The organism is Selenihalanaerobacter shriftii (assembly GCF_900167185.1).
In the GTDB taxonomy this organism is placed as follows: domain Bacteria; phylum Bacillota; class Halanaerobiia; order Halobacteroidales; family Acetohalobiaceae; genus Selenihalanaerobacter; species Selenihalanaerobacter shriftii.
Window position 1 is genome coordinate 115,343 of the sequence record NZ_FUWM01000003.1, and the last position, 57,671, is coordinate 173,013.

Annotated in this window: 63 protein-coding genes and 2 riboswitches (2 of these 65 running past the window's edge); of the genes, 2 read left to right on the forward strand and 61 right to left on the reverse strand. The window is 31.7% G+C overall.

The genetic code is table 11. The annotated features are described in order from the left end of the window. The 9 genes from pstB to B5D41_RS00550 all read right to left on the reverse strand — a co-directional run. Positions 1 to 74, reverse strand: partial view of a phosphate ABC transporter ATP-binding protein PstB gene (gene pstB, locus B5D41_RS00510; protein WP_078808639.1) — the start only. The gene continues 691 nt to the left of window position 1, outside the view; the window shows 74 of its 765 coding nt (coding positions 1-74); the start codon lies at positions 72 to 74; the stop codon falls past the left edge of the window. 29 nt (positions 75 to 103) lie between these two features. Continuing rightward, the gene (pstA, locus tag B5D41_RS00515) at positions 104 to 955 is read right to left on the reverse strand and encodes a phosphate ABC transporter permease PstA (protein WP_078808640.1); all 852 of its coding nucleotides are present in this window, start codon (positions 953 to 955) and stop codon (positions 104 to 106) included. Continuing rightward, a complete protein-coding gene (gene pstC, locus B5D41_RS00520) occupies positions 955 to 1,848 on the reverse strand; it encodes a phosphate ABC transporter permease subunit PstC (protein WP_078808641.1) in 894 nt (297 codons plus the stop codon). Before pstC ends, pstA begins: the two co-directional genes overlap by 1 nt. 166 nt (positions 1,849 to 2,014) lie before the next feature. Next, positions 2,015 to 2,944 carry a PstS family phosphate ABC transporter substrate-binding protein gene (locus B5D41_RS00525; RefSeq protein WP_078808642.1) on the reverse strand — a complete coding sequence of 310 codons (930 nt, stop codon included), beginning with the start codon at positions 2,942 to 2,944 and terminating at the stop codon, positions 2,015 to 2,017. A 107-nt stretch (positions 2,945 to 3,051) separates the two neighbouring features. Further along, positions 3,052 to 3,777, reverse strand: a complete 726-nt coding sequence (locus tag B5D41_RS00530; RefSeq protein ID WP_078808643.1) for a response regulator transcription factor — start codon at positions 3,775 to 3,777, stop codon at positions 3,052 to 3,054. A 95-nt stretch (positions 3,778 to 3,872) separates the two neighbouring features. Then, positions 3,873 to 6,137 (reverse strand): EAL domain-containing protein, encoded by a 2,265-nt coding sequence (locus B5D41_RS00535; RefSeq protein ID WP_078808644.1) that lies wholly within the window; start codon positions 6,135 to 6,137, stop codon positions 3,873 to 3,875. Positions 6,138 to 6,175: 38 nt separating this feature from the next. Then, entirely contained in the window at positions 6,176 to 7,894 is a 1,719-nt protein-coding gene (locus tag B5D41_RS00540) for a methyl-accepting chemotaxis protein (RefSeq protein ID WP_234983854.1), read from the reverse strand. A 90-nt stretch (positions 7,895 to 7,984) separates the two neighbouring features. Continuing rightward, entirely contained in the window at positions 7,985 to 8,932 is a 948-nt protein-coding gene (locus tag B5D41_RS00545) for a PstS family phosphate ABC transporter substrate-binding protein (protein ID WP_078808645.1), read from the reverse strand. 498 nt (positions 8,933 to 9,430) lie between these two features. Further along, positions 9,431 to 9,892, reverse strand: coding sequence for a chemotaxis protein CheX (locus B5D41_RS00550; protein ID WP_078808646.1), 462 nt, complete (start codon positions 9,890 to 9,892; stop codon positions 9,431 to 9,433). Positions 9,893 to 10,584: 692 nt separating this feature from the next. Between B5D41_RS00550 and B5D41_RS00555 the strand changes: the two genes are divergently transcribed. Beyond that, positions 10,585 to 10,749, forward strand: coding sequence for a Spo0E family sporulation regulatory protein-aspartic acid phosphatase (locus tag B5D41_RS00555; RefSeq protein ID WP_078808647.1), 165 nt, complete (start codon positions 10,585 to 10,587; stop codon positions 10,747 to 10,749). 10 nt (positions 10,750 to 10,759) lie between these two features. Here the strand turns inward: B5D41_RS00555 and B5D41_RS00560 are convergent, their stop codons facing one another. From B5D41_RS00560 to pgeF, 7 genes are all read right to left on the reverse strand, one after another. Continuing rightward, complete coding sequence (locus tag B5D41_RS00560; RefSeq protein ID WP_078808648.1) at positions 10,760 to 11,128, reverse strand: hypothetical protein; 369 nt, start codon at positions 11,126 to 11,128, stop codon at positions 10,760 to 10,762. A 131-nt stretch (positions 11,129 to 11,259) separates the two neighbouring features. Further along, positions 11,260 to 12,345: an ABC transporter ATP-binding protein gene (locus B5D41_RS00565; protein ID WP_078808649.1), complete on the reverse strand. Its 1,086-nt coding sequence runs from the start codon at positions 12,343 to 12,345 to the stop codon at positions 11,260 to 11,262. A 13-nt stretch (positions 12,346 to 12,358) separates the two neighbouring features. Beyond that, a complete protein-coding gene (locus B5D41_RS00570; RefSeq protein ID WP_078808650.1) occupies positions 12,359 to 13,150 on the reverse strand; it encodes an ABC transporter permease in 792 nt (263 codons plus the stop codon). Next, the gene (locus tag B5D41_RS00575) at positions 13,143 to 14,129 is read right to left on the reverse strand and encodes an extracellular solute-binding protein (RefSeq protein WP_078808651.1); all 987 of its coding nucleotides are present in this window, start codon (positions 14,127 to 14,129) and stop codon (positions 13,143 to 13,145) included. The genes B5D41_RS00570 and B5D41_RS00575 overlap by 8 nt, the downstream gene beginning before the upstream one ends. Before the next feature lie 135 nt (positions 14,130 to 14,264). After that, positions 14,265 to 16,037 (reverse strand): two-component system histidine kinase PnpS, encoded by a 1,773-nt coding sequence (gene pnpS, locus B5D41_RS00580; RefSeq protein WP_078808652.1) that lies wholly within the window; start codon positions 16,035 to 16,037, stop codon positions 14,265 to 14,267. 3 nt (positions 16,038 to 16,040) lie between these two features. After that, on the reverse strand, positions 16,041 to 16,748 hold the full coding sequence (locus tag B5D41_RS00585) for a response regulator (protein ID WP_078808653.1): 708 nt from the start codon (positions 16,746 to 16,748) through the stop codon (positions 16,041 to 16,043). A gap of 24 nt (positions 16,749 to 16,772) precedes the next feature. Beyond that, positions 16,773 to 17,594: a peptidoglycan editing factor PgeF gene (pgeF, locus tag B5D41_RS00590; RefSeq protein WP_078808654.1), complete on the reverse strand. Its 822-nt coding sequence runs from the start codon at positions 17,592 to 17,594 to the stop codon at positions 16,773 to 16,775. A gap of 317 nt (positions 17,595 to 17,911) precedes the next feature. Here pgeF and B5D41_RS00595 point away from each other — a divergent pair, with 317 nt between their 5' ends. Beyond that, a complete protein-coding gene (locus tag B5D41_RS00595; RefSeq protein WP_078808655.1) occupies positions 17,912 to 18,451 on the forward strand; it encodes an HPP family protein in 540 nt (179 codons plus the stop codon). 42 nt (positions 18,452 to 18,493) lie between these two features. On the opposite strand, the gene B5D41_RS00600 is transcribed toward B5D41_RS00595, so the two are convergent. From B5D41_RS00600 to B5D41_RS00815, 45 genes are all read right to left on the reverse strand, one after another. Next, positions 18,494 to 18,859 carry a DUF2512 family protein gene (locus B5D41_RS00600; protein ID WP_078808656.1) on the reverse strand — a complete coding sequence of 122 codons (366 nt, stop codon included), beginning with the start codon at positions 18,857 to 18,859 and terminating at the stop codon, positions 18,494 to 18,496. Between the two features lie 91 nt (positions 18,860 to 18,950). Then, positions 18,951 to 19,940, reverse strand: coding sequence for an ABC transporter substrate-binding protein (locus B5D41_RS00605; RefSeq protein ID WP_078808657.1), 990 nt, complete (start codon positions 19,938 to 19,940; stop codon positions 18,951 to 18,953). Positions 19,941 to 19,970: 30 nt separating this feature from the next. Then, positions 19,971 to 20,738, reverse strand: coding sequence for an ABC transporter ATP-binding protein (locus tag B5D41_RS00610; protein ID WP_078808658.1), 768 nt, complete (start codon positions 20,736 to 20,738; stop codon positions 19,971 to 19,973). A gap of 1 nt (position 20,739) precedes the next feature. Further along, positions 20,740 to 21,636 (reverse strand): ABC transporter permease, encoded by an 897-nt coding sequence (locus B5D41_RS00615; RefSeq protein WP_078808659.1) that lies wholly within the window; start codon positions 21,634 to 21,636, stop codon positions 20,740 to 20,742. Positions 21,637 to 21,924: 288 nt separating this feature from the next. Continuing rightward, complete coding sequence (nikR, locus tag B5D41_RS00620) at positions 21,925 to 22,347, reverse strand: nickel-responsive transcriptional regulator NikR (RefSeq protein WP_078808660.1); 423 nt, start codon at positions 22,345 to 22,347, stop codon at positions 21,925 to 21,927. 28 nt (positions 22,348 to 22,375) lie between these two features. Further along, positions 22,376 to 22,903 carry an FmdE family protein gene (locus tag B5D41_RS00625; RefSeq protein WP_078808661.1) on the reverse strand — a complete coding sequence of 176 codons (528 nt, stop codon included), beginning with the start codon at positions 22,901 to 22,903 and terminating at the stop codon, positions 22,376 to 22,378. An 83-nt stretch (positions 22,904 to 22,986) separates the two neighbouring features. Continuing rightward, positions 22,987 to 23,253 (reverse strand): YlmC/YmxH family sporulation protein, encoded by a 267-nt coding sequence (locus B5D41_RS00630; RefSeq protein WP_078808662.1) that lies wholly within the window; start codon positions 23,251 to 23,253, stop codon positions 22,987 to 22,989. A gap of 139 nt (positions 23,254 to 23,392) precedes the next feature. Then, positions 23,393 to 23,863, reverse strand: a complete 471-nt coding sequence (gene ribH, locus B5D41_RS00635; RefSeq protein WP_078808663.1) for a 6,7-dimethyl-8-ribityllumazine synthase — start codon at positions 23,861 to 23,863, stop codon at positions 23,393 to 23,395. A 33-nt stretch (positions 23,864 to 23,896) separates the two neighbouring features. Next, positions 23,897 to 25,105 carry a bifunctional 3,4-dihydroxy-2-butanone-4-phosphate synthase/GTP cyclohydrolase II gene (locus B5D41_RS00640; RefSeq protein ID WP_078808664.1) on the reverse strand — a complete coding sequence of 403 codons (1,209 nt, stop codon included), beginning with the start codon at positions 25,103 to 25,105 and terminating at the stop codon, positions 23,897 to 23,899. Positions 25,106 to 25,134: 29 nt separating this feature from the next. Next, positions 25,135 to 25,806, reverse strand: a complete 672-nt coding sequence (gene ribE, locus B5D41_RS00645) for a riboflavin synthase (RefSeq protein ID WP_078808665.1) — start codon at positions 25,804 to 25,806, stop codon at positions 25,135 to 25,137. A gap of 7 nt (positions 25,807 to 25,813) precedes the next feature. Further along, on the reverse strand, positions 25,814 to 26,920 hold the full coding sequence (gene ribD, locus B5D41_RS00650; protein WP_078808666.1) for a bifunctional diaminohydroxyphosphoribosylaminopyrimidine deaminase/5-amino-6-(5-phosphoribosylamino)uracil reductase RibD: 1,107 nt from the start codon (positions 26,918 to 26,920) through the stop codon (positions 25,814 to 25,816). Positions 26,921 to 27,021: 101 nt separating this feature from the next. Continuing rightward, positions 27,022 to 27,162: riboswitch (FMN riboswitch) on the reverse strand. Between the two features lie 99 nt (positions 27,163 to 27,261). Next, positions 27,262 to 27,912 carry a ribulose-phosphate 3-epimerase gene (gene rpe / locus B5D41_RS00655; RefSeq protein ID WP_078808667.1) on the reverse strand — a complete coding sequence of 217 codons (651 nt, stop codon included), beginning with the start codon at positions 27,910 to 27,912 and terminating at the stop codon, positions 27,262 to 27,264. A 2-nt stretch (positions 27,913 to 27,914) separates the two neighbouring features. Beyond that, positions 27,915 to 28,787 carry a ribosome small subunit-dependent GTPase A gene (rsgA, locus tag B5D41_RS00660; protein ID WP_078808668.1) on the reverse strand — a complete coding sequence of 291 codons (873 nt, stop codon included), beginning with the start codon at positions 28,785 to 28,787 and terminating at the stop codon, positions 27,915 to 27,917. Positions 28,788 to 28,800: 13 nt separating this feature from the next. Next, positions 28,801 to 30,819 (reverse strand): Stk1 family PASTA domain-containing Ser/Thr kinase, encoded by a 2,019-nt coding sequence (gene pknB, locus B5D41_RS00665; protein WP_078808669.1) that lies wholly within the window; start codon positions 30,817 to 30,819, stop codon positions 28,801 to 28,803. A 30-nt stretch (positions 30,820 to 30,849) separates the two neighbouring features. Beyond that, positions 30,850 to 31,557, reverse strand: coding sequence for a Stp1/IreP family PP2C-type Ser/Thr phosphatase (locus B5D41_RS00670; RefSeq protein ID WP_078808670.1), 708 nt, complete (start codon positions 31,555 to 31,557; stop codon positions 30,850 to 30,852). Positions 31,558 to 31,582: 25 nt separating this feature from the next. Next, entirely contained in the window at positions 31,583 to 32,641 is a 1,059-nt protein-coding gene (gene rlmN / locus B5D41_RS00675) for a dual-specificity RNA methyltransferase RlmN (protein WP_078808671.1), read from the reverse strand. 81 nt (positions 32,642 to 32,722) lie between these two features. Next, positions 32,723 to 34,069, reverse strand: a complete 1,347-nt coding sequence (rsmB, locus tag B5D41_RS00680; RefSeq protein ID WP_078808672.1) for a 16S rRNA (cytosine(967)-C(5))-methyltransferase RsmB — start codon at positions 34,067 to 34,069, stop codon at positions 32,723 to 32,725. Between the two features lie 17 nt (positions 34,070 to 34,086). Beyond that, a complete protein-coding gene (locus B5D41_RS00685) occupies positions 34,087 to 34,761 on the reverse strand; it encodes a DUF6391 domain-containing protein (protein WP_078808673.1) in 675 nt (224 codons plus the stop codon). 1 nt (position 34,762) lies between these two features. Then, positions 34,763 to 35,458, reverse strand: coding sequence for a zinc metallopeptidase (locus tag B5D41_RS00690; RefSeq protein ID WP_078808674.1), 696 nt, complete (start codon positions 35,456 to 35,458; stop codon positions 34,763 to 34,765). Positions 35,459 to 35,471: 13 nt separating this feature from the next. Continuing rightward, a complete protein-coding gene (locus B5D41_RS00695) occupies positions 35,472 to 36,230 on the reverse strand; it encodes a DUF116 domain-containing protein (RefSeq protein WP_078808675.1) in 759 nt (252 codons plus the stop codon). Further along, positions 36,217 to 37,197: a methionyl-tRNA formyltransferase gene (fmt, locus tag B5D41_RS00700; RefSeq protein WP_078808676.1), complete on the reverse strand. Its 981-nt coding sequence runs from the start codon at positions 37,195 to 37,197 to the stop codon at positions 36,217 to 36,219. The genes B5D41_RS00695 and fmt overlap by 14 nt, the downstream gene beginning before the upstream one ends. 30 nt (positions 37,198 to 37,227) lie before the next feature. Beyond that, complete coding sequence (gene def / locus B5D41_RS00705; RefSeq protein WP_078808677.1) at positions 37,228 to 37,665, reverse strand: peptide deformylase; 438 nt, start codon at positions 37,663 to 37,665, stop codon at positions 37,228 to 37,230. Between the two features lie 52 nt (positions 37,666 to 37,717). After that, on the reverse strand, positions 37,718 to 39,961 hold the full coding sequence (gene priA / locus B5D41_RS00710; RefSeq protein WP_078808678.1) for a primosomal protein N': 2,244 nt from the start codon (positions 39,959 to 39,961) through the stop codon (positions 37,718 to 37,720). 226 nt (positions 39,962 to 40,187) lie between these two features. After that, the gene (gene metK / locus B5D41_RS00715) at positions 40,188 to 41,378 is read right to left on the reverse strand and encodes a methionine adenosyltransferase (protein WP_078808809.1); all 1,191 of its coding nucleotides are present in this window, start codon (positions 41,376 to 41,378) and stop codon (positions 40,188 to 40,190) included. 78 nt (positions 41,379 to 41,456) lie between these two features. Then, a riboswitch (SAM riboswitch) is annotated at positions 41,457 to 41,557 on the reverse strand. Between the two features lie 144 nt (positions 41,558 to 41,701). Beyond that, complete coding sequence (locus tag B5D41_RS00720) at positions 41,702 to 42,499, reverse strand: ABC transporter ATP-binding protein (RefSeq protein WP_078808679.1); 798 nt, start codon at positions 42,497 to 42,499, stop codon at positions 41,702 to 41,704. Between the two features lie 19 nt (positions 42,500 to 42,518). Beyond that, positions 42,519 to 43,412 carry an ABC transporter permease gene (locus B5D41_RS00725; RefSeq protein ID WP_078808680.1) on the reverse strand — a complete coding sequence of 298 codons (894 nt, stop codon included), beginning with the start codon at positions 43,410 to 43,412 and terminating at the stop codon, positions 42,519 to 42,521. A 31-nt stretch (positions 43,413 to 43,443) separates the two neighbouring features. Beyond that, the gene (locus B5D41_RS00730) at positions 43,444 to 44,451 is read right to left on the reverse strand and encodes an ABC transporter substrate-binding protein (RefSeq protein WP_078808681.1); all 1,008 of its coding nucleotides are present in this window, start codon (positions 44,449 to 44,451) and stop codon (positions 43,444 to 43,446) included. Between the two features lie 322 nt (positions 44,452 to 44,773). After that, positions 44,774 to 45,211: an S-ribosylhomocysteine lyase gene (locus tag B5D41_RS00735; RefSeq protein WP_078808682.1), complete on the reverse strand. Its 438-nt coding sequence runs from the start codon at positions 45,209 to 45,211 to the stop codon at positions 44,774 to 44,776. Between the two features lie 5 nt (positions 45,212 to 45,216). After that, positions 45,217 to 46,425, reverse strand: a complete 1,209-nt coding sequence (gene coaBC / locus B5D41_RS00740; protein ID WP_143555623.1) for a bifunctional phosphopantothenoylcysteine decarboxylase/phosphopantothenate--cysteine ligase CoaBC — start codon at positions 46,423 to 46,425, stop codon at positions 45,217 to 45,219. Between the two features lie 27 nt (positions 46,426 to 46,452). Next, positions 46,453 to 46,665 carry a DNA-directed RNA polymerase subunit omega gene (rpoZ, locus tag B5D41_RS00745; protein WP_078808684.1) on the reverse strand — a complete coding sequence of 71 codons (213 nt, stop codon included), beginning with the start codon at positions 46,663 to 46,665 and terminating at the stop codon, positions 46,453 to 46,455. A gap of 25 nt (positions 46,666 to 46,690) precedes the next feature. Then, positions 46,691 to 47,263 (reverse strand): guanylate kinase, encoded by a 573-nt coding sequence (gene gmk, locus B5D41_RS00750; protein WP_078808685.1) that lies wholly within the window; start codon positions 47,261 to 47,263, stop codon positions 46,691 to 46,693. Between the two features lie 25 nt (positions 47,264 to 47,288). Further along, entirely contained in the window at positions 47,289 to 47,531 is a 243-nt protein-coding gene (gene remA, locus B5D41_RS00755; RefSeq protein ID WP_078808686.1) for an extracellular matrix/biofilm regulator RemA, read from the reverse strand. A 45-nt stretch (positions 47,532 to 47,576) separates the two neighbouring features. Continuing rightward, a complete protein-coding gene (locus B5D41_RS00760) occupies positions 47,577 to 48,467 on the reverse strand; it encodes a YicC/YloC family endoribonuclease (protein WP_078808687.1) in 891 nt (296 codons plus the stop codon). A 265-nt stretch (positions 48,468 to 48,732) separates the two neighbouring features. Further along, a complete protein-coding gene (gene hisIE, locus B5D41_RS00765; RefSeq protein ID WP_078808688.1) occupies positions 48,733 to 49,449 on the reverse strand; it encodes a bifunctional phosphoribosyl-AMP cyclohydrolase/phosphoribosyl-ATP diphosphatase HisIE in 717 nt (238 codons plus the stop codon). Further along, on the reverse strand, positions 49,446 to 50,219 hold the full coding sequence (gene hisF / locus B5D41_RS00770) for an imidazole glycerol phosphate synthase subunit HisF (protein WP_078808689.1): 774 nt from the start codon (positions 50,217 to 50,219) through the stop codon (positions 49,446 to 49,448). The genes hisIE and hisF overlap by 4 nt, the downstream gene beginning before the upstream one ends. Positions 50,220 to 50,222: 3 nt before the next feature. Continuing rightward, complete coding sequence (gene hisA, locus B5D41_RS00775) at positions 50,223 to 50,948, reverse strand: 1-(5-phosphoribosyl)-5-[(5-phosphoribosylamino)methylideneamino]imidazole-4-carboxamide isomerase (protein WP_078808690.1); 726 nt, start codon at positions 50,946 to 50,948, stop codon at positions 50,223 to 50,225. Then, complete coding sequence (hisH, locus tag B5D41_RS00780; protein ID WP_078808691.1) at positions 50,948 to 51,556, reverse strand: imidazole glycerol phosphate synthase subunit HisH; 609 nt, start codon at positions 51,554 to 51,556, stop codon at positions 50,948 to 50,950. The genes hisA and hisH overlap by 1 nt, the downstream gene beginning before the upstream one ends. Before the next feature lie 26 nt (positions 51,557 to 51,582). Further along, positions 51,583 to 52,167: an imidazoleglycerol-phosphate dehydratase HisB gene (gene hisB, locus B5D41_RS00785; RefSeq protein ID WP_078808692.1), complete on the reverse strand. Its 585-nt coding sequence runs from the start codon at positions 52,165 to 52,167 to the stop codon at positions 51,583 to 51,585. A gap of 21 nt (positions 52,168 to 52,188) precedes the next feature. Further along, complete coding sequence (gene hisD, locus B5D41_RS00790) at positions 52,189 to 53,484, reverse strand: histidinol dehydrogenase (RefSeq protein ID WP_078808693.1); 1,296 nt, start codon at positions 53,482 to 53,484, stop codon at positions 52,189 to 52,191. A 1-nt stretch (position 53,485) separates the two neighbouring features. Beyond that, positions 53,486 to 54,127, reverse strand: a complete 642-nt coding sequence (gene hisG, locus B5D41_RS13955; RefSeq protein WP_143555624.1) for an ATP phosphoribosyltransferase — start codon at positions 54,125 to 54,127, stop codon at positions 53,486 to 53,488. Between the two features lie 12 nt (positions 54,128 to 54,139). Further along, positions 54,140 to 55,402: an ATP phosphoribosyltransferase regulatory subunit gene (gene hisZ / locus B5D41_RS00795; protein ID WP_143555625.1), complete on the reverse strand. Its 1,263-nt coding sequence runs from the start codon at positions 55,400 to 55,402 to the stop codon at positions 54,140 to 54,142. Between the two features lie 145 nt (positions 55,403 to 55,547). Further along, positions 55,548 to 56,150, reverse strand: a complete 603-nt coding sequence (locus B5D41_RS00800) for a cell wall hydrolase (RefSeq protein ID WP_078808694.1) — start codon at positions 56,148 to 56,150, stop codon at positions 55,548 to 55,550. Between the two features lie 29 nt (positions 56,151 to 56,179). Next, the gene (ndk, locus tag B5D41_RS00805) at positions 56,180 to 56,593 is read right to left on the reverse strand and encodes a nucleoside-diphosphate kinase (protein ID WP_078808695.1); all 414 of its coding nucleotides are present in this window, start codon (positions 56,591 to 56,593) and stop codon (positions 56,180 to 56,182) included. A gap of 59 nt (positions 56,594 to 56,652) precedes the next feature. Continuing rightward, the gene (locus tag B5D41_RS00810; RefSeq protein WP_078808696.1) at positions 56,653 to 57,318 is read right to left on the reverse strand and encodes an S-layer homology domain-containing protein; all 666 of its coding nucleotides are present in this window, start codon (positions 57,316 to 57,318) and stop codon (positions 56,653 to 56,655) included. 22 nt (positions 57,319 to 57,340) lie between these two features. After that, on the reverse strand, positions 57,341 to 57,671 hold the end of the coding sequence (locus B5D41_RS00815) for a cohesin domain-containing protein (RefSeq protein WP_078808697.1). 1,673 nt of this gene lie beyond the right edge of the window; only the last 331 of its 2,004 coding nucleotides appear in the window; its start codon lies beyond the right edge, outside the window — the gene reads right to left on this strand; the stop codon is at positions 57,341 to 57,343.

Below are 57,671 nucleotides of genomic sequence, written 5' to 3' on the forward strand. Positions count from 1 at the left end.
TTCTCTAATGCTTGAAAATCATCATAATAAAAATCTAAATCTTCTACTAAAATTTTATTCAAATTATTACCCATCTATTTTCCCTCCTGATTCAAAAACTAAATTATTTATACCGATTTCTTAACCAAGATCGTAATACAATAGCGATTAAGTTCATAGATAAAACTAATCCTATTAATACTAAGGCAGTTCCATAAGCTAAAGGCCTTACTTTAGCTATATCGTGGTGCTGCGTTGCCATAATATATAAATGATAAGGTAAAGCCATAAATTGGCTCGAAATTGATTGTGGTAAAAACGGTAAGAAGAAAGCTGCTCCAGTAAAAAGAATGGGTGCTGTCTCTCCAGCAGCCCTAGCTAATCCTAAAATAGTTCCTGTTAAAATCCCAGGAATAGCATAAGGTAGCACATTCGTCCGAATACTGTGCCATTTAGAGACACCTAGAGCTAAAGAACCATGTCGATAAGAATTAGGTACTGCTTTTAACGCCTCTTCACTGGCTGTAATTGTGACTGGTAGCGTCATTAAACCTAAAGTTAAACCTGCCGACAAGATTGAAGTCCCAAAACCTAAAATATTAACAAATAAAGCTAAGCCAAAAAGCCCGTAGACTATCGATGGCACACCTGCTAAATTTCGAATAGCCATTCTAATTAACCTAGTTACCTTACCTTGACTAGCATATTCATTTAAATAAATAGCAGCAAAGATCCCTAATGGAATTGCCACAAGGGCTGTAATCAATGTTACATAAAAGGTTCCTACAATTGCCGGCCAAATACCACCTTCTGTCATTCCCTGCTTAGGAGCTGTAGTGATGAACTCCCAATTGATGACCCCAATTCCCTTACTAACAATATCGTATAAAATAATACCTAAAATTAATAAAACTAATGCCATAGATAAACGTAATATAGTAAAACCAATCTTCTGTTTCATTTCAGTCGACTGCATTATTCACCCTCCCCATATTTATGGAGAACTATATCCGACACTAAATTTACTAAAAATGTCATTAAAAATAATACTAATCCAATAGCAAATAAAGAGTAATAATGGGTAGTATTATATGGAACTTCTCCTAATTCTACTGCAATAGTTGCTGTCATAGTTCTAACTGAATCAAAAATACTATTTGGAAAGGCTGGAGCATTTCCTGTAGCCATCAAGACTGCCATTGTTTCTCCAATAGCTCGTCCCATTCCTAACATAACTGCTGCTATAATTCCCGATAATGCAGCTGGAATTGTAACAGAAATTAAAGTATGCCATTCATTAGTTCCTAATGCTAAAGATGCCTGCTTATATTCATCTGGAACAGCCGAAATAGCATCTTCTGAAATACTAATAATAGTTGGTAAAGCCATAATACCTAATAAAATAGAACCATTAATTGCATTTAGACCATTACTTAAATTAAATACTTTAGAAATCATTGGACCTACTAAAACAATCCCTAAAAATCCAATAACTACCGAAGGAATCCCGGCCAAAACCTCTACTGTAGGTTTTAAAATTTCTCTTACTTTTGGATGGGCTACTTCTGCTAAATAAGCAGCACAAGCTATACCAAGTGGTACAGAGAAGATTAATGAACCAATGGTAACCATTAAAGTACTATATACCAAACTTACAATTCCATAACTAGGCCCAGAATACGCCGTTGGATTCCAGCGAGTAGAAGTTAAAAATTCTTTAATACTAACTTCATTAAAAGTTGGCAAACCTTCTTTTACTAATAGAGTAAAAATACCGATTAAGACAATAATTGCTAGAAATCCATTTCCAAAAAAGAATAATTCTATAGCTCTTTCTTTAAATTTGGAAATTTTGTTCCTCTTCTCCAATTAAAACCCTCCTGTCACTAAATTGACCAAAAAACAACTGGAGATTTTCATTCTTTTTTAGATTTATTTCATGAAAATCTCCAGTCTTTATTTAACCATGGATTTATTGCATTTAATTCCTTAAATCATTGAAATATTTTAAATAAATTTACTACTTACTATAAAATTATTCACTTAAATGCTTTTCATTAAGATCCTGGAATTTAGGACTAACAGGATAGAAACCTTGCTCTATAGCTATTCCTTGACCTTCTTCGCTTAATTCAAATTCAATAAAGTCTAATACAACTCCTGTCGGCTTACCATTTGTATATTGATTTAGCGGTCTAGCTAATGGATATGCTCCGGTCTTAACATTCTCTGCTTTAAGTGGACTAGCAGGTTTTGCATTAGCATCTTTAGCTATATTAAGTACGTTTAATCCCTCTACAACTTTATCTTCCTTAACAACATAACCAATTCCTACATAACCAATTCCTGTTTTATCAGCTTTAAGAGCTTCTACAATCTGAGCATTACCGTTCATTCGCTTCATATTAGCTGTATAGTCACCTTTTAATACATTATTACGGAAGTAAACGAAAGTTCCGGAGTTACTTTGACGACCATAAGTAGTAATTTTTTGATCAGGTCCGCCAACTTCTTTCCAATTAGTAATTTCTCCTTTGAAAATTTGACCAATCTCATTAACTGTTAAATCTTTAATTGAATTATCTGCATTAACAACTACTGCTAAACCATCCATAGCAACTACAAACCTCTTAACATCTACCCCATTATCTTCTGCTTGCTTAATCTCTTCTTCTTTCATAACTCGAGAGGCATTAGCAATATCCACCTTATCATTAATTAAAGCAGCAACTCCTGTTCCTGAACCTCCACCAGTTACTGAAAGTGAAGCCCCTTCTTTTTTAGCCATATAATCTTCAGCTAAAATTTGTACCATATTTACCATTGTATCTGAGCCTTTTACTTGTACATAGCTCTGTTGCTGTCCTTCTTGATTCTGAGCTCCTCCACAGCCTACAAGAAATACTCCTGTAACTACTAGCATACTTAATAAAATAATTGCTTTCTTACTGAATAAATTTTTCATCCTTAAGCCTCCTATTATTTTTTTGGTCATTTTTTTCACCAGTTTCATTATAACAATTCAGTGTTAAAGTTATATTACGATCATGTTAAATTTTTGTTAACAAAAATTTAACTCTTAATTTTAGTATTATTATTACAAACTAATTTATACCCAAATCCACGTATAGTTTCAATTATAAGGTCTTGTTTTATATTATACTTAGTAAATTTTTTTCTTAACATCCGAATATGCACATCCACTGTACGAATACTACTAAACGTTTCATATCCCCAAACTTTTTCTAATATTTCATCTCTTGAACATGCTTTTCCTAACTTATCAAGTAAATAATTTAGTAAATCAAATTCTTTATTAGTTAAATCTACTTCTTGACCATTAAATAAAACTCTATGTCCCCTTAAATCTAAAGTTAAACCACCATACTTAAAATGATCCTTTGACCGCTTGGAAGACTTTGAATTTAACCTTTTTAAAATAACTCTTACCCTAGACACTAGTTCTCGTGGACTAAAAGGTTTAGTTAAATAATCAGTAGCTCCTAATTCTAACCCTTCTACTTTATCCTCCACATCTGTCTTTGCGCTTAAGAAGATGATTGGAATCCTTTGAGTAACAACTTCTTCTTGTAACTTTCTGCAGATTTCAAATCCATCTAATTCTGGTAACATAATATCTAAAATAATTAAATCAGGAAGAATCTCTTTTACTTTATTTAATGTTTGTTTACCACTTGAAGCTAGATAAATTTGATAACCTTCTTGAACCAAATTATAATTTACTAATTCTAAGATATTCTCTTCATCATCTACTACTAAAATTCTTTTATCCTTCAAATTTCAAACCTCCTGACTTTTTACTTCAATTAAATTATCTCAAATCTATGTTACAAGAACTTTAGATTAATGTTAATATTTTGTTAAAACTTGACTCAATCTATATTAATTAAATAATTACTTCCATCTAACCTCTTAACCTTATCCTTTAATTGGGCAGCTACTCTTCCGACTTCAAATTGATTCTTCAAATTATAGTCTATGGTCTTTACGACTGCAATAGAAATCGTTGGTTGATTTAAATTTCCATTTAAGTTTAAATTTTTAACCTCTTTCTCATACTCAGCTATTATCCTTTCAGCTACCTCTTTTACTCGTTTAGGTTCAATTATCATTAAGAAATCATCTCCACCAATATGACCAATAAAATCCTTTTCTTTAGCTAATCCTGTTAAAATATTAGCTACTAACTTAATAACTAAATCACCACTTTCAAAACTATAATAATCATTAAATACTTTAAAGTTATCAAGATCAATATAAAGAATAGCTAAATCCAAGTTATTATCTAACATCTTGCCTAATCGTTGGTTAATTAAAGTGTTTCCTGGTAATCCTGTTAGAGGATTCGAATTTTGAGCTGTATTTAACTGCAAATTAGTTATTTTCTCTAATAACCTTCTTACTGAAATAGTTCCTTCATACTTCCTGTTCTTAGTTACTATAATATAATCATATATCTTATCATATCCTCTACTCATTGCCATTCTTGAAGCTTCTTCAATAGAAATGTCTTCTTCAATAATTAATGGATTCTTATCCATCACTAATTCAACCGATCGTTGCATAAATAACGGTACCCCAAACCTTTTACCTAACTTATTATATAATTTATCCTTCATTATTAATCCTATAGGGCTATCTTCTTCATCGACAACTACTATCCCATTTAAGCATTGATTCCTTTCAAAATAATTTACAACTTCTTCAACTAAATCATCTTTTTGTAAAGCAATATCATATCGAATAATATTTCCTATACTTAAGTCGTCTATAGTGAATATATTATTTAATTCTTTATTCTTCCATTTAATGAAATGTTTTAATTTATTATCTAGTCTCTTAGGTTTCAAAAGGGGGGGCTGGATTAAATAACCTTGTCCATAGTCTACTCCTAATTCGATTAATCTCTCTAATTCATCATAAGTCTCTATCCCTTCTCCTACTACTTTAGCATCTACTTGATGAGCAAAGTTAACTATTGCTTCTAATAATGCTTCTTTAGTAGGATTTGAATTAATATCCCTAACCAAAGACATATCTAGCTTTATATATTGAGGATGTAACTCAGCTATAGTCTGCAAATTAGCATATCCAGCACCTAAATCATCTACAGCTATTTGATAACCCTGACTTGAATAATGGTTAAGAGTCTTACGGAAAATTTTAAAATTTGTAATAGCCGTCTTTTCTGTAATTTCAAAGATAATATCTTGATTATTTATTTTTAGTTCAGAAATTATCTTCTGAGTAATTCCTTTCTTAAAATCATCGACTTCAATTACTTCTGGACTAACATTTAGTGATAATTTTCTACCGTCTAAAAATTTATTGGCTTTAACTAATGCTTTCCTACGACATAGCCTTTCTAAATCCAATAATAAATCAGTTTCTTTAGCAAAATTAAATAATCGATCAGGCCGTTCAAAACAACTTCCTCTTGGCCCTCTAGTTAAAGCTTCATAGCCTATTACCTCTGCTGTCTGTAACGAAATTAATGGTTGGTATACTATTCGAATATTTTCTTGATCTATTATTTCATTTAACATTTCCCGACGGTACATCCACTCTTTAGTTTTTTGGTCTTTGGCTATCTGTTCTGCTTCTCTAATGGCTTTATAAATTACCTTCTCTATTCTAGTTGTTTCAGTTTTCATAATCACTGTATAGCCTAAATGTAAATCTAAAACTTCTTCAGTATAGTCTATTTCATTTAGCTTAACTACTACATTTGACTTAATTCTATTGGCTATTAAATTTAAAGATCTTTCTGCTTGACTTTGTTCATCATCTAACCCTGCTAAAAATATAATAAAGTCATCCCCACCACGATTACTAATTCCTATCTTGTTATTTGATCTTAATAGCTTTTCACAAACATCATCTAATATATTACTTACACTAACTAATACCTCTTCACAAACCTGCTGTCCATACTTTTCTTCAACCTTACTAAAATTAATAATATCTAAATAAACGATTCCAATATTCTTCTTTTGCATTAAATGTTTATGTAATTGATTATAAAATACTGGGATAATAGGTAAACCTGTTAAATCATCAGTTAAATTCGCTTTTAAGTCACTACAAATACTTTTATCAAATACTTGTGCTACTAAACCTTTAACTTTGTTAAACATCTTATCCCCCCTAAGCCATTGGGTTGTCCATATTCTTACTAAACTTTAAATTCTTGAATTAAGTCATTTAAGTCTTTAGCCATTACAGCTAGCTTATCTGCTGAAAGAGTAACTTTTTGCGAAATATCTGTAACTTCTTTGGTAGCATCTAATACATTATTACTACCGGCTGCTAATTCTTCAGTAGCAGCTGTAGTCTGCTCTAAACGCTCTGCAGTCTCATCAATTGAATTATCAACTTGAGCAAAAGCCTCTCCAGCTTCTTTGATTATCTCTTCACCTTCAGCTACATCTTCTTGTCCTACTTGAATAGCTTCTATGGCGGAAGATGAATATTTTTTATTTTGAACAATTAAATTATCAATCTTCTTCGTTGCTTCTGTAGTTTCATCTGCTAAATTTCGAATCTCATCAGCTACTACAGCAAAACCTCGCCCATGCTCTCCCGCTCGAGCTGCTTCAATAACTGCATTTAAAGCTAATAAATTAGTTTGATCTGCAATCTCATTAATTAATTCTGTTATCTGTCCAATTTCTTGTGATTGTTGATTTAAATCATCTATATTTTCAGAAACTTGATCTACTGCTCTACTAATGTTATCCATTTGATCTGTTGCTTTATGAATCTTCTTATTCCCGGCATGAGCAACATCAGTAACATTTTGAGCAAATTCCATAATCTCTTGACTACTACTGGCTACTTGCTGTACTCCAGCTGACATTCCTTCTACTGTCATCACAGTAGTCTCAATAGCATTGTCAGTCTCTATTGCAGAAGTGGATAGTTTTTTACTAAATGTAGTTACTCTATCGGCTGTATTTTTGATATTATTAATTAGTTTCGAAAGGTTATCTACCATTAAGTTAAAAGCTTTTGCTAACTCTCCAATCCTATCTTCTGTTTTAACTTCTAACTTATCAACTTTTAGATTTCCAGCTGCCAATTCATGACTAAAATCAACTAATTTCTGTAATGTATTTACTAAATTCTTCTCTAATATTGTTACAACTATAATGGAAATTAATAAAGTTACTATAAATAAAGGAATCGATGAAGTATAAATCCAATTAACATTTTGGCTGAAAGTCTTTACTGAATTTTGACGTCTTTTAGTAAAGATAGAATTCAACATATTACTAGCATAAATAAGATCATCTCTAGTATTTTCTATAGCAGTCATTGGTACACTGAAATTTACTATTCCATTATAATCTGGTACCTCTTTACCATTCTTTATCCTATAGACTGGAATTAATTCTTCTTCAAAAATTTTATTAAAGGGTACATTTCGCTCCATCAATTCTCTAAACAAGTTCTTCTCTCGTTTAGTATTCAAAACTTTCTTTAACTTATTTGCAATAGTTTGAATCTCTTTTTCATGCCTATTAAAGTGAACTACCCCTCTTTCATCATTATTAGATAAATCAATAGCATCTATATACTTAGCTCTAACTAAATTTGATAATTTTAAAACATAATACATATTGTTACCAGCAGTCTTTAAAGTATCAAAATTATCTTTCATTTCATTTAAAAAGAATAAGTTCATACTAAAGCCTGACAAAAATATTAAAATAACAATTAAAAAACTTACAATTAACTTATATTTGAATTTTAACTTATTGAATTTATCACCTAAAAAATTAAACTTAATCTTTTTAAAGTTGATAATTTTTTTTGGAAAACTAATACTTTTAGTTTTCTTCTTATTAATAAATGCAGAAACTCTTTCTTTAATAGATGTAAAAATCTTCACCTTTCACCCCTCCATTCTCAATATATAATTAAACCTAGCTTATCAATTGATAAGCTAGGTTTATTTCTAATATTTAATCTCCTTAAATAATTAGTTATTTAAGTTTTTCTCATTAATCTTTTGATATTCAGGACTTACTGGGTAGAAACCTTCTTCAATTGCTGTTTGCTGTCCCTCTTCACTTAATTCATACTTAATGAAATCTAATACTATTCCTTCTGGAGCACCATTTGTATACTGATTTAATGGTCTAGCTAATGGGTAAGCACCTGTTTTAACATTTTCTGGTTTAAGTGGGCTAGCAGCCTTAGAATTAACATCTTTAGCTACATTAAGTACATTTAACCCATTTACAACCTTTCCATTCTTAACTACATATCCAATTCCTACATAACCGATTCCAGACTTATCAGCTTTAATAGCTTCTACAATTTGAGCATTACCGTTCATTCGCTTCATATGTGCAGAATAATCACCTTTTAATACGTTATCTCGGAAATAAACGAATGTTCCGGAGTTGCTTTGACGTCCATATAATGAAATTTCTTTATCTGGCCCTCCAACTTCTTTCCAGTTAGTAATCTCTCCTCTATAGATAGCACCGATTTCATCAATAGTTAATTCTTTAACTGGACTATTTTCATTAACTATAACAGATAATCCATCCATAGCAATTACAAATCTATATGGCTTAACACCATTTGCCTTAGCTTGTTCAACTTCTTTGTCTTTCATTGCTCTAGAAGCATCTGCAATATCAATTTTATCATTAATTAGAGCTGCGATTCCTGTTCCTGAACCTCCACCAGTTACTGCTAATGAATAATCAGGGTTCTCTGTCATATAATCTTCAGCTAAAGTCTGTGCCAAATTAACGATTGTATCAGAACCTTTCACCTGAACATACGTCTGTTCTTGTTCCTCTTTATCATCTCCTCCAAATGGCCACCAAGCGTCTACTTGTCCGCTAGCACCAAATACCACTCCTACCGCTAAAAGTAATACTAAAGATAATGCTATTCCTTTTTTATTAAACAATCCAATCTCCTCCTTAGAGTTTTAAGTTTTTTTGTTGAGAATTTAATCTCTCTCAACTAACTTCAATTACAGTATAGCATAGCTTTTTTGCAAAAAGATTAAAAGAATATTAAATCTTTGTTAAAAAATAAAGTTTATCTAAAAAGGACATATGTCCTGGATTTACTAGGACATATGACACAAACTATTTTTTCTAGTTACATGTATTTACAATCAGTATAAAATATGGTATACTTGAATTGTGAATTAAATAACATTGTTAATAATTTTTCCTCTCCCTCTCTTCATTTGGTACCTGTTTGCGATTAGTAAATAGGTACTATTTTTTTTGAAAATATACTATCATAATTTATTATAGACTCTTAATATAATACACATATTAATTAAATGTAATATTAAAACTAAAAGGTCCAAGGCATGTACATGCCTTGGACCTTTTTAAATATATACTTATATGTACTAATAGTAATTTTATTTTAAAGAAACTTATATATCTATTTAAACTCTAGTAATTGAAATATTAATTTCAAATTCACCAATCTCAGTATTTAATGGAACAGATAATATCTTCTTCGAACCCATGGAAATAGTCTGATCCGTACCAATAATCACTTGAGGAGGAGCAATATCACAAGTATAATCCCCATCATGCAGATTAGTCATAGCCTTACCACTAATGATATTAGCCAATTCTCCAATAGCTGACATAACAAACTTATCTAACTCGTCCATCTCCATACCAGACATCTTTTTAACTATCTCTAATGCCATATCTTCAGTAAAACTAAAAAGAATAGAGCCTTTCAAATCACCAGTCACACTGATAGAAATGTTAGCTTTTTTAGTCGAAATTGTGTCTTCTTTAGTCTCAATTTCTCCTTGATTAACTTTTAATTGGAGCATATTCTCCAACACTTCATCAGTAGCAATTAAAATAGAATCTATGTAGTTAGCCTTCATCTTATCACCTCCATAATTATAGCTCTTATGCTAGTTACTGACAATATAATCCGCAAGTTTTTAGTCTTCATCATACTCTCCATCTTCGAATTATTTCTTAAACTTTCCTATATTAACTTTAAATTCTTCATGAATCCTCTGATGTCCTTTATAATTTGGATAATTATACTTCTTCTGAATTTTTTCTTCTAAATTGAAGTGAGTATCTAATCCTTTCTTCCTAACTATCTTTATGAAAGCATTTAAGCGTTTAAATAATTCTTTATGCTGTTCATCTATTCCTTAAAACCTATCTTTAGACCATCTCGCCAAATCACTAATAACCCCTCCCTTTTTATTATTTATGAATACTTATTATAAGTAACAGTTACTATTATTAATATAGTAAAATATTACTATAGTGTCAAATAATCATTCTAAATAGTAAGAAGGGCTCTAATTAGAGCCCTTCTTACTATTTATTAAAGCTATTTGATTTTTTTAAATTATATTTACTCTAATCTCCCTGAATAAAAGAACATATAATTGTAAAATCTCAAATTAACACATTTTTACTAAGAATATCTCTACATAAAGCGATTTTTGAAATAAAATTTAATTTGTTCTTGAAAAATTTAGTTATTTTTTGTATAATTCATAGTGGTATTTGTATTTTTTGGTATATATTACGAATTATTAGGAGGCATCATACAATGTATAATATTCAACAACTAAAAAATAGAATAAATAAAACAAAATCAGAACTTACTAACTTAGCTACAGAAACTAATAATATTAATAATGAAGAAGTAGTAAATAAAAGTCAAGAACTAGATGAATTAATTGTTTCTTTCATGAAAAATGAATTACTTACATAACAAATAAGTTCTATTTAAAAATGATAGTTCGCAACTGTTTATCAATTATATTTGATTCTTCTTCTGCTATATCTTCTACATTAGAAGTATCAGTTAATAATTTTTCAAATTTAGCATATAATGATACATAAAATTCAATGGTATCCTCATCAACCGCAACCTTTCTTATTTTACCTAATTCCATATTATTAATCTTAAATACTTTAGTCGTAAACCTTTTCTTAATTTTTTCCCTCGTTGAATCCTCTAAATCAAGAGTGTCTTTATTGACTATAACATTAATTTCAAATCCATCTCCACCTCTTTTAGTAAGCCTATTAGGCTCAAATGGTTCTAAATCTTCACCAGCAATAGAAACTTTAAGCTTATTCTTATCCATACTAATCACCTCATTAATATTATGCCACAATTAATTAAGGTATACTAAGTTAATGCCTCTAATTTCCGCACTTGTAATGCTCCATAATTAAACAAACTCTACTAAAGTTTAGTAGAGAAGTTTATTTGTTCCTATTTAATTATATGAATATAATCAGCAGTTAATCTAACTCCTATTTTAGCCCCTAAACGGTGTTCATTAGTAAAGTCAGTAGGAGTATCAACAATTAAATCATAATCCTCTTCACTAAAAATACTAATAAAAAGTCTAGTAATAGCTCCTTTAGATAATGTCTTTTTTAAAACACCTAAATAGAAGTTTCTTTGATTAACATTTTCATCTATATCAGTCAATACATCTATAAATTCTGGTCTAATAACCACTACTACTTCTTCTCCTGAATTGAAATTCTGATTAGAAACTGCAATCAAATTAAATTTATCATTTCTTAATTTTATCTCTGATTTACATTCTTCTACTACTACATCAAATATATTCTTACTTTCTACAAACCTAGCTACATTTCTAGTTCTTGGTCTATAAAAAACCTCTTCTTTAGCTCCAAACTGCTCAATTTTACCTTCATTATAAATCGCTACTTGATCAGCTAGTTCAAAAACATCTGTTAAATTATGAGTAACATAAATAACAGGAATTCCAAATTCACCATGAATTCTTAACAAATCCTGTCTTAACTTCTCTCTAACTAGCGTGTCTAAAGCAGAAAATGGTTCATCTAATAATAAAATATCTGGTTCTACAATCAAAGCTCGAGCAATAGCAACTCTCTGTTGTTGCCCACCAGATAATTCATCTGGATAATGATTTGCTAAACCTTTTAGTCTTAATTCAGTTAATAATTCATCAACTTTCTTTTGAATTTCTTTTTTTGTAAAGTCACTTCCGTGAATACCATATGCTATATTTTCGAAAGCCGTAAGATGTGGAAAAAGACTATAATCTTGAAAAACATAGCCTATTCTCCTTTGATTAATTGGTAAATTTTCTTTAACCTTACCATCTTCTTTTAAGAAAAAGTTTATTCCTTGATTAATAACCTTACCTCGGTCTGGCGTCTTTAATCCAGCAATTAATTCTAGAGTAGTACTTTTGCCGCAACCACTAGGACCAAATAAGACTAAAATTTCATTATCTAAATAAAACTCTACATCTAATACAAACTCTCCTAATCTTTTATATAAATCAACCTCTAACATAATTTCACCTACTTTAGAAAGTTCTTAACTTTAACTCACCACTGATCAATTTCAATAAAATCAATATAAAAATTACTACTAAAATTAAACCAATTACTAACGGCAAAGCCGAATTAAGTCCTCCACTAGTAAACTCTACCCAAATTCTAATCGGTAAAGAATTAGGGTGATACGCTAAAATAATAGTAGCTCCAAATTCACCGATAGCTCGAATCCAAGTTAATAAAATCCCAGCAATAATTCCCTTCTTAGCCAAAGGCAATGTTATATCTTTAAAAGTCTGCCACTGGCTCTTACCTAATAATAGTGAAACAGCTTCTAACTTCTCGTCTACCTTCTCAAAAGCTATCTTCGTAGTAATAATTAAGTACGGAGCTGTAATAAATGTCTGAGCTAAAATAGTTCCCCAAATAGTACCAGTAAACCTTAAATCACTACTAGCTAATACTTCTCCAATTATACTACGAGGTCCAAATATCATCAAAAGCAAAATTCCACTAACTATCGGAGGGATTACTATTGGAAAGAAAATAATTGCTTGTAAAATTCTTTTCCCTTTAAAATTCTTACGTGCTAACAGATAAGCTAAAGGAAGACCCCATAATATATTAATAATCAAAGTAATTATAGAGGCTATTAAAGATACTTGCATAGCATTATAAAAATCTGAAGTCAAAATTTTTGATAATGCAATAAAAGAAAAACTTTCAAAGACTAAATTCAATAATGGTAAACTAATAAATAATAATGCTACTCCTGCTAATAGATATAAGGCTAATTCAAACAAACTAATTCTCTTAATCAATCTCTAATTCTCCTTTAAGATATTTTTGTAATTTAACTGGTATATCATTTTTATTTCCTTTGAATTGAATTGGAATTACATTAAAACCATGTTTAACAAAAAACTCTCTACCTGAATTTGATAGAATATAGTCTAAAACATTAATTGCTGCACTTTTATTTTCAGATTCATTTAAGATAGTAATAGTATATATTATTGGCTTACCTCTAAATACCTCATTATTATCTGTCGCATATTTAACTTCTTCATAGAAATCTGTATACTTTGGATTGCTTAAATTAACCTGATCAGGCAAACTAATATATGGTAATCCTCGTTCAATAGCTTCATTCTTATAAGTTACAGCGGCATCAAGCTGACTTGTCTCCAACATAGCCATTAATTCTATTTCTGGAAAGATTAATTTCTGTTCATTATTATTTAAAACTTTCTTCTTTAAATTATCTTGGTCATAATATTTAGCAGCTAAATCTAACATGAATAAAGTTCGATATCCTTTAGGGTCTAAATTTGGGTCAGTTCTACCTAAACGAAATCCATCCATTAATAATAACTTATACCATTCTTTATCTCCAGATGTAACTTTCTTTATTTCATTCTTGAAATGATTATCTGGACTATACGCAATTACTAATTCATTACTTAAAAAAGACAAATACCAATCAATTAAATCACTATTTTTATTTCCTAATAACAATTGTTCATTTACTGCTGGATCTGCACTTAAGTAAATATCAGGACTACGTAATCCTTCATTAATCATTCTAGCCCCTCTAAGTGAGCCATGACCTTCTCCTTGCACATTTAATTGAAATTTTTCTTCTAGTTTAGGATTTATTTTATTTTCCATTACACTTAATAAAGAACCTGCATAAATTGATTTTAATTTACCATCAGAAGCATCCAAATTAAAATTAATTACTAAAGCTCCTACTATAACAAAAATTATAATTATTGCAATAATTTGTGAATTTTTCATTCCTTTTATCCTCCCTAAACAAAAAACCCCAAAAATAAGGGGGGACTATATTTAATTATTTATTATACTCCTGATCATATTATAAATAATTCTAGTTATTTTGTAAAGCTATGTCAAAAAAAATCAACTTTTATCTTATTTTACTTTAGGAAAATAAAAAATAAATTTAGTGCCTTTCTCTACTTCACTTTCCACATCTATCATCCCATTATGCTGCTCTATAATATGTTTAACTATTGACAATCCCAATCCAGTTCCTCCTAAATTTCGTGAACGAGCCTTATCTACTCGATAAAACCTTTCAAAGATTCTTGGTAAATCTTCAGATGGTATCCCTATACCAGTATCACTAATCTCAGTCCAAATTTTTTCATCATCTTCATATACTTTAACCTTAACTTCTCCACAATTAGGAGTATATTTAACAGCATTATCAATTAAATTAATATATAATCTTTTAATTTGACTTTCATCTCCAGAAATCATAGCTAATTCTGCCGGCACATCTATTTTTAAATTCAGTTCTTTATCAGAAACTTTAGGCATTACAATTGTTAATACATCTTCAATAACTTGATTTAAATTAATCGCTTCATAGCCTTTACCACTAATTCCGGACTCTATCTTGGATAAATCTAATAAATCAATTATTAATTGCTCTAATCTATCAGCTTCATCTTTTACAACATTCAAAAATCGTTTATAAATCGCAGAATCAGGATTATCATTAGCTAATAAAGTTTCAACATAACCTTTAATAGAAGTTAAAGGTGTTCTAAGTTCATGAGACACATTTCCTACAAATTCAGTTCTCACTTGCTCTAAATGTCTTAACTCCGTTATATCTCGCAAAACAACTACTACTCCTTGTATCTGTTCATCTTGATCTTTGATTGATGTTGCTTTAACTCTAATGATTCTCTCTTCTGGATAAAGGATTTCAATTTCTTCAGAAACTTCTTCTCCCTTCTCTAGCGATTCCATAACTACTTGATCTAATTTATGACTGCGTGTTACTTCTAATGAATACTTGCCTATGATCTCTTCTTCCTTAACTTCAAAAAAATTTTCAGCAGAAGGGTTGAAAAGAATTATTTTTCCTATATTATCTACAGCTATTACTCCATCTCCCATACTACTTAAAACTGCTTCAATTTTATTCTTCTCATCAGAAATTTCATTGATTTTATTCTTTAATTTGTCAGCCATATTATTAAAAACATAACTTAATCTTCCTAACTCATCATCAGAAGTAACCATCAATCTTTGATCTAAATGTCCTTGAGCCATCTCTCCAGCTACCTCTGTCATCCGTTCAATTGGTTTAGTAATTCTTTTGGTTAAACTCAAACCTAAAATTAATGAAATAATAATTGCTATTAAACCAGCATTAATTACTCGTGAAAATATATCTGCTAAAGCTTCTTTAACTTGAGTTAAAGGTAAGGCTAGTCTAACCACCCCCACTATATTACCACTATGTTTAACTGGAAGGGCTAAATATTTCATATTTATTTTTAAAGTCTCACTATAACGAGTAGATTTACCTACTCCTGTCTTAATTGATTGCTGCACTTCATGTCGCTGTAAATGATTTTCCATCTTAAGTGGATCCTGTTCGGAATCACCTAATACTTTACCTTCACTTCCAATAATTGTGATTCTAGCCTCTGCTTCATTACTATACTCATCAACTAACCTATCTATCTTTTTGACTCTTTTATTAGAAACTATCTCATCCTTTAATAAACTTCTAACTAATCTGGTCTCTTTAAGTATATTATCTTCTAATTGTGTTATAAAATAGTCTTCTAAAAATCCTTTTAAAGTTAAACTAAACATTAATAATGCTGCTATAATTAATATTAAATAAAGAGTTGTAACTCTCCACCTTATACTTTTAAACATCTTTTATTCCAACTCCTTAAATCGGTATCCCACTCCTCTAACTGTTTCAATATATTCCAAATCTTCTACACTATTCTCTTTCAACTTTTGTCTTACTCTTCTAATATGTACATCTACAGTTCTAGTGTCTCCATCATAGTTATAGCCCCAAATTTCTCTTAATAAAAAGTTTCTAGTCAAAACCTTCCCAGAACTAATAGCTAATAACTTTAGTAATTGAAATTCCTTAGGAGTAAAGTTAACCTCTTTATCTGATAATAATATTTCATATTTATTTAAATCAATCTTAATTTCTCCAACCTCAATCTGTTCATCATCTTTCTCCAACTTATCAAAATTAGCTCTTCTTAGAATAGCTTTCACTCTAGCTACTAATTCCCGGGGGCTAAAAGGCTTAGTAACATAGTCATCAGCTCCTAATTCTAAACCTAAAACTCTATCTACCTCTTTTTCCTTAGCCGTTAACATAATAATCGGTAGTTCACTTATCTCTTGATTATTTCTAATCGTTCTACAAACATCTAAACCACCTAATTTAGGTAACATTAAATCTAAAATTAATAAATTTATCTCTTCATGATTAACTTTATCTAAAGCAGCTTGTCCATCATAAGCTACTACCACTTCATAACCCTCTTTCTCTAAATTAAACTTAACTAGCTCAACTATATTCTCTTCATCATCTACAACTAAAATCTTCTCTTTACCCATAACAACACCTCAGCTTTAATTTAATTAACGTAATTCAATTAAACTTGCCATTCTGCCTGTCGTTCCATCTTCCGCCCGATAAGAATAAAGCAAATCTGTATTACAAGAAGTACATATTTCACTAACCACTATATTCTTTCTTAAAACTCCTATTTCCTGCAATTGTAGACAATTAGTTTCCCATAAATTTAATTTCCATCTATCATCCCCTACCTCTTCTATTAACTCCTGCCAGTCATCAAATGTTTCCCTTAAAGGATTAATTACATATTCATCTACTTCATAACAACAAGGACCAATAGAAGGACCAATACCAACTAGGATATCGACAGGGTCAGAATCAAACACTTCTTGCATCTTCATAACTGTCTGTTGACCTATCTTTTTTATTGTTCCCTTCCATCCTCCGTGAGCTAAAGCCACTACTTGTTGTTTAGGGTCTAAAATAATAATAGGTACACAGTCTGCATAGTAAGAAGTTAATGTGACTCCCGGTTGATTAGTAATTAAGGCATCAGTAGCTGAAATTGAATCATTATAATCTAATGCTCCTTTTCCTATATCATCTCTATTTACTATTTTAATTGCATCAGAATGGACTTGTTCGCCTGCTACTATCTGTTCATAATCTACTCCTAATTCATTACATATTCGTTTGCGATTTTCTAAAACATTATTTTTATCATCACCAGTATGAAGACCTAAATTCAAACTAATAAAATCTTGATTACTTACTCCTCCTAATCTAGTCGAAAAACAATGCTTAACTAACCCAGTTTCAGCAAATTCTTCTATAATATAATATTTTAAATTAGAATAATTTCTACCTTTTAATAGTTTAAACATTAATTTTCCTCCTTACTTAATTTATTTTTAATATTTTATCAGGTTATTTATATTATTCCAGTTTTCAAAATAAAGTTCCTTGAAAATAGTTATTTTTAAAATCATACTTTACTCAATATTTACCCATTCTTTAACTCTTTATATAAGACTTATCATTATCTTCAATTAAAATACTGAATAATATAACAACATCAAATCCTAATATAATCATATTTTGTTAAATTATTTCAAATAATTCGGTAATAGATGATAAATATCATTGTTAATTATTGCTAAAGATTATATTCTTATTACCAAGTTATGAAAGGAGGACTATTATGCTTAGAAAAATTTTATCAGCAAATAATTATCAAAGAAGCTATACATCCCAATTTACTAATAAATTAAAGAATCTACTAGTTAATATAAAATTATCTGAATTATTCTGGTCCTTTATAGGAAGTTTCATAGGCATTGGTGCTATTACCTATTTAACTTTTTCTCATGACGTAGCTCTTTTAGCACCATCATTTGGAGCATCTGCAGTCTTAATTTATGGTGCCTGTAAAGTTCCTATGGCCCAGCCTAAAAATGTAATTGGCGGACATGTAATTTCAGCATTAACCGGGATTATTATCTATCAATCCCTCGGTCTTAGTTGGTTATCAATTACTCTAGGAGTATCACTGGCTATAGTCTTTATGTCAATTACTAATACAGCCCATCCTCCAGGTGGTGCAACAGCCTTTATAGCAATTTATACAAAGCAAAACTTTATATTCATCTTAAAACCTATCTTAATCGGTGCTCTTATTTTAGTCATAACAGGATTATTAACTAACTACTTCAGTTCCAACAGACAATATCCCAATATATAAATTTAAAAGAACCTTGTAAGGACCATCCCTTACAAGGTTCTTTTAATCTGGCCAGTCTCCTCGCCCTTCTACTTCTTCGTTATCTATATATCTATGCAATAACCAATCACTACCAGCAATAGATATACTAACTATTATGATCATAATAGTTGAAACTTCAAATCCAACTATTAAAACTCTCATTACCCATAGACTTAACCCAGTAACTAATGCTTGAGTAAGTATGTCAGCACTTGCACTAATATTAGGTAAAACCAAAAGATCACCTATAATATAATTAGCAGCAGTTAAGAAGATACCTACTATTATTCCTGTATATATGGATAATGGCCCTAAAACTGATACTAATACAATCGATATTAATTCTATTAATAAAAATTTCATAAAAATTACCCGTATATACTCCATGATAACTATATCTCCCTTCTAATTTTCTATAGTTATCATATTCAACTTATTAAAAATTTATTCTAAGGTAAATCTACCAGTTTAATGCTAACTACTTACTTATATTAATTTGCTTTAAATAAGAATCATCAATTACTTTCTCTAACTTAGGTATTTTTTGAATCTTATCATATTCATATAAGAAAGCAGCCGTATTATTTAGGCTTTCTTTTATTTCTTCATTAAAATCAACTTTAAAATAATGATAATTCATAGACTTTTTAGCCAATTCCGGAGATAATCCAGTAACTTTTGATACTACCTGTGCTGCCTGATCCGGATTATTTTGAAGAAACTTTGCTGCTTTTTTTAACGACTTTAAAACTTTAATTACTACTTCTTTATTTTTTTGAGCATAAGCGGTATTTGCTAATATAAAAACTGGATACTGATTATTTGTACCAGCTAAAGTACTTAATTCACGTCCTATGTTCTTAGCCTCTATAACCGTAGGAGTCGGTTCCCAAATTAAAATCGCATCAGCTTGATCTGTAGCTAAAGCATCTGCCATATCTGGAGGTCTAATATCAATTATGGAAACTTGATCTGGGTCTAATCCTTCTTTACTAGCTAATTGATAAAAACCACCATGGGAGCTTGTTCCTTTCTTAATCCCTATTGTTTTTCCTGCTAAATCTTTAACTGAATCTATATTACTATTCTTTTTAACCATTAATCGTTGTCTATTCTCTCCTCCACCAACGCTAGATAAAATCTTAACCGGTAAATTCCCAGCTACCGCCATTAAAGCTGGCGTATCACCCATTGTTCCAAACTGCACACTTCCAGATGCAATAGCTTCATTAACGGCAGGTCCACTATTTAAAACCTGAGTATTCACATCTAAACCTTCACTAGCAAAAAAACCTTTATGATCAGCAATCATAGCCAAAGAATGTGCAACTGAAGTTTGGTAAGCAAAAGAAATTTTAGGTTTACTTTTTAAATCACCTTTAGTTTCATTAGTAGAACTACAACCTGCACTTAATAATAATACACCCATTAACATTAATATTAATAACTTACGTATATTTGAACTCATTATTTTTTATCCACCTTTCTTTTTCACATACTATGCTCCCATATCGTCACCCATTAAATGACCTAACAACTCTCTTTTAATCTCTGCTACCTTATTGGATAATCGGTCTCTTGGTCGAGACAAGTTTATCTTAATATCTGCTTTAATACGTCCTGGATGAGAAGAAAGAACAACTACCCTATCCGCCAAATAAACTGCCTCATCTACATTATGAGTAACAAAAACTACTGTTTTCTTTTCTTGACCCCAAATTTCTAACAATTCTTGTTGTAACATTTGTCTAGTTTGAGCATCAAGTGCCCCAAAAGGTTCATCCATTAATAAAATTTCACAATCCATAGCCAATACCCGAGCAATAGCTACTCGTTGTTTCATCCCGCCAGATAACTCATGGGGATAAGCTTGAGCAAATTTTTCAAGGCCCACTAGCGATAGATACTTCTTACCTATTACCTCTTTTTCATTTGTTGTTAAATCTAGTTCATTTAATCCAAATGTAACATTCTTTATAACATTTAACCATGGAAAAAGAGTATATTCTTGAAAAACAACTCCCCGATCAGGGCCTGGCTCTTTAACTATATTATTGCCAACAGAAATATGACCAGTAGTCTGTTCTAAAAAACCAGCAATTAAATTTAATAAGGTTGATTTACCGCAACCACTAGCGCCTATTATACATACAAACTCTCCCTTTTCAATCTCCAAGTTAATATTATTTAATGCTAAAATATTCTTTTCCGTCTCTTTATCAGTAAATTCTTTGGTAATATTCTTAATAGTAACAGGTTGTGTCATCTTAATCCTCCTTTCTCTTCATTCCCCACTTTTCAATAGTACCCTTTTCAATTGGAGTAAAGATTAATCTTTCTATAGTTAAACCAATAATACAGATTACAATTATATTAACAAAAGCAGATGCATAGTCAAAGTTCCAACGGGCCTGAAAAATGGCGTAACCTACTCCAGAGCCAGTTGCCGCTATCATCTCAGCTGCTATTAGTGCTCTCCAGCCATTAGCTAAACCAATTCTAAACCCACTTAGAAGATGCGGGATTGCAGCTGGAAGTAAAACTTTTAAAAATAATGTTCTATCATTTGTTCCCATCATTTTAGCAGCTCGTATATACATCTTACTTACTCCTTTTACACCTGCTGCCATATTAATTATAATTGGAAATATTGAAGCTAAAAAGATAATGAGAATAGTAGATTTAGTTCCTAATCCAAATAATAAAATTGCTACTGGAATCCAGGCTAAACTAGGAATAGGTTGTAAAATGTAAACAATCGGCATAATTAATTTACTAAAGATTTTTGACCAACCAATTAAAACTCCTATACTCATTCCTATAACTGCTGCTAATGAAAATCCTGTTCCCCACCTAATTAAACTATCTAATAAATGTCCATAAATAGTATGTTTTAAGTAAACATCACCTCTAAGTAATTCATAAAATCTAACTAACGTTTGTAATGGTGTGGGAAAAGGAACACCTCTATTCTTAATAATTATAATAGCTATTAGATGCCAAATAATGAATAATCCTATAATCGGAATAATATTTATAACAATATCCCTTAAACTATTCTTTCCCACTTTATTTGTAATATCTTTAATAGAATTTTCTTGATTATTAATTTTATAATCTTCAGCCTCTTCTAACTGCTGTTGGTATTGATAAGTTTCATTCATTTAAGTACCTCCTTCTTTATTATAATATTTTGCCTGAATATTATTAATTTTAAGACATATTAAATAACTTAAAAACCTCCAATATTGGAGATTTTTATCCTTCAAAATTCATATATTTATATATAAATCATACAGCAAACTTGTCCCCGACTATAATTATATCAAATAGATAAATAAATGTCAATCTAATATTTTTTGCTTTTTATCCTAATAGGTTTAGCTACTAGTTTTGAATAATAATTGTTAATAAAAAACGGACACGATTAAATCGTGTCCTCACTCACTAGCTTAGACTAAGCCTTTACCTGTAGAAGTAATAGTTAATTTACCATGTTTTACTCCTTTAGTACCTATCAATCTTTCAGCTACTTCTCTAGTCTCGCCTGCTTTTCCTTTAACAACTAATACTTCTAAACAATTATGATGATCTAGATGAACATGAGTAGTAGATAAGAATAAATCATGATAATTATGTTGCAATTCATTTAGCTCATCACTTAATCCTTTAACATGATGATCATAAATTAAAGTAATGGTACCAGCTACTTGCTTATCTTCATCTTCCCACTCATTTTCAACTAACCTATTTCTAATTAAATCTCTGATCGCTTCTGATCTATTGGAATATCCTTTTTTAACTATTAATTCATCAAACTTTTCTAATAGATCTTTATTCATAGATATTCCAAATCTAACTAATTTATTACTCATTATATACCACCTATTCATTCTTCTAATATTATTCTGATTTAAAACAAGGAATACAAATCACTTTCCCATTCTTTAATCTAGCCTTAGTCTCCATAACAGGCTCAGAACAAATTTCACACTCTACTGAATCTCTGATTTCAGCCATATCTGGAAAATTAAAATCTATCTTTTCGACCTTAAATATCTGGTCAGGTGACTCAGAAAATAACTCTTCTGCTCTTGTTTCTTTATCAATCTCTCCAATTGCTCCCAATACTTCAGGTTTTAAAGCTACTCTAACGGCTTGTCCAGTTTTACGATTTCCTATAGTAAAGACCTGTTTACCATAATTTTTCACCAAAAAATTCCCTTTACCAGCAGTACAACCAGTTAATATCTGAATTGCATCTATACTACAAGCATCTGTTTCTACAATAGCTACTAACTCTTCATCTTCAGATCTATTTACATTCAATTCACTTAAAGCTATCTGACCAGCTTTAAAACCGATAACTAATCCTGGACAGAGATGTCCATGAAAATTAATAGCTTCATTAAGTTCTGAATTATTTTGCATAGACTTGCTTCCTCCCTTCTTAAATTAATCACCTACTTAATAAAATTCAAGAAATTAATAAAAATTCCTGTTAATAACTGAAGTTATTCAGTAAAATTACTATCTGGAAGAGTAAAATCATCTAAATCAACTAAGATTACATCCTTACCTATCCTTTCAATTTGCTCCCATTGAATAATTAAATCATCTTTCCCTGAGAATATACTAAAAATTTTCTTCTCTCCTGGTACTATTATTGCTTCAATCTTACCCTGTGCTAAATCTAATTCTATATCTTTAATTAATCCTAATCGTTGTCCATCATTAACATTAATAACCTCTTTTGATCTTAACTCTGAGGTCTTAATCATCTTACTTCCCTCCTCTATAAATAACCATCACTGTTCTATATATATGCTTTAAATATTAATTATGTTACTAAAGGAGGAGATATTAATTGAATAAATAAAAATCCCTAAAGCTTATTTTAAACTCTAGGGATCAAATCATTTATGCCTCAATATTAGAGATTAAGTTAGCCATTTCTAATGCACCCATGGCTGCTTCCCAACCTTTATTGCCAGCCTTAGTACCAGCTCTTTCAATCGCTTGTTCAATAGTATCTGTAGTAATTACTCCAAACATTATCGGCATCTCTTCTTGCAATCCTACTTTACCAATCCCCTTTGATACCTCATTACAGACATAATCGAAATGAGGAGTAGCTCCTCTAATTACTGCCCCTAAACAGATAACAGCATCATATTTTTGGCTCTTTGCCATCTTCTTTGCAACTAAAGGAATCTCAAAAGCTCCAGGTACCCAAGCAACATCTATATTCTCTTCAGCTACATCATGTCTCTTTAAAGCATCTAAAGCTCCGCTTAATAATTTACTAGAAATAAATTCATTAAATCTGCCAATTACAATTCCAAATTTGAGCCCTTTACCAACTAACTTACCTTCAAAAACTTGATTCATACTAATTCCCCTCTCTTAATTGATTATCTTTTTTTATTTTCCATTAACTAACATATGTCCCAGCTTATCCTTCTTAGTCTGTAAATATTTTTGATTATTAGAGTTAGGTTCTATCTCTAATGATACTCTTTCATTAACCTCTAAACCGTATCCTTCTAATCCAACTATCTTGCGTGGATTATTAGTCATTAATCTAATACTACTTAACCCTAAATCAGCTAAAATTTGAGCACCTATTCCGTAATCTCTTAAATCCGCATCAAATCCTAGTAATTCATTTGCTTCTACTGTATCTTTACCTTCATCTTGTAATTCATAAGCGCGCAACTTATTACCTAAGCCAATCCCTCTTCCTTCTTGTCTCATGTAAAGCAATACACCTTGGCCTTCTTCATCAATCCTAGTTAAAGCTTCTCCTAATTGATCTCCACAATCACATCGTAACGATCCTAAAGCATCACCAGTTAAACATTCTGAATGTACTCTAACTAATATGTCTTCTTTATGCATTACATCACCCTTAACTAATGCCATATGGGTTTCATCATTATTCATTACTTCATAACCATAAGCCATAAAGTCTCCATATCTAGTCGGCATATCAACCTCTCCTACTTTCTTAACCAATTTATCTCTCTTAACTCTATACTTAATCAAATCTTCAATAGTAATGATCTTCAAATCATACTTCTCAGCAAATTCCATTAATTCTGGTACCCTAGCCATTGTACCATCATCATCCATGATTTCACAGATAACCCCAGCTGGATACAATCCAGCTAATCTAGCTAAATCTACGGCAGCTTCAGTATGACCAGCTCTTCTTAATACTCCTCCTTCTTTAGCTCTCAATGGAAAAATATGACCTGGTCTATTAAAGTCTTCTGGTTTAGAATCAGAATTTAATACTTCACGAACAGTCTTACATCTTTCATAAGCAGAAATTCCAGTAGTAGTCTCCTTATGATCAATTGAAACTGTAAAAGCTGTCTCATGAACATCAGAATTATGATTAACCATTTGAGGTAATTCTAATTCATCTAATCTTTCACCAATAACCGGCAAGCAGATTAAACCTCTAGCTTCAGTAGCCATAAAATTAATAGCTTCTGGAGTAGCTTTTTCTGCTGCTATAATCAAATCCCCTTCATTCTCCCTGTCTTCATCATCAACTACAAGTACCATTTTTCCTTCTTTAATATCTTTTATGGCTTCTTCAATATCATTAAATTTAAATTCCATCAGTCTGTCACTCCCTTTATTAAGATAAATTATAAAAATCCATTCTGTTGTAGTAGATCCAAATCTACTCTTGAATTATTATTAGTAATACTTTTATTATTAGAATCCTCCATATTAAACCTTAACATTCTTTCTATATATTTTCCTATTAAATCTACTTCTAAATTAACTATATCTCCTATATCTTTTTTCCCTAATGTAGTCATTTCAGCAGTATGAGGAATCAAAGATAGAACAAATTCCTGATCAAGTAATTCAGCAATCGTTAAACTAATTCCATCAATAGCAATGGATCCCTTCGGAATTACATATTGACGTAAATCTATAGGTAAAGATATATTATATAAAATAGCATTATCTTCTCTTTGTTTTTTCTTGATTTCACCTGTACCATCTATATGTCCAGAAACCAAATGACCACCTAATCTATCTTTAAGACTTAAAGCTCTTTCTAAATTAACCGCTTCTCCCACTTTTAATTCACCTAAGCTTGATTTTCGCATAGTTTCTGGCATAACATCAACTGTAAATCTGTTTTTATTAAAGCTAGTTACTGTTAAACAGACCCCATTAGTAGCTATACTATCACCTAGCTGAACATCATTTAATACATTTTTCGCTTTAATCTCTAACTCTATTGACTGACTACCACGATTAATGGAGTTTATTTCTCCTAACTCTTCTACAATTCCAGTAAACAATGAAACCTCACCCCCTATATTCAGGATAACCCTTAATTAAAATATCATTACCAATGGTAGAAATTTTACGATTCTTTATTATAATCCCATCTGCTACCTTATTAACTCCTCTACCTCCTACTACACTAATTGCATCTCGACCTCCAATAATTTTAGGAGCGACAAAGTACAGCACTTTATTTACTAATTTAGAAAAGAGGAATGCTTCACTAATTTGGCTACCTCCTTCTATTAATAAACTAACTATATCTAACTTTCCTAATTCTTTTAATAAAGATTCAAGATCGACTCTTCCCTGTGAATCAGCCGATATAATTAAGACTTCAACTCCTAATTCTTCTAGCTTATCTATCTTTTGACGATTAGCTTCTTTAGTAGTGGCTACGATTGTTTTAGCTTCTGACTTTTGAGTTACTAAATTATAGTCTAAAGGAATTCTTAACTTACTATCTAAAACTATCCGAGTAGGATCTGTTCCTTTTTCCTCTGGTAATCTAGTTGTTAATCTAGGATTATCAGCTAATACTGTTCCAATTCCAACTAAAATACCGTCTAATTCATCCCGTAATCTATGCACATATTTGCGAGATTCAGGTCCACTAATCCACTTAGCATCCCCAGTTTTAGTTGCAATCTTACCATCTAAAGTCATAGCATTTTTCAATATGACAAATGGTTGTTCAGTAGTAATATATTTAATAAAAGCTTCATTTAACTCTTTAGCTTCCTCTTCTAAGACTCCACTTCTTACCTCTATCCCTGCCTCAGCTAACTGCCTTAATCCTTTACCGGCTACCAATGGGTTAGGATCTTTAATAGCAGCTACTACTTTATTCACTCCTGCTTCAATCAAAGCTTTAGTACACGGAGGAGTTTTTCCATAATGAGAGCAAGGCTCTAAAGTAACATAAACAGTAGCTCCCTTAGCTGCCTTACCTGCATCTGCTAAAGCATTAACTTCGGCATGTGCTTTGCCAGCAGCTTGATGATAGCCTTTACCTACTATTTCTCCATCTTTAACAACTACTGCTCCTACCATAGGATTAGGACTAGTCTTTCCTCTACCCTTACTTGCTAACTCTAAAGCTAATTTCATATAATCTTGGTCAGTCATATAAAACACCTCATTTCCTATATAATAAACGAAAAAAATCCCGAAGTAATTTCGGGATTTAATAGCTTAATCAAATCTATAGGCATAAATAACCTATAGATAATCTACTTCTCTCTTCCAGACTTTACTGTCGGCTTTGGATTCTTACCAAATCAACTGTTAATCTTAACAGCTAGCGGGCTAAACCTCGCAAGAGAGATATCACCGCCGGTTAGGAATTTCACCTAATCCCGAAGTTAATTTATTCTTTTTTAAATTAATCTTTATAAATTATAACTTATTAAACACTATAATTAGATATTCTACAACAAAAATATAAATCCTTCTTTTTATTGCAAGTATTAACCCATACATGCTTCCTTTAAATCTTTAACTGCTTGTCCAGGATCTTCAGCGCCAAAGACAGCTGAACCTGCTACTATTACATTAGCTCCAGCCTCAACTACCTTACTTATATTATGCGGTTTGATTCCACCATCAACTTGAATATCAATATCTAATCCCTCTTCTTCAATTCTATTTCTTAATTTTTCAATCTTAAATAATATAGTATCTATAAATTTCTGTCCTCCAAAGCCTGGATTAACTGTCATTAATAATACTAAATCAATATCTGGTAATATATTCTCTAACACTGTTAAAGGTGTAGCTGGATTTAATGCTACTCCTGCTTTAACCTTTTGTTCTTTAATATTCTGGACAGTTCGATGTAAATGAGGACAGGCTTCAGTGTGAACTGTAATTAATTGAGCACCAGCATCAGCAAAATCTGATATATAATTATCAGGATCTTCAATCATCAAATGAACATCTAAGAAATTATCTGTCTTATTTTGAATAGCTTCTACTACTAAAGGACCCATAGTGATATTTGGGACAAAGTGTCCATCCATCACATCAATATGTAAAAATTCTGCATTACTAACCTTATCTACTTCAACTGCTAAATTGCTAAAGTCAGCTGATAGTATAGATGGTGCAATCTTGATCATAATTAATTACCTCCTTCAATTTCAGACAAAAAGCTTAAATAGTTATTATATCTAGATTCATATATATTTTCATTATCTACAGCTTCTTTTACTCTACATTTAGGCTCATGTAAGTGTAAACAATTATTAAATTTACAGTCTGGAATATATTCTCTCATCTCTTTAAATAAATAACCTAACTGTCGTGGAGCAATAAAATCAATATTTAAAGCAGTAAATCCAGGAGTATCAGCAACTAACCCACCATTATCTAGTGGAATTAATTCTACATGACGAGTAGTATGTTTACCTCTTTTAATTTTTTGACTAACCTCACCAGTAGTCAAGTCAGCTTCGGGATTTAATAGGTTGAGCAGACTAGACTTACCTACTCCAGAGGGACCAGCAAAGACAGAAATTCTATTTGCCAATCCCTTCTTTAAATCCTTTATTCCTTTTTTAAGCTTTATATCAGTATAGACTATTGAATAACTTATTTTTTCATATTTATTCATTAACTTTTTCGCTTCTTCTAATCCAATTAAATCTATCTTGTTTAAACAGATTAAAACATCTAAATCATAAGCTTCTGCTAAAATTAGAAATCGATCTACTAATTTACAATTTAACTCCGGATCTTGTCCAGCAAAAACCAATACCATTTGTTCCACATTAGCCACTGCCGGACGTTTTAAAGAAATAGACCGAGGGCATAATTCTTCAATTACCCCTACCTGTTGATTTACAACAGTGAATTTAACTATATCACCTACATAAAAATCTATACCTTTCTTTTTAAACCTACCCCTTAATGAAGTTTCATATAACTCTTCATCATCAAAAGCTAATACATAATAATAACCTGAATATGCTTTAATTATTCTGCCTTCTCTCATTATGCCTCCCCCATTATAACCTTTGTTCTCTTATTAATGAATTATTGATATAGACTTGAACTACTGTTGATCCAACACTGATAACTTTCCTATTGACTAAATCACCTGGGTGATGTAATTTATTATAAATAATTCGTCTACCATTATCATCTTTCACAGTTATCTTTACTTGTTGATCTTCTTCCCCTGGATTAATATTAACTCTTACTCTAAACTGATGAATTTCAGAATCATAAACATTTCTGATTCCACTACTAATTACTAAATTAACCTGAGAACCAGCTGTTAGTTCTGTACTTGGTTTCGGTTCTTGACTCATTACCTGTCCTTCAAAGTAATTTAAACTCTCTTTATATTTAGTTTCTCCAATAATTAAGTCTAATTCTCTTAATCTTTGTTTAGCATTCTCTTCATTTAAACCAATTAAATTCGGAACATTTACCAGTTTTGCTTCTTTCCCTTTACTAATAATTAATTCAATTGTAGAGTTGATCTTCACTTCTTCTCTAGGTTCAGGATTTTGACTAATGACTAACCCTTTCTTAATCTGGTCATTAAAGACAGAAGTAACCTCTCCTACTTTTAAATCTGCCTCATCTAAAGCAACCTTTACTTCCCTTAAAGGCTGCCCAATAACTTTTGGTACTTTAGTAAGCTTTGCTCCTTTACTAATAACCAAATTGATTTTTCTACCTTCTTTTACTTCTTTACCAGCCTTAGGGTATTGAGAAATAATATGATCTTTAGGAATTTGATTATTGTAATTTTTACCATGAACTTCTAACTCCAACCTTTTTTCTAATAATTGTTGCTTAGCAGTATTCATATTTTTGCCAACCACATCTGGTACCTCAACTACTGGTACTCTTAAAAAGTCAACCACCTGATAATATCCCCAAGTTAAGCTCCCTAGCATAAAAATAAAGACTAACGCCCCAATTATTAAACGACGATTTCTTTGAAAGAAACTCTTCGTTTCTTTATTATTCTTTGCCTGAATTGATTCGTTATTTCCAAACTTTTCTTTTGATTCTATTACTAGCTCCTCAGTTGAACTTTCCTCCGACTCTTTTGTTAAGCCTTCATCCGATGATAATTCTGTTGAATCCTCTTCATTATTAGCGATAGATGGATATTCATCTTTATGCATTACTATAGTCTTTTCTGTTAAATCTACTTCTTTTTCTGATTTTGACCTTTCTTTTGATTCAATCGTGCTTTGAATCACTTTTTGAACTTCTTCTAACATCTTTTTTATACTATTATAACGTTTTTCTGCTCTTTTATTAAGTGCTTTTAAGATGATTTCCTCTACTTTTAAAGGTATATCTGAATTAATCTCTCTAGGTAGTTTGGGCTTATTTTTAATATGTTTCAATGCTACTGATACTGGAGATTCACCTTCAAAAGGCACTTCCCCTGTAACCATTTCATATAAAACTATTCCTAATGAATAGATATCAGTTCGTTCATCAACCTTATCTCCCTTAGCTTGTTCAGGAGCAAAATAATTAGCAGAACCGATTACAGTCTGTGTCTGTTTTAAAGTAGCAGAAGTTAATGCCCTAGCAATTCCAAAATCAGTTAATTTTGCTCTTCTTTCCGGAGTTAATAAAATATTGCCTGGTTTAATATCACAATGTACAATCTGATTACGATGAGCAACTACTAATGCTTCACAAATCTGTTCAGTAATCTCTAAAGCTATAGAAACCTTTAGTTTTCCTTCCTTTTCAATCTTCTTCTTTAAAGTCTCACCTTGAACATTCTCCATCACAATATAATGAGTGTCATTATCTTTACCGATATCAAAAATATTAACAATATTATGATGAGAAAAACTTGCTACAGCTTGAGCCTCTCGTTTAAACCGCTCCACAAATTCTTTATCATTTGAAAATTGTCCTCGTAAAACCTTAACTGCTACTTGACGATTTAACAGTTTATCCTTAGCTTCATAGACTAAGGCCATTCCACCTTCTCCGATCTTCTTTTCAATTTGATAACGATTATTTAAACATTCCCCAATCATTAAAGTCACCTCTATGATTTATCTAAACTTCTAACGAGTAAACAAATTAACAGTTATATTATCCTGTCCACCAGCTTTATTAGCCATCTGAATCAACCTATCTGCCTTCTCCTGTAAAGATTGGTTATCTAATAAAACTTTTTTAATTATATCATCCTTAAGAACAGAATTTAATCCATCAGTACATAATAAAATTAAATCATTAGATTCCATTTGCATTTCAATTATATCTATATCTATTCTTTCCTCAGTCCCTAAAGCCTGTAGTAATATATGACTCTGAGGATGATTACGTGCCTCATTAGAAGTTATTTCTTTAGCTTTTACTAATTGATTTACTAATGAATGATCTTCAGTTAACTGTTTAAACTCTCCATCTCTTAATAAATATATCCGACTATCACCTACATGACCAATATAGAGTTGATCATCAACTAAGATAGCTGTCGTCAATGTAGTCCCCATTCCTTCATACTTAACATTACTTCTGGCCTTATTTAAAATCTTCTTATTAATAAATTGAATAGCTTCAGTAAGACTTATAGACATATTCTCTAAATCAAAATTATAATCCTTTAAAACATCAATCGCTATAGAACTAGCGAGCTCTCCAGCATTATGACCACCCATACCATCTGCCACAGCAAATATTTTATACTTTGAATTATCTAATTGTAAATAACTATCTTCATTTATATCTCTAACTTTACCACAATCAGAACTCAATCCCAATTCCATGGAATCACCTCACTTAACCTCAAACTTAATCTGAACTTTTATGCTTAGACCTTAGTTGGCCACATGCTGCTTCTATATCACTGCCACGCTCCAAACGAACCGTAGCTTGAATACCATTTTTAGATAATATCTCTTTAAAATTATTAATATCCTCTCTATCTGGACGCGTCAAATCTAATTCTCCAACTGGATTAACAGGAATCAAATTAACATGACAGAGAAATCCAGATAATAACTTAGCTAATTCTTTAGCATCTTGTACCCGATTATTAACACCATCTACTAAAGCATATTCGAAAGTAATCCGTCTATTAGTCCTTTTTATATAATATTCACAAGCAGTCATTAATTCATTAATTGGATAACGTTTATTAACTGGCATCATTTCATCTCTTAAATTATCAGTCGCTGCATGTAAAGAAATCGCTAGCACTAATTGTAATTCTTCTTTAGCTAATTTTTTGATTTGTGGTACTAAACCACAAGTAGAAAGAGTAATCTTTCTCATACCAATATTTAAACCTTTATTTCCATTTAAAATTTCAATAGCCTTTAATAAATTATTATAATTAGCCAAAGGTTCTCCCATACCCATAAATACAATATTAGTCACTGCAGGTTCACCAAATTCTTCACCACTAATTAGTTTCTGTACTTTTAATACCTGACCGACTATTTCTCCAGTAGTTAAATTGCGCTCTAACCCTTGTAAGCCTGTAGCACAAAAATTGCACCCCATGCCACAACCAACTTGAGTTGAAACACAGACACTATTTCTACCATCCCTATAAGGCATTAAAACTGTTTCTATTCTCTTTCCATCTATTAATTCAAATAAATATTTAATGGTTCCATCTTTTGATTTAGACTTTGTTATTTCTTGAAGTTGACTAATATAAGCTACTTTCTTCAATTTATTTTGTAACCCTTTGCTTAAATTAGTCATTTGATTAAAGTCAGTAATACCTTGTTTATAAATCCAATTAGCAATCTGTTTAGCTCTAAATTCAGCCTCTCCTATATTAGCCATAAATTCTTCTAATCCCTGAAAATTCAAAGAGGAGAGATCAACTTTATCGACCATCATATCTCCCTTTCTGATTAAATAATATTTTATCACTTAATAATTATTATTACATTATTATCTTCACGATATACTAATTAATTAAAAATTTCTTTTTAATTTAGCAATAAAGAAACCTTCATTCTCTTTCCACGTTGGTAATAACTGAATACTTCCTTCCTTAATAAATTTAGAAGGAATTCCGAAATCATTAGCTTGAGAAGTTAAATCAACTAAATTAAAATCTGAATTCTTAGCTAAGAATCTATTTAACACCTCTATATTCTCTTTAGCAGCAATAGTACAAGTACTATAAACTAGTTCTCCACCCTTCTTTAAAAACTTACTACCGTTAATTAGTAATTCTAATTGTAATTGACTTAAAGTATGAATATCTTGTGGTTTCTTCTTCCATTTAATCTCTGGCTTCTTACTAATTATCCCTAAACCGGAACAAGGAGCATCAACCAATATCCGATCAAACGATTGATTAAATTCCACCTCTCGACCATCCTGAACTTGAGTAGTAACTATCTGAATCCCTAATCGTTTGCAATTCTCTTTAATTAAATCAATTTTATTTAAATGTAACTCATTAGCCACTATCTCTCCTTGATTATTCATTAATTCAGCTAGATGAGTCGTCTTTCCTCCAGGTGCACTACATAAATCTAAAACTCGTTCTCCTAGTTGAGGCTTTAAAATATGACCAACTAGAATAGAATATAAACCTTGAATATAAAACTCTCCTGCTTTAAAACTATCTAATTTAGATAACCTAGAATAATTACTGACTCTAAATGCTTGAGGTATATCTTTAATTTCTTCTATTTCTAATCCGTTATTAATTAACTTATTCTGTAACTCTTTGCTACTAATCTTTAAAGAGTTTTTTCTAATGATTTTTTCAGGAACTTGATTAAAAGCATTACAAATATCTATAGTTTTTTGAATTCCATACTCTTTAACCCAAGTTTCAACCATCCATTGAGGAAAAGAATACTTAAATCTAATATGCTGTACTGGGTCATCCTTTAAATCTGGAAATTCTATAGAATCTAAATTTCTTAAAATATTTCTTAAAACACCATTAACAAATTTAGCTGCACCTCTATGCTGATACTCTTTAGCCAATTCAACTGTTTCATTACAAGCTACAGGTCCAGGAATCCCATTTAAAAAACGTATTTGATACAATCCTAGTCTTAATATATTTCTAGTCCAGCCATCCATCTTCTTTACTTTACGGTTTGCAAATTGATTTAAGACCCAATCTAAATTATTACGCATTCTTAAGCTACCATAAACTAACTCTGTAGCCAAAGCCCTATCTCTAGATGTTACATCATATTTCTGTAATAAATGATTTAATGTTAAATTAGAATATCCATCTTCTTCATTAACTCGATAGACAGATTCTATAGCAACTTGACGGGCATTCTTCTGCACTAGTTTTTAGCCTCCAATCAATATACCTTTAGCTGGTCAGTTTTAACAAATAGCTTTCGAGGTTGATTTACTACTTTAAATCCTAAAAAGTTGTTAGAACTATTCTTATTATAGACTCCTTCAATTACCATACCTTCAACATTAGCCGAAGTTGTAAGTGATTTCTGGACAAGCTCACCTACTATTGGCCCTAATAAATTAGCCAACACAATAGCTATTAACACATAAATGACAGTAAAATTACCAGTTTTAAATAATAAAAAAAGAAAAATAATTGATGATAATATATTCGCAACAGCTAAACTAGTACCACACTTTCTATGAATAACTAAATTATTTTCTCCATTCTTTAGTCTTCGAAGTCCTTCCTCGGCTGCCTCTCTTAATAGATCTGGTTTAATTATCCCTTTAATGTAAAACCCATTATCTTTTGCTTCTCCTGCTAACTTTTGTTCTCCATATAATTCTTCAATTACATTAATAGTAGCGTGTTCTAATGCATGATTTCTTCTTAATGCTGGATTAAAAGCAATCTTAATAATCTGCTGAGGAGCCGTGAACAAAGTAATTAGTGAATCGAATGTAAATTTATAAGGAATAAATAGAATCATTAATAATAACAAAAAAGCGAACGGAAGCAAAAGTGATGGCAATAAAAATATAATTAGAAAAAGCATTAATAAGTATAACATATTAATCATCATCCAGCATGCCGGCCATCATAATTAATCTTAATAGATGGGCAACAGAGACTAACGCAGCTGCTACATATGTTAAAGCTGCTGCCTTCAAAACTTTCTTAGTCGGCTTTAATTCATCAGATGCTAAATATCCACCGGTTTTTAATAATCTAATAGCTCTAGAACTAGCATTAAATTCTACTGGTAAAGTTACTATTTGAAATAAAACAGCCGCTCCAAAAAGAATTATACCTAATTTTACTAAAAGTGCCGACTTAAAAAAGATAAAACCAAATACAGCTATAGGAAGACCTAATTGTGAACCAAAATTTGCTGCTGGAAATAAGCTATGCCTAATCGTTAACGGTGTATAAGCTACAGCATGCTGAATAGCATGACCAGTTTCGTGTGCCGCAACTCCTAAAGAAGCTATTGACCTACCTTGATATACTTCTGATGATAAACGAACCGTCTTTGATTTTGGATCATAATGATCATTTAATTTTCCACTAGTCTGTTCAACTCTTACATCTTCAAGTCCTTTACGTTTTAAAATATCTTTAGATATTTCAGCACCGGTATATCCTTTGTTAGCAGATACATCCAAATACTTATTAAAAGTAGACTTAACTTTAAACTGCGCATAAAAAGTAAATAAAACAAATGGAATTACAATAATCATAGTAGGGTCATAAAAAGGAAAAAACATAATTACCCCTCCTTTACAAGATTTTATTAATAGTCTCTTCTAACTTATTTAAATCAACTAAAGTATTAACACATGGGCCTTCAGGACGAATATTTACTACTCCTACTACTGGCATTGGATAAACATCTTGAATTCCACTGGCTAAATCGCGTTCACAAGCCACTGCTAGAATAGCTTTAGGCCTTAACTCTTTTACTAACTTTCTAGCTAAAGTGCCACCTGTAGCAATCGCTATATTAATCCCATAATTATCCCTTAATTCTAATATATCTTCTATCTGACATTGACCACATCGTCGGCAATTATCTAAATCATGAGTAACCTTATATTTACAAGTAGCCTTTTGAATACAATGTGGAAGTAACATCAATACTTTATCCGGTTTTATATTCAACCTTTCTGGTTTAACTAACCGATTACTAACTTGAATAAAAGAATTCTGTATCTCTAACTTATCAAACCCCATAAATTTACCTAAATAAATAATTAATGGAAATAAGTATGAAATTACTATTCTAGTCGGTCCATAAAGTATTGAGATTGGTTTCTCTCTTTTTAAAGTAATAATAATTCCTAAAACACCTAGTAAAACGATTAAAGCAAATATACTGATTAATAAAGCCGTAATTAATAATATACCTTGACCAATGCTATTGATTCCTACTAAATTTAGATACCAAATCCCACCTAAAATAACCCCTACTATCAGTAATATTGTCCCTAGTAATCCTAGAAATAATTTTCCGTCTTTATTACGATTAGTCAGTGACATTATACTCCCCACTTAAACTTGGATCAGTTGTTAGCACAGTTCCTTCTTCTAAATTATAACCTCTTAAATAATCATTAGCTGACATCCGTTGTTTATTCTCCGGCTGCACTTCAATCATTAACAACTGTCCTTCTCCGCTCTGTATTATGAATCCTTTTTCAGCTTTTATATCAACAACTGTTCCTGGAATTACTGAGGGTTTAGTTTTAGAATCATAGATTTTACTATTCCAAATCTTTAATCGCTTCCCTTTATGATAAGTATATGCCCCTGGCCAAGGATTCATCCCTCGAATTAAATTTCTTATCTCTTTAGCACTAGCAGTCCAATCAATCAATCCTTCATCTTTTGTGATTTTTTGAGCATAACTAGCTTTGCGATCATCTTGAGGTGTCCTAGGTGCTTTATTTGACTTAATTAATTCTAATGTTTCTATTAAAACATCTGCTCCTAAACCTGCTAATTTATCATGTAAACTTCCTACAGTCTCCTTTTTTGCAATTCCAATTTCTTCTTTTAAAATAATATCACCTGTGTCCAAGCCTTCACCCATATACATTGTAGTAACCCCAGTCTTTTCTTCTCCATTAATAATTACTCGATGTAATGGTCCGGATCCTCGGTATTCAGGTAGTAAAGATGCATGAACATTAATACATCCGAATTCCGGTAATTCTAAAATCTCCTTAGATAAAATTTGTCCATAAGCTATTACGATTATGGTATCTGGGTTTAATTCTTTTAATTGATTAATAGCTTCATCACCATTTATATCTTCTGGCTGTATTACAGGTAAATCAAACTCTAACGCCTTCGCTTTTACCGGTGAAGGCTTTAACTTCTGTCCTCTCCCACGAGGACGATCTGGTTGGGTCACAACTCCTATTACATTAATAAACTCAGTCTTAATCAACTTCTCTAAAGTTGGCACCGAGAAATCAGGAGTCCCCATAAATATAAGATCCATAAAATAAATCCTCCTTTTAGAATACCACAACTATTCTACTTTATCTACAAATAATACACCATCTAAATGGTCAAGTTCATGCTGCAAAGCTCTAGCCAATAAACCCTCAGCCTCGATTTCTACTTCTTTCCCAGCTTGATTTAAACCTTTAATAACTACTTTCTTAGCCCTGCTCACCTTTCCAGACTCTCCTGGAATACTTAAGCATCCTTCCTCATCAATCTCTTGACCTGAGCTTTCCATAAGCTCAGGATTAATTAATTTAATTAAACCCTCACCTATATCAACCACAAAAATCTTTTTGGAAACACCGATTTGAGGTGCTGCTAAACCAACACCATCTGCATCATGCATAGTATCAGCCATATCTTTAAGTAATTTTCTAGTTTTATCAGTAACCTTCTCAACAGACTTGGTTTTAGTCCTTAATACTGGATCTCCAATTTCTCTAATAGGTAAGACTGCCATTCTTATTCCTCCCTCATAAGCTACACCTAAATTATATTTTTTTGTTATATTATTATAACATTTCTATAGGATCAACATCAACAGCAATCGTCACACTTCCTAAATTATTACTATTATCTAATATTTCTAGACCACTTTCATTTAACCTTCTAATTTGATCAAGATTATCACTTTTTAAAATAATTTGCCACCTATAATTACCTCTCAATTTAGCTAAAGGAGCCGGGACTGGTCCCCATACTTCTGCTTTCAACTCTTCTTCTTCAACCTGTTGATTTAAAATAGCCCCTAATTTATTAGCTATTCTACCAACTTCTACTTCATCTTCACCTTTAATAGTTAGATTAATTAAATTAGAAAAAGGAGGATAATTTAACTTTTCTCTAAAATTAATCTCTAAATCATAAAATGCTTCATAATTATGCTCTTTAGCCAATTGAATACTGTAATGATCAGAATTATATGTCTGAATAATTACTTCTCCTGTAACCTCTCCTCTTCCTGTTCTACCTGCCACCTGTGTCAGTAATTGAAATGTATGCTCAGCAGCTCTAAAATCTGGAAAATTCAAAGTGATATCCGCAGTAATCACTCCTACTAAGGTTACATTAACAAAATCATGTCCTTTAGCAATCATCTGAGTTCCCAATAGAATATCCGCATCTTGATTTTTAAATTCATCTATAATTGCTTGATGGGAACCTTTCCGAGTAGTAGTGTCAACATCCATGCGTAAAATACGAGCAGTGGGAAATTCATCTTTTGCTGCCTCTTCTACTTTCTGAGTTCCTACACCAAAATATTTTATGTACCGACTCTGACATTGAGGACATATATCAGGAACTTTCTTCCGATGATCACAATAATGACAACGCAATGATACTTGATCAGCATGATATGTTAGAGAAACATCACAATTAGGACATTCTAATACAAAACCACATTCTCGACAGAGAACAAATGTTGAAAATCCTCGTCTATTTAAAAATAGTATTATTTGTTCATTTTTAGCTAACCTGTCTTCAATAGCAGTTGCTAATGGCTTACTAAACATGCTTCTATTATCAGCCTTTAACTCTTCTCGCATATCTATTACTTCAACTGGAGGTAAAGGTTTATCATCTATTCGCTTACTTAAATTAGCAAATTCGTGCTCACCTTCTTGAACTCGATAATATGTTTCTAATGCTGGCGTTGCAGTTCCTAGAATAACCATTGCTTCATTTAATTCTGCCCTTTTAGTAGCTACATCTCTAGTTTGATATTTAGGATGAGAACTCTGTTTATATGAAGTTTCATGTTCTTCATCAATAATTATTAACCCTAAATTATTAAAAGGAGCAAAAACAGCAGACCTAGCTCCTACTACTACTTTAGCTTTCCCCTTTTTCATTCTCAGCCATTCATCATATCTTTCTCCATTTGAAAGCCGACTATGATAGATAGCAACTTGTCTTCCAAATCTTCCTTTAAACCTCTCAACCGTCTGAGGAGTTAAAGAAATTTCTGGAATTAATACAATAGCTTCTTCTCCTTCATCTAATACTTTAGATATTGCTTGTAAATATACTTCTGTCTTTCCACTTCCAGTTACACCTTTTAATAACATAGTACTAGCTTCAGATTGATTAAGTAATTTTTCTGCTTTATTTAAAGCCTTTCGTTGTTCTTGATTTAAGGTTAAAGGATTAGTAGAATCAAAATCAACTTCTGAATAAGGATTTCTTCTAACGTCTACTTCTTCATATCTAATTAATCCCTTCTCATATAGACGTCTTATGGTTCCGGAAGTAGTATTAACTGCCTTAGCTAGAGTACTCGTTCTTAAATGCCCCCCTTGATTTTCCATTAAATATTGCAAAACTTCTTTCTGTTTATAGGCCCTACTACTCATTTCCGCTAATTTCTCTTTCATTTTAGGCAAAGAATATTTCAGCTTAACTATTCTCTTTTCTTTCTTCTTTCTTTGTCCTGAAGGAATAACACATTTTAAAGCAGTAATTAAATGGGACTGATAATAATTTGCCATCCACTCAGCTAACTTCAAAATTTCTTCGTTAAAAAGCGATAAATAACTTGTTAACTTTATTATCTCTTTTATATTCTTTATATCAGTCTCTATTTTATCCATTAATCCAACTACATAACCGGTTAAACTTCGATTCCCAAATGGAACTTTAACTTCATAACCAATCTCAATTTCTTTTCTTAACTCCACTGGAATCGCATAAGTAAAAGGCTTATCTACTTCACTAACCGGTAAGTCTACAACTACTTTTGCATACTTACACTCCATCTTTTTTTGCCACCTTCTCCTAAACTGCTTAATTCTTACAACTATTATTATTCAAGACCTAACCCAATATTCCTTTAAAAAGATGCAAAGAGACCATTAGTTATATTTATCCAAAAGCTCATTTATCTATTGATTTGATATGTTAAAAAGCTAGACACAATAAGTGCCTAGCTTTATGTTATAAAAATCTAAACTTTTTTCTATTTAAATCATTATTCATTATCTTCTACAATCCTGCTTCTTTTTTTAAAATATCTGCTTTATCTGTTCTTTCCCATGGCAAATCTAAATCATTACGTCCAAAATGACCGTAAGCAGCTACATCTTGATATATAGGTTGTCTCAATTCTAACTCTTTAATAATCTGAGCTGGACGTAAATCAAAATGTTTTTGAATTAGATCTTCAACAACTTCCTCATCAACTTTAGATGTGCCAAATGTATCTACCATAACAGAAACTGGAGATGCAACTCCAATAGCATAAGCCAACTGCACCTCACATTTATCAGCTAAACCAGCTGCTACCACATTTTTAGCTACATAGCGAGAGGCATAAGCCGCTGATCTATCTACCTTCGTTGGATCCTTACCAGAAAACGCTCCACCACCATGACGAGCTGTTCCTCCATATGTATCAACAATAATCTTTCTTCCAGTTAAGCCTACATCTCCTTTAGGCCCACCAATTACGAAACGTCCGGTTGGATTTACTAAATATTTAGTCTCACTATCTAACATATCTTTAGAGATAATCGGCTTAACAACCTTAGAAATAATATCCCTTTCAATCTGTTCTAATGAGACATCAGCTTTATGTTGAGTAGAGACTACCACAGTATCTACTCTTACTGGCTTGTCTCCTTCATACTCAATAGTAACCTGAGTCTTTCCATCCGGACGTAAGTAAGGCAAAACTTCTTCTTTTCTTACCTCTGCTAATTTTCTAGCTAGTTTGTGAGCTAGAGTAATCGGTAATGGCATTAATTCTTCAGTTTCATTACTAGCATAACCAAACATTAACCCTTGATCTCCAGCTCCTAATTCCTCCTCTTCTTCAGCTAGCCCTTCTTTTGCTTCTAAAGCCTCATCTACTCCCATAGCAATATCAGGTGACTGCTCATCAATAGAAGTCAAAATAGCACATGTACCCGCATCAAATCCATACTTAGCATTAGTATAACCAATCTCCTTCACTTTTTTACGAGCAACTTTGGGAATATCAACATAACAATCTGTTGATATTTCTCCAGAAATCAAAACCATACCAGTAGTTACTAATGTCTCACAAGCAACTCGAGCCTGAGGATCTTGACTAAAAATAGCATCTAAAACTGCATCAGAAATTTGATCAGCAACTTTATCAGGATGTCCCTCAGTTACTGATTCTGATGTAAATAAATAATGATTATTGGACATTATATCACCTCTTAATTTAAATGGATTCATTATAAATAAAAAATTCTCTCCTTATTGGAGAGATATTTAAAAAACATTACTACATCTCTCAAGATACTCTTGCAGGAATTAGCACCATGCACTGCTGCGCTGGTTGCCGGGTTTCCTAGGGCCTGTCCCTCCACCACTCTTGATGTTACTAAATATTCATTTTAAAATACAATATTATGTTAACATATCCAATATTAGTTGTCAATTAATATCTTGTTAAATTAACCTTTGCTTTCTTCTAATAAAGAAGAGAGACTCTATTAGTCTCCCCTTAATTCCTTTCATTTATAAAATTATTGTGCTAATAAAATTCGATCATTCATCAATTCCTCACCTTTAGCTTGAGCAAATTTATCTAATAAATCATCTACTGTTAAATGTTTTCTTTCTGGATTCTTAATATCCAATACTATTTCCCCATTATCCATCATAATAGTTCTATTACCTAAATTTAATGCTTGATTTAAATCATGAGTTACCATTAATACAGTTAAACTATGCTTAACTACTATACTTTTAGTCAAATCAATTACTTGTTGAGCAGTCTTAGGATCTAAAGCAGCTGTATGTTCATCTAATAATAAAACCTTTGGTTTAGCAATAGTAGCCATTAATAAAGTTAAAGATTGACGCTGCCCTCCAGATAATAATCCAACCTTATCTGTCAATCTATCCTCAAGACCTAATCCTAATAGACTCAAATATTCTTTAAACTCGTCTCTTCTTTCTTTATTTACTCCGATCCCCAATCCGCGCTTTTTGCCTCTAGCTGCTGCCATAGCTAAATTCTCTTCAATAGACATAGTCGCTGCAGTACCTTGTAAAGGGTCTTGAAAGACACGACCTATTAAACCAGCTCTCTTATAATCTGGCATATTTGTTACATCTTTATCATCTACTTGAATATTTCCTGCATCTATTCTAAAGCTACCTGCAATCGAATTTAAAAGGGTAGACTTTCCTGCACCATTACTACCGATAATAGTTACAAAATCACCGGTTCTTAATTCTAAATCTACACCTTTTAAAGCCACATTTTCGTTAACCGTACCACGATTAAAAATTTTACGAATCCCGTTTACTTTTAAAATTTCAGCTCACCTCCTAAAATCATGATGTACCTTTCGATAAAAAATTAAGTTTAAAATCTTCTTTTATAGTTGGAGCTGATAAAGCAGTAATTACTAAAACAGCCGTAACAATTTTCAAATCTGTAGGTGCAAAACCTAATCTTAATGCTGTAGTAATTGCTAAACGATATAGCAATGAACCACCAATAACACTTATAGTAGCTAAAATAATTCTTCGACTGCTAAAAATTACTTCTCCAATAATCACAGAAGCTAAGCCTATAATAATCATTCCAATTCCCATTCCAACATCAGCAAAACCTTGATATTGAGCTACTAAGGAACCAGATAAGGCTACTAAACCATTAGATAATGCTAATCCTAAAATGGTCATTGAATCCGTATTTACTCCCATACTTCGAATCATTTGTGGATTATCTCCGGTTGCTCTCAAAGCTAAACCTAATTCTGTATGCAAGAACCAATCAACCATAAACTTTATAACTAAAACTATGACTAAAAAGAATATTCCTGCTTGCCATTCTCCATTTAAGCTTATTGCATCTAATTTAGTTAGGATGGTCTCCTGATTAAGTAATGGAATATTAGCTCTACCCATAATTCGTAAATTAATCGAATATAAAGCAGTCATAGTTAAAATTCCTGATAAAAGCCCAGTAATCTTTAATTTTGTATTCAAAAAACCAGTAATACTTCCAGCTAATGCTCCAAATAAGACTGCTGCTAATGTAGCAACTATTGGATCTACTCCGTCAATAATTAGCTTAGCAGTAATGGCAGCTCCTAAGGGGAAACTCCCATCTACCGTTAAATCCGGAAAATCTAAAATCCTAAATGTTAAATAGACTCCTAAAGCCATAACACCATAAACTAGCCCTTGTTCTATTGATCCTAATGCTACACTCAATAGCATAACCTAACACTCCAATCTGCACTTAATTTAATTATTTATTATTTAAGACTTCTTTTGCGTTATCTAAAATTTCCTGGGGAATAGATACATTCATCTTTTCGGCTGCATCTTTATTAATAATTAACTCAGTCGTCTTTAAGTACTCAATCGGCATCTGCGCTGGATCTGCTCCTTTAATTACTTTAACTGCCATCTCACCAGTCTGCTTTCCTAACTTATAATAATTAATCCCTATAGTTGCTAAAGCTCCACGCTCAACCATGCCTTCTTCTCCGACAACCAAAGGTAAATCCTCTTCACTTGCTACTTTTACTACAGCTTCTATAGCAGAAGCAACTGTATTATCTGTAGGAACATAAAATGCATCTACTTTCCCTATTAATGTCTGAGTAGCCTGTAATACATCACTAGTAGTACTAACTGTACCATTTTCTAAATTTAAACCTAAATCTTTAGCTGCTTTTTCAGCTATTTTAGCCTGAACCACTGAGTTAGTTTCTCCAGCATTATATATAATTCCTATATTTTGAATATTAGGTTTAATCTTCTTTAGTAATTGTAACTGTTTGCGAACCGGTGTTAAGTCACTAGTTCCTGTTACATTAGTCCCTGGCCTCTTTAAATTCTTAACTAAACCAGCAGCTTTAGGATCTGTTACCGCTGTAATTAGAATCGGAATGTCTGAAGTAACATTAGCTGCTGCTTGCGCTGTTGGAGTAGCAATAGCCAAAATCATATCTACCTGATTATTCTTGAACTGCTTGGCGATAGTTTGAGCTGTAGACATATCTCCTTGGGCATTCTGATAATCATAAACCACATCTTCTCCTTCTTTATAGCCTTGTTTTGTCAAGGAATCAATAAAACCTTTTCTAGCTGCATCCAAAGCTGGATGTTCTACTATCTGTATAATTCCAATCTTTAATTTATCATTACTTGTTTCTGTATCTTTACTCTGTTGACCACAACCTGTTATAACTAAAGCTAATGTCAAAATCAAAACTACAAAAGTCAATCGGTTCCTAACTAAATTTCTCATCTACTCTTCACCTCTTTTAAAATATTTTTAAAATAAAAAAAGCACTCCTAGTCGGAGTGCTTTAATATGCATAAATTACCTATATATGCTGCAAATTTCCTATACAAAAGTATAGATACTAGCACACATAAGTTATCTCCCACTGTAATAACCATTCTACCCTTTTTATTAAACAACTACTAACTCACCTACAAGTTCTACAAACTCTACATACCTACTAAAACTTACCTTCATCTACTAGTCTACCTGTAAATCATTTAACTTCCTACACTATAAATTATAACTTAATTTTTGTTAAAAGTCAATTGCAATTAATCACTTATTATTTAAACTTTTTTAAAACATCACTAGCATATTCTTTAGCACCAAATAATGAATGATCTCGATAATTACCACATTCTTTAGCAGTAGTAGCTGGAACTTCTTCAGTTTCTAAAATTTGAGTTAAAGAATCCGTTAATGTATTCTCAACCTTTTCTACTGTAGGCTCACCTACTACTATTAAATAAAAACCTGTTCTACATCCCATTGGAGAAATATCAACAATGTTATCTATCTTCTCTCGCATATATCCAGCTAATAGATGTTCTAAAGTATGCATTGGTGCTGTAGAAATAGCATCTTCATTAGGCTGTCTTAATCTCAAATCATACTTTTGAATAATATCTCCTTTAGGAGTCTCTATTCTACCAGCTTTACGCACATAAGGAGCCTCAACTTTGGTATGATCTAACTGAAAACTTTCTACTTCAATATCCATCCTGTTCACTCCCCTTTTAAATACTGATTAACTTTATCTAATAATCTAGTAGCTACTTCTCTTTTAGATAAATTAGGTAACTCTACCTCTTCATCTTCACTAATTATTATTACTTGATTAGTGTCAGAAGCAAACCCTGCATCTTTAGCAGTAATATCATTAGCTACAATTAAATCTATATTTTTCTTTATTAATTTCTCTTTAGCATTAGCTTTTAATTTTTCAGATTCTGCTGCAAATCCTACTAAAACCTTATCTCCTTTAACCTTTCCTAATTCTGCTAAAATATCTGGATTCCTCTCTAATTTTAGAGTTAAATTAGAGTCACTCTTCTTAATCTTATTACTTTCTCTAACCTCTGGACGATAATCAGCTACAGCTGCTGCTTTAATAATCACATCTTGACTATCTTCTTCTTTCATAACTGCTTGATACATCTCTTGAGCCGTCTGAACCTTAATTATTTCAACATTTTGAGGAGCATCCAATGAAGTAGGTGCTGTAACTAAAGTTACTTCTGCACCTCGTTTAGCAGCTTCACTAGCAATTTTATATCCCATCTTACCTGTAGAATAATTTCCTATATATCGTACTGGATCTAAGGGCTCTTGAGTACCACCAGCTGTTACTAAAATTTTCTTATCAGCCAGATCCTCCTCTAATCTTATCTGTTTAGCTAAATAAGTTACTATCTCTTTTGGTTCTGGCAACCTACCTTTTCCTTCTACTCCACAAGCTAAATAACCAGAAGCTGCTTCAATGATTTGATATCCTAGCTTAGACAATTCTTCTAAATTATCTTGAACTATATGGTTATTATACATATTCTCATTCATTGCTGGAGCTAAAACTACCGGTGCAGTAGTTGCCATTACAGTGGTGGATAACATATCATCTGCAATACCATTGGCTATCTTACCAATAATATTGGCTGTAGCCGGTGCAATTACAAATATATCTGCCTTTTGTGCTAAGGCTATATGCTTAACATCCCACTCTTTAGGTTCTGCAAACATATCAACTATTACTGGATTATGGCTTAAAGAACGAAAACTAAGTGGCTGAACAAATTCTGTAGCCGACTTAGTCATAATTACATCTACCTCTGCTCCTAACTTCTTTAGTCTACTTACCACCTCTAAAGACTTATAAGCAGCAATCCCTCCGGTAACTCCTAATACAATATTTTTATTTTCTAATCTTGTTTTTAACATATTATCACTCTTCATATTATTGATTTATTACTTTTCTTCGTCGTCGACAGGTATATACTTTAATCTATCTGCTAAAATTTCCTCTAAAGCATGTGAAACCGGCTTACTAGCTTTACACTCTATTACTGGTTCTTCATCATCAGAATTTAATTGTCGACCTCTTTTAGCCGCCTGAATAACTAAAGTATACTCATCATTAGTCTTTTCTAATAATTTATCCACTGGTGGATAAGCTAACATTCTATATCATCCTCCTTAAAAATAATTAATCTACTTTACATCTTTCAGCAATAATAATAGCTTTTAACTTCTTAACAGCTTTTTCTATTTCATCATTAACAATAATATAATCATAATCCTCTACCTTTTTCATTTCCTTACTAGCATTTTCCATTCTAACCTCAATTGATTCTTGACTATCTGTGCCTCTTTTATAAATTCTAGACTCCAACTCCTTTAAAGATGGTGGAGCTAAAAAAACAAATACTCCATACTCATATTTTTCTTTAACTTGAGCTGCGCCTTGAATATCTATCTCTAAAATCACATCTTGTTCTGTATTTAAAGTTTCTTCTACATAACTCTTTGGTGTACCATAATAATTACCATGTACTTTAGCCCATTCTATTAATTCATTATTTTCTATCATTTCGCTAAACTTCTCTTTTGAAACAAAGAAATAATCTATTCCGTCCCTTTCTCCAGGACGTGGCTGACGAGTAGTTACAGAAATGGAATAGGCTATATCCTGATACTTACCCATCAACGCATCAATTACAGTCCCTTTACCTACTGCTGAGGGACCTGATAATATTAATAATTTTCCTTTCCTAGCCATTTATAATTCGCTCCTCCTACTAACTTTATTCATCACCTAAACGTTGTGATACAGTTTCTGGTTGAACAGCAGATAAAATGATATGGTCACTATCTGTAATTACAACTGCTCTAGTTCTTCTGCCATATGTAGCATCAACTAACATTCCTCTATCCCTAGCTTCTTGAATTATCCTTTTAATAGGAGCAGATTCTGGGCTAACAATAGCAATAATTCGATTAGCAGCTACAATATTACCAAAACCAATATTAATTAATTCAACTTTCATATCTAAATTCCTCCTTCTATAATTAAAACTAAATTATATATTTAATTATTCTATATTTTGTACTTGTTCTCTTATTTTATCCACTTCACTCTTTAAATCAATAATATAACTACTAACTTCAGAATCACTTATTTTAGAACCAATTGTATTAATCTCTCTATGCATCTCTTGAGCAATAAAATCCAACTTTCTGCCTACTGGTTTTTCAATATCTAAATCTAATGTTTCCCTAAATTGCTCTAAATGACTCTTAATCCTTACTATCTCTTCTGTAACGTTACTTTTATCAGCAATTATAGCTACCTCAGTGGTCAATCGTTCTTCTTCAATCCCAACATCAATATTATTCAATAATTCATTAATTCTATCTTGCAATTTAGCTTTGTGCTCAGTAACCATCTTAGGAATTCTATCTTCTATTTTATTAACTAACTCCTTAATCATTTCTAATCTATGTATAAAGTCAGTAAAAAGTTCTTCTCCTTCTCTACTTTTCATTTCTGTCAACTTATTTAAGGCCTCTTGTGTCACTCTTTTAACTTTAGGCCATATTTCTTCTATATCCTTGTCCACCTCTTCCACTTCTAATATATCAGAAAACTGCAATAATAATCCAACCTCTAATTCTCCTGCTAAATTAAATTCATTCTGTAAATTCTGTAAGGAATCTATATATTCTTTAGCAATTCCTTTATTAACTTTTACTTTTACTCCTTGCTCTTCTTTACTTTTGATCTTTAAAGAGTAATTTACTCTGCCACGACCTATTCCTTCTTTTAAAAGCCCATTAATTTTAGGCTCTAATGCTGATAGTTCATCTGAAATATGTAAATAGAGCTTACGATACTTATGGTTAACAGATTTTAATTCAACTATAACACTATCCCCATCAATTTCTAATTGACCTCGACCATAACCGGTCATACTTCTAATCATCTGTATTATTCACCTCTTTTATAAATCACAACTAGTCCTGAAGTAATATTTCTAGATAACGCCTAATATTCCTCTTTAATAATAAAATATCCCATTTTTTAATAAATTATGAGTCATTTTAGTAATTAAATTAATTTATAAGTATAAATTAATACAGCTATTTATTAATATAACATTCTTTATTAATTAATGCAAGAAAAGAAAATTAAAAAGGTAACCTTAATATTAAGGCTACCTTTTATCTAATAAATAGAACTATATTTGTTTACCTTCCAAATCTATCTGCCAATTCATCATAAATTTGATTTAAACTAATTTGATGATAATTCAATAATACTAATAAATGGTATACTAAGTCTGATATTTCATAAATAATCTCATCAGTTTCTTCATTTTTAGAAGCAATAATTACTTCAGCTGCTTCTTCTCCAATCTTCTTTAAAATTTTGTCTAATCCTTCATCAAATAGATAACAAGTATATGAATCTTCAACTGGATTCTGCTTACGGTCTAAAACTACTTGATAAATTTCTTGTAAAATTTGAGGTAACTTGCCTTGATCTACTAATTCGTTCTTTTCTACCGCCTCTGTTTCGTCTTGATTTTCATATACTTGTTCAGGTTTAAATACTTTCTCATCAATAACCTCAAATTCTGCTTCATCATTTAAACTGCGATAAAAACAAGAGTAATAGCCATTATGACAAGCACCACCAGTCTGTTTTGCTTTAATTAATAAAGTATCTCCATCACAATCAGTAGAGATCTCCTCAACTTGTTGATGATGTCCTGAAGTCTCACCTTTTTTCCATAATTTTTGACGACTCCTACTCCAAAACCAAGTATATCCAGTTGTAATAGTCTTATTTAACGCCTCCTCATTCATATACGCCATCATTAAGACTTGATCATTATCAACATCTTGAACAATAGCTGGAAGCAAACCATCTTCATTAAATTCTAAGTCTGCTAAATACTTCATAACCTTACCACTACCCCCTCTTCTTTTAAATATTCTTTAACTTCTTTAATTGAATATTCATCAAAATGAAAAATTGAAGCTGCTAAAGCTGCATCGGCTTCTCCTTCAGTAAAAGCTTTTAGAATATCATTAGGTCCCCCTGCACCTCCCGAAGCAATAACTGGAATATCTAAATTACTAGAAATATCATAATTTAATTGATTATCATAACCATCTTTCGTCCCATCTCCATCCATACTAGTCAATAGAATTTCTCCAGCTCCTAGTTCCTCAACTTTTTTAGCCCACTCTAGGGCATTTAATCCAGTTGGCTTACGTCCTCCATGAATATATACTTCCCATTCTGGATTATCATCTGAACTACCTTCTTTACGCTTTGCATCGATTGCCACTACTATACATTGACTCCCAAACCTCTTAGCTCCTTTTGCAATTAAATCTGGTTCCTTAACAGCAGCTGAATTAATTGAAATCTTATCCGCTCCCGCTTTTAAAAGTTGCCGCATATCATCTATAGTACGAATCCCTCCACCTATAGTAAAAGGAATAAAAACCTCTTCCGATGTCCGCTGAACCACATCAATCATGGTCTCTCTCTTTTCAGACGACGCTGTAATATCTAAAAATACTAATTCATCTGCGCCTGCTTTATCATAAAAGGAAGCTAACTCTACTGGATCTCCAGCATCTCTAATATCTACAAAATTAACTCCTTTCACTACCCGACCTTTATCTACATCAAGACAAGGGATTATTCGTTTAGCTAACATAATCTACACCTCCATAACCGCAATTGCTTCTTCTAAATCTAAACTTTCACTATAGAGTGCCTTTCCAGTAATGACCCCTTTCACTCCAGACTCCTCTATCTTTTGTAATTCTTTAATATCTTTTAACTTAGATACTCCACCGGAAGCAATTACATTTAATCCAGTCTCCTCAGCTAATTTTTTAGTACTATCTATATTTAGTCCACTGAGCGTACCATCTTTACTTATATCGGTAAAGACAACCCATTCTATCCCTCTAGCTTTCATAGCTTGACCTAGTTCAATAATAGTAGTATTAGAAGTCTCTAACCAACCTTCTGTTGCTACATAACCATCTTTAGCATCAATCCCTACCACTATTGCTTCTGCACCAAACTTTTCTATAGCAGTTACTACTAAATCGGGGTTTTCTATAGCTGCTGTTCCTATGATGACTCGCTGCACACCGATGTTTAAATAGTTTTGAATTGTTTCTAAATTTCTAATCCCACCACCTACTTGAACAGGTAAACTAACTTCATTTATTATCTCTGAAATTAGTTCTAAATTCTGTGGTTTACCATCTAAAGCTCCATCTAAATCAACAATATGTAATCTAGTAGCACCTTTACTAGCCCACAATTTGGCCATCTCCAAAGGTTCACCATATACTGTCTCTTTTTCAAAATCCCCTTTATATAATCTTACACATTGTCCATTACGAATATCTATTGCTGGAATAACCTCCATTATATCAACTCCCCAAAATTACGTAAAATCTGTAGTCCTTCTTTACTGCTCTTTTCCGGATGATACTGTACAGCATATATATTATCCTTTTGGATACTAGACACAAATTCAATTCCATAATCAGTAGTAGTAGCAATCACTGATTTATCCTCTGGTATAACATAATAAGAATGAACAAAGTATTGAAAGAAATCAGTATCCAAATTTTTAAATAAATCAGTTTCTTTCTTTATTTCCAGCTGATTCCAACCCATATGAGGAATTTTTTTATCTAGATTATCTGGAAATTTAACTACCTGTCCAGAAATAATATCTAAACCTTCCTGTTTTCCCCACTCTTCACTAGTAGAAAAAAGCAAATGCAGACCTAAACAGATTCCTAAGAAAGGAATTTCCTTTTTAACTACTTCTTTAATTACTTGAATCAATCCTGCAGACTTTAGATTCTCCATAGCATCACCAAAAGCTCCTACTCCTGGCAATACTACACCATCTGCTTTTAATATTTCTTCAGGATCAGAAGTAATCTGAGCTGTAAAGCCTACTTTCTCAAATCCTTTCTGAACACTACGTAAATTTCCCATACCGTAATCTATAATTTTAATCATAAACTCACCTCGTTATCTGTTATCTATTAAAGTTTTCCTTTAGTAGACATAACTCCTGTAATTCTTTCATCTTGCTCTACTGCCCTTCTTAAAGCTCTACCTAATGCTTTAAATGCAGCTTCAATAATATGATGAGTATTCTCTCCTGCCAATTGACGTAAATGTAGAGTAACTCTACCATTTACAGTCAAGGCCCTCATAAATTCTAATACTAGCTCTGTATCAAAATCTCCTACTTTCGCTTTAAAAAGTTCTAAATCATAAGCCAAATATGATCTACCACTTAAATCTAACGAAGCCAAAACTAAAGCTTCATCCATTGGAACATGTTCTGTACCATATCTGTTTATACCTGCTTTATCGCCAACTGCCTTATCAATAACCTTACCTAAACAGATTCCAATATCTTCAACAGTATGATGAGCATCTATTTCTAAATCACCTTTAGCCTTTAATTCTAAATCGAATAATCCATGTTTAGCAAACAAATCTAACATATGGTCTAAAAATGAAACCCCTGTATCAATTTCTCGACTACCTTGCCCATCTAGGTTAAGCATTATTTCAATTTCAGTCTCTGAAGTCTTTCTTACAACCTCTGCTCTTCTCATTCTAATCTCCCTTTCCAGACTTTAATCTTCAAATCTAACTCGAACTGAATTAGCATGAGCATCTAAACCTTCTACCTCAGCTAATTTGATTGCCTTATCCTTAACCTTCTCCAATCCAGCCTTAGAATATGAAATGATACTAGATTTTTTAACAAAATCATCTATATTTAATGGTGAATAAAAACGGGCTGATCCTCCAGTTGGCAAAACATGATTAGGTCCAGCAATATAATCCCCAAGTGGTTCTGCAGAATAATGACCTAAGAAGATAGCACCAGCATTCTTAATCTTACCTAAAACTTCAAACGGTTTCTCTACTGCAACTTCTAAGTGCTCAGCAGCAAATCGATTAGTGACTTCTATAGATTGATCCAAACTATCAGTTAATATAATTGCTCCGTAGTCTTCAATAGCTTGAGCTGCTATTTCTTCTCTTGATAATTCTTTTAATTGTTTCTCTAATTCTTCTTGTACATCTGTAGCTAATTCTTTTGAATCAGTCACTAAAATAGCTGAAGCCATTGGATCATGCTCTGCTTGTGATAATAAATCAGCTGCTACATGACGTGGTATAGCTGTTTCGTCTGCTAAAACTAAAACCTCACTAGGTCCAGCTAACATATCGATATCAACATAACCATAAGCTAATTTTTTAGCTAAAGTAACATAAATATTGCCAGGACCAACTATTTTATCTACCTTAGGTATTACTTCTGTCCCAAAACTTAAAGCTGCTATTGCTTGAGCTCCACCTACTTTATAAATTTTATCTACCCCTACCTTATCAGCTGCTACTAAGGTATAAGGATTCATCTTACCTAATTCACTTGGTGGAGAAACCATTACTACCTCTTCTACTTCAGCTACTTTTGCTGGGACTCCATTCATTAAAACCGATGAAGGATAAGCAGCCGTCCCTCCTGGCACATATAAACCTACTTTCTCTAATGGTCTAAAGACTTGGCCTAATACTACTCCATCATCATCAACATTCATCCAACTTTCCCGCATCTGTCGTTGGTGAAAATCTTTTATATTCTCAATAGCCGTTTCCAAAGCAGATAAAAATTCATCATCAACTTCTAAATAAGCTTCCTCTATCTCTGCTTGTGACACTAACTGTTCTTCTGCATTTAATTTAGCTTCATCAAACTTAGCTGTATATTCTAATACTGCCTCATCACCATTTATCTGAATATTATCTAATATTTCTTGTACTACATTTAATTTTTCTGGTTCATCAAGAGAAGAACGATTTAAAACCTTCTCTAATTCTGCTTCTATTCCAACTTCATTCGCATTAATTAATTTAATCATTTTAATTACCTAAACCCCTTTCTAAACCCTTAATAATCTCTTGTACTTCATCAAAGCGAGTCTTATAACTTACCTTATTAACGATTAGTCTTGCAGATGATCTTGCTACTTCAGCAATCTCAATCATATTATTCTCTCTAAGAGTAGTTCCTGTAGAAGTAATATCTACAATCATTTCTGCTAAATCTACTGCCGGTGCTAACTCAATAGAACCATTTAATTTAACAGTTTCCACTTGAATTCCATGTTGATTAAAGAACTTCTCTGCTGTCTTTGGGTATTTAGTAGCTACTCTCCCAGTTGCCGGTAATTCCTCTAGAGTAGTTATTCCTGATTCTTTAGGGACAGCTACTACTAAACGACAAGCTCCTAGACCCAAATCAACTACTTCACAGACTTTCTTCCTAGCCTCCAACAAAACATCCTTACCAGCAACTCCAATATCAGCAGCACCATATTCTACATATGTAGGCACATCTACTGCCTTAGATAGAATAAATTTAAATCTTTTATCCTGACTAGTTAGTATTAATTTTCTGGAATCATCATCTAAATCCTTTTGCACTACTCCTGCTCTTTGTAATAATTTTACTACCGGATTAAAAAGCCGGCCTTTAGGTAATGCAATCCTTAATGGAGTCATAATTTAAACCTCCTATTCTATTATTTTAATTATTTCAATTCCCAATAAGTTCTCAATTTGATATTCTCTATCTGCCACATTCTTCTCTTCTCCTAGATAAATTATTTGGTCTAAATTATTATTTAAAGCATAATTTATACTTTCATTAATATTTCTATCTATAATCTCTAATACTACCTCTTGATTATCTACTCTTAACTTTTTGGCCAGTTCAATGGCTTCACCTTTTTTAGCTTTATCATATATCAAAAAGAGTGGTTCCTCCTCAATAGCGAGCTCAACCCCTTGATTCTCCAAAGACAGTAACAATCTATCTATCCCTACTGCAAAACCAGTAGCTGGGCTTTCAGTGCCAAACTGCTCTAATAAGTTATCATATCTACCACCACCACAAATAGTAAAACCTAAATCCTGATTATAACCTTCAAAAACCATTCCAGTATAATAATCGAAACCTCGAATTATATTTAAATCTAAGTTAACACAATCTGCTACACCTAAAGACTCTAGATTTTGATAGATACTTCTCAAATTATCTAAAGCTACTTTAGATTTTTTGTTATTAACTAGTTTTTCTGCCTTATCTAAGATTTCTCTACCTCCTCTTAATTCAGGTAAAGTAAATATTGCTTCTTTATGACCATTACTTAAATTTTCTTCGACTAATTCCTTTAATGCTACAAAATCTTTTTGAGATAATGCTTTCCTTAATTTAACTTTAGTTTGAGGATCTAAATTCATTTCCTCCATAAGTCCTACAAAGTAATCAATCTGTCCAATATCAATAGAAAATTTCTTTAAACCTACTGCTTTCAATATTTCAACCGCTACTGCTATAATTTCAGCATCTGCTAATGGGTCTTTAGCTCCAATCAATTCAATTCCAGCTTGATAAAATTCTCGTTGTCTTCCAGCCTGAGGTGGCTCATATCTAAATACATTAGCTTGATAAGATAATCGTAACGGTTTCAACTCATCATCTAATCTATTAGCCACTAATCTAGCAATAGGAGCAGTCATCTCTGGTCTTAAAGCCAGAATATGTCCATTACGATCAAAAAATTTATACATCTTATGTTGTAGACCTACTCCTGTGCCTACTGATAAAGCAGAAAAGAATTCAAAGGTGGGAGTTACAACCTCTTCATAACCCCATCTAGTAAAGATATCATTAATCTCATTTTCTAAATATCTCTTTTTCTTAGCTTCTAAAGGCAAATAATCTTTAGTTCCATTAGGTGTTTGCGTCTTAGTAAAGTCTAACTCTTTTTCCATACCACTCACCTCTTTATTGTTTTAATACAGTAAAGTATTAACTTATTAAAATATAACATAATTTTTATAGTCTGTCAACTACTTTATATAAAAAAACTAATAATAAATCCTAACATCTAATTAGATGTTAGGATTTATATTAAGTCTATTTAGCAAATACATGATTGCCTATCTCTATTGTAGTATCTCTAGTAGATAGCCACCATAATGTACGAGCTTTTTTAGGATTATAAAAATATAAAGCACCTAAAGATGGATCTTTACCTTTTAAAACAGCTCTAGCTGCTTTAACTGAGGTCTGATTAGGTGCTAGATTAATCTGTCCATTCTCTACAGGAGTAAATTGTCCATCTTGATAAACTACCCCTCTAATACTATTTGGAAACTGCTCACTTTTTACTCTATTTAAAACAACAGCTCCAACTGCTATTTGACCTTTATAAGGTTCACCACGAGATTCAGCATGAATTAATCTAGCTAATAATCGCAAATCATTATCTTCTATATTATCAATACCATTATTCGCATTAGCCTTGTCATCAAAATAATTAGAAATTAAAGTAAGTGCTAAAACTAATGCTAATCCTTTGGCAGCATCATCTTCATTAATATCAATATTAACACTTGAAGCATAAGCATTAGGAGTATCTATAATTGGTACTATCATCGATAAATAAGGAAATACCAATGTAAAAACTAATGTTAGTATTAAAATTTTAATACTAATTATCTTCTTTAACTTATTCATAAATAATTACTCCTTCTAGTAATTTAGACTTAAACAATCTCATCTTCGTTAAAGAATAAATTAATTTCTCTCTCTGCACTCTCAGCAGAATCAGAACCATGAACTACATTTTCATCAATAATTAACGCATAATCTCCTCTAATAGTTCCTGGCTTAGCTTCAAATGGATCTGTAGCTCCCATCATATTTCTAACTGTTTTAATTGCTTTTGGTCCTTCTACTACCATAGCTACTACTGGTCCTGAAGTAATAAATTCTTCTAAATCACTAAAGAAAGGCTTGTCTACATGTTCAGCATAATGCTTTTTAGCCAACTCATCAGATATTTGAAGCATCTTCATTGCTTTAATAGTTAAACCTCTCTTTTCAACTCTAGATACTACATCTCCTACTAAATTTCTTTTTACTCCATCTGGTTTAATCATAAAAAATGTTTTTTCCATAATAATTCCTCTCCTTTATTCATATATTTAATTAATTATTTAATACTCTTTTATCTAATTTAGTTAGCAAGTAATCCTAATAATAATATACCTCCACCAATCAATAATTTATTCTTCGAATCAGATCTTAGTTCTTCATTCTCTACTTTTGTTTCATGTAATTGATTTTCTAAAGCTTCAACTCTATTACTCAAATTATAATTCTTTCTTTCTAACATAGCAATTCTAGCATTAATACTACTCTTAAATTCTTTAACATTATTAAGGTCCTGAATCATTTGCTTAACTTGCTTGCGAACTTCCATTAACTCACCTTTGGTACTAACAATATCTTCTTCAGTCACTTCTGCTTTCTCTTCTAAATCTTGTATTCTTTTAGCAAAAATATCTGTCTTCTTATTTATCTCAACTAATTCAGTTCTAAATTCTGTAGATAATTTCCTTAACGTATTTACATCTTCTTCAGAAGCTTTAACTTTTCCTTCATCAATTGTTACTAAAACTTTGGCAACAACCTCAGCTAATTGATATCTAGTTACTTCTTTCTCTCCTTTAAAAGTATTATCTTCATATAAAGACATTAAACCTTTCTCTACTAATTCATTAACACTTCTATATGCCCAATGATCATTAGAAATATCTTTAATTTTTTCTGAAGCAAAAGCTGGAATAGTAAGTGTTAAGACTAAAACTAGAATAATTCCTAAACTGACTAATTTTTTCATATTTATTTTCCTCCTTATTTATTTAATCGTATTCTTCTCCACCTTCAATCTTAAAACCTAAACCCTCTCTTTTATAATTAACTTCCTGACCAGATTCATCAGTTAATAACAAATCTTTCATTCTAATTTTGATTGGACCTGCCTTTTTAACTTTAAAATAAAGCTTAGCCACAGTATCAGAAACTTTTTTCTCTTTATCTAAATTACCTTGTATAGTAATTATTCCTTGCTTCTGATCTATCTTAGGATCCTGCCATTTAAGTAACTTTTCACCATCTACAAATAAAGTACCTCTAGAAACATAAATAGCCTCTAGCTTATCAATGTCATACTGTAATTTAGAAGTAAAACTA

What these genes read in the sequence shown, in the direction of transcription:
- pstA (WP_078808640.1), bottom strand. Translation starts at nt 955, where the DNA reads ATGCAGTCGACTGAAATGAAACAGAAGATTGGTTTTACTATATTACGT.
- B5D41_RS00525 (WP_078808642.1), bottom strand. Translation starts at nt 2,944, where the DNA reads ATGAAAAATTTATTCAGTAAGAAAGCAATTATTTTATTAAGTATGCTA.
- B5D41_RS00535 (WP_078808644.1), bottom strand. Translation starts at nt 6,137, where the DNA reads ATGTTTAACAAAGTTAAAGGTTTAGTAGCACAAGTATTTGATAAAAGT.
- B5D41_RS00550 (WP_078808646.1), bottom strand. Translation starts at nt 9,892, where the DNA reads ATGAAGGCTAACTACATAGATTCTATTTTAATTGCTACTGATGAAGTG.
- B5D41_RS00555 (WP_078808647.1), top strand. Translation starts at nt 10,585, where the DNA reads ATGTATAATATTCAACAACTAAAAAATAGAATAAATAAAACAAAATCA.
- B5D41_RS00560 (WP_078808648.1), bottom strand. Translation starts at nt 11,128, where the DNA reads ATGGATAAGAATAAGCTTAAAGTTTCTATTGCTGGTGAAGATTTAGAA.
- B5D41_RS00565 (WP_078808649.1), bottom strand. Translation starts at nt 12,345, where the DNA reads ATGTTAGAGGTTGATTTATATAAAAGATTAGGAGAGTTTGTATTAGAT.
- B5D41_RS00575 (WP_078808651.1), bottom strand. Translation starts at nt 14,129, where the DNA reads ATGAAAAATTCACAAATTATTGCAATAATTATAATTTTTGTTATAGTA.
- pnpS (WP_078808652.1), bottom strand. Translation starts at nt 16,037, where the DNA reads ATGTTTAAAAGTATAAGGTGGAGAGTTACAACTCTTTATTTAATATTA.
- B5D41_RS00585 (WP_078808653.1), bottom strand. Translation starts at nt 16,748, where the DNA reads ATGGGTAAAGAGAAGATTTTAGTTGTAGATGATGAAGAGAATATAGTT.
- pgeF (WP_078808654.1), bottom strand. Translation starts at nt 17,594, where the DNA reads ATGTTTAAACTATTAAAAGGTAGAAATTATTCTAATTTAAAATATTAT.
- B5D41_RS00595 (WP_078808655.1), top strand. Translation starts at nt 17,912, where the DNA reads ATGCTTAGAAAAATTTTATCAGCAAATAATTATCAAAGAAGCTATACA.
- B5D41_RS00600 (WP_078808656.1), bottom strand. Translation starts at nt 18,859, where the DNA reads ATGGAGTATATACGGGTAATTTTTATGAAATTTTTATTAATAGAATTA.
- B5D41_RS00605 (WP_078808657.1), bottom strand. Translation starts at nt 19,940, where the DNA reads ATGAGTTCAAATATACGTAAGTTATTAATATTAATGTTAATGGGTGTA.
- B5D41_RS00610 (WP_078808658.1), bottom strand. Translation starts at nt 20,738, where the DNA reads ATGACACAACCTGTTACTATTAAGAATATTACCAAAGAATTTACTGAT.
- B5D41_RS00615 (WP_078808659.1), bottom strand. Translation starts at nt 21,636, where the DNA reads ATGAATGAAACTTATCAATACCAACAGCAGTTAGAAGAGGCTGAAGAT.
- nikR (WP_078808660.1), bottom strand. Translation starts at nt 22,347, where the DNA reads ATGAGTAATAAATTAGTTAGATTTGGAATATCTATGAATAAAGATCTA.
- B5D41_RS00625 (WP_078808661.1), bottom strand. Translation starts at nt 22,903, where the DNA reads ATGCAAAATAATTCAGAACTTAATGAAGCTATTAATTTTCATGGACAT.
- B5D41_RS00630 (WP_078808662.1), bottom strand. Translation starts at nt 23,253, where the DNA reads ATGATTAAGACCTCAGAGTTAAGATCAAAAGAGGTTATTAATGTTAAT.
- ribH (WP_078808663.1), bottom strand. Translation starts at nt 23,863, where the DNA reads ATGAATCAAGTTTTTGAAGGTAAGTTAGTTGGTAAAGGGCTCAAATTT.
- B5D41_RS00640 (WP_078808664.1), bottom strand. Translation starts at nt 25,105, where the DNA reads ATGGAATTTAAATTTAATGATATTGAAGAAGCCATAAAAGATATTAAA.
- ribD (WP_078808666.1), bottom strand. Translation starts at nt 26,920, where the DNA reads ATGACTGACCAAGATTATATGAAATTAGCTTTAGAGTTAGCAAGTAAG.
- rpe (WP_078808667.1), bottom strand. Translation starts at nt 27,912, where the DNA reads ATGATCAAGATTGCACCATCTATACTATCAGCTGACTTTAGCAATTTA.
- rsgA (WP_078808668.1), bottom strand. Translation starts at nt 28,787, where the DNA reads ATGAGAGAAGGCAGAATAATTAAAGCATATTCAGGTTATTATTATGTA.
- pknB (WP_078808669.1), bottom strand. Translation starts at nt 30,819, where the DNA reads ATGATTGGGGAATGTTTAAATAATCGTTATCAAATTGAAAAGAAGATC.
- B5D41_RS00670 (WP_078808670.1), bottom strand. Translation starts at nt 31,557, where the DNA reads ATGGAATTGGGATTGAGTTCTGATTGTGGTAAAGTTAGAGATATAAAT.
- rlmN (WP_078808671.1), bottom strand. Translation starts at nt 32,641, where the DNA reads ATGGTCGATAAAGTTGATCTCTCCTCTTTGAATTTTCAGGGATTAGAA.
- B5D41_RS00685 (WP_078808673.1), bottom strand. Translation starts at nt 34,761, where the DNA reads ATGTTATACTTATTAATGCTTTTTCTAATTATATTTTTATTGCCATCA.
- B5D41_RS00690 (WP_078808674.1), bottom strand. Translation starts at nt 35,458, where the DNA reads ATGTTTTTTCCTTTTTATGACCCTACTATGATTATTGTAATTCCATTT.
- B5D41_RS00695 (WP_078808675.1), bottom strand. Translation starts at nt 36,230, where the DNA reads ATGTCACTGACTAATCGTAATAAAGACGGAAAATTATTTCTAGGATTA.
- fmt (WP_078808676.1), bottom strand. Translation starts at nt 37,197, where the DNA reads ATGGATCTTATATTTATGGGGACTCCTGATTTCTCGGTGCCAACTTTA.
- def (WP_078808677.1), bottom strand. Translation starts at nt 37,665, where the DNA reads ATGGCAGTCTTACCTATTAGAGAAATTGGAGATCCAGTATTAAGGACT.
- priA (WP_078808678.1), bottom strand. Translation starts at nt 39,961, where the DNA reads ATGGAGTGTAAGTATGCAAAAGTAGTTGTAGACTTACCGGTTAGTGAA.
- metK (WP_078808809.1), bottom strand. Translation starts at nt 41,378, where the DNA reads ATGTCCAATAATCATTATTTATTTACATCAGAATCAGTAACTGAGGGA.
- B5D41_RS00725 (WP_078808680.1), bottom strand. Translation starts at nt 43,412, where the DNA reads ATGCTATTGAGTGTAGCATTAGGATCAATAGAACAAGGGCTAGTTTAT.
- B5D41_RS00730 (WP_078808681.1), bottom strand. Translation starts at nt 44,451, where the DNA reads ATGAGAAATTTAGTTAGGAACCGATTGACTTTTGTAGTTTTGATTTTG.
- B5D41_RS00735 (WP_078808682.1), bottom strand. Translation starts at nt 45,211, where the DNA reads ATGGATATTGAAGTAGAAAGTTTTCAGTTAGATCATACCAAAGTTGAG.
- coaBC (WP_143555623.1), bottom strand. Translation starts at nt 46,425, where the DNA reads ATGTTAAAAACAAGATTAGAAAATAAAAATATTGTATTAGGAGTTACC.
- rpoZ (WP_078808684.1), bottom strand. Translation starts at nt 46,665, where the DNA reads ATGTTAGCTTATCCACCAGTGGATAAATTATTAGAAAAGACTAATGAT.
- gmk (WP_078808685.1), bottom strand. Translation starts at nt 47,263, where the DNA reads ATGGCTAGGAAAGGAAAATTATTAATATTATCAGGTCCCTCAGCAGTA.
- remA (WP_078808686.1), bottom strand. Translation starts at nt 47,531, where the DNA reads ATGAAAGTTGAATTAATTAATATTGGTTTTGGTAATATTGTAGCTGCT.
- B5D41_RS00760 (WP_078808687.1), bottom strand. Translation starts at nt 48,467, where the DNA reads ATGATTAGAAGTATGACCGGTTATGGTCGAGGTCAATTAGAAATTGAT.
- hisIE (WP_078808688.1), bottom strand. Translation starts at nt 49,449, where the DNA reads ATGAAGTATTTAGCAGACTTAGAATTTAATGAAGATGGTTTGCTTCCA.
- hisF (WP_078808689.1), bottom strand. Translation starts at nt 50,219, where the DNA reads ATGTTAGCTAAACGAATAATCCCTTGTCTTGATGTAGATAAAGGTCGG.
- hisA (WP_078808690.1), bottom strand. Translation starts at nt 50,948, where the DNA reads ATGGAGGTTATTCCAGCAATAGATATTCGTAATGGACAATGTGTAAGA.
- hisH (WP_078808691.1), bottom strand. Translation starts at nt 51,556, where the DNA reads ATGATTAAAATTATAGATTACGGTATGGGAAATTTACGTAGTGTTCAG.
- hisB (WP_078808692.1), bottom strand. Translation starts at nt 52,167, where the DNA reads ATGAGAAGAGCAGAGGTTGTAAGAAAGACTTCAGAGACTGAAATTGAA.
- hisD (WP_078808693.1), bottom strand. Translation starts at nt 53,484, where the DNA reads ATGATTAAATTAATTAATGCGAATGAAGTTGGAATAGAAGCAGAATTA.
- hisG (WP_143555624.1), bottom strand. Translation starts at nt 54,127, where the DNA reads ATGACTCCATTAAGGATTGCATTACCTAAAGGCCGGCTTTTTAATCCG.
- hisZ (WP_143555625.1), bottom strand. Translation starts at nt 55,402, where the DNA reads ATGGAAAAAGAGTTAGACTTTACTAAGACGCAAACACCTAATGGAACT.
- B5D41_RS00800 (WP_078808694.1), bottom strand. Translation starts at nt 56,150, where the DNA reads ATGAATAAGTTAAAGAAGATAATTAGTATTAAAATTTTAATACTAACA.
- ndk (WP_078808695.1), bottom strand. Translation starts at nt 56,593, where the DNA reads ATGGAAAAAACATTTTTTATGATTAAACCAGATGGAGTAAAAAGAAAT.
- B5D41_RS00810 (WP_078808696.1), bottom strand. Translation starts at nt 57,318, where the DNA reads ATGAAAAAATTAGTCAGTTTAGGAATTATTCTAGTTTTAGTCTTAACA.